This is a genomic window from Aromatoleum aromaticum EbN1, from assembly GCF_000025965.1.
Lineage (GTDB): Bacteria > Pseudomonadota > Gammaproteobacteria > Burkholderiales > Rhodocyclaceae > Aromatoleum > Aromatoleum aromaticum.
In genome coordinates, this window is the sequence record NC_006513.1 from 2,153,680 (window position 1) to 2,208,976 (window position 55,297).

Genomic DNA, 55,297 nt, shown 5'->3' on the forward strand with positions numbered 1-55,297 from the left:
TACGGACTGAAGAACGGCCTGGTGCGCGATCTGGGCCTCAACGTGACGCGCCCTGAAGATCTGGTGCCGCGCTATGTCGCGGCGCTCGAAACACTGGCCTGAGAGCCGGATTGATGGAAAACGCATACGGCGGAGGAACGGCAAAGCGGTGTTGTCTCCCGTCGGGGGCGCATCCGTCGCGTGATGGAAAGCGCTTCGCTTCTGGCTGAGCCGAAGCTTCGTTTTCCGCCTGGCGTTGTACAAATCTAGATTCCGAGGAGAGAAAGCATGAATGATCCCGTTGTTATCGTTTCCGCCGCCCGCACGCCGCTGGGCGGCTTCCAGGGCGATTTGTCCGCGCTGAGCGGCCCGCAACTTGGCGCGGTCGCGATCCGGGCGGCCGTCGAGCGCGCCGGCGTCAACGCCGAAGCGGTGCAGGAAGTGCTGATGGGCTGCGTGTTGCCGGCGGGCGTCGGGCAGGCCCCGGCGCGCCAGGCCGCGCTCGGCGCCGGTCTGCCGCTATCGGCCGGCTGCACGACGGTCAGCAAGGTATGCGGCTCCGGCATGAAGTCGGTGATGCTCGCGCACGACCTGCTGGTCGCCGGCACGAACGACGTGATGGTCGCCGGCGGCATGGAGTCGATGTCGAACGCCCCGTACTTGCTGCCGAAGGCGCGCGGCGGCTACCGGCTCGGCCACGGCCAAGTGCTCGACCACATGTTCCTCGATGGCCTCGAGGACAGCTACTCGAAAGAGAACAAGGGTCGCCTGATGGGCACTTTTGCCGAGGATTGCGCCGCGCATTTCGACTTCACGCGCGCCGCACAGGACGAGTTCGCGGTCGCCTCGACGACCCGCGCGCAAAAGGCGATCCAGGACGGTTCGTTCGCGTGGGAAGTCGCACCCGTGACGGTTACCGGCCGCAAGGGCGACGTTGTCGTCGACAAGGACGAGCAGCCGCCGAAAGCGCAGATCGACAAGATTGCCGGCCTGAAGCCGGCGTTCAGGAAGGACGGCAGCGTGACTGCGGCGAACTCGAGCTCGATCTCCGATGGCGCGGCCGCGCTCGTGCTGATGCGCCGCTCCACCGCCGACAGGCTCGGCCTCAAGCCGCTCGCGACGATCGTCGGTCACGCGACGCACGCGCAGGATCCGGCGTGGTTCACGACCGCCCCGGTCGGCGCGATGCAGAAAGTGCTGGCGAAGGCCGGTTGGTCGAAGGATGACGTCGACCTGTGGGAAATCAACGAAGCCTTCGCAGTCGTCACGATGGCGGCGATGAAGGAGCTCGAGCTGCCGCACGACAAGGTCAACGTGCATGGTGGCGCCTGCGCATTGGGCCATCCGATCGGCGCTTCGGGCGCACGCATCATCGTCACGCTGCTCGGCGCGCTGAAGCAGTATGACAAGAAGCGCGGCGTCGCGAGCCTGTGCATCGGCGGCGGCGAGGCGACGGCGGTTGCGGTGGAGCTCGCGTAAATGATCCTCACGCAAGAACAGGAAATGATCCGCGACTCCCTGCGCGCGTTCGCGCAGGAGCGCCTGGCCCCGTTCGCGGCCGAATGGGACCGCAATCACACTTTCCCACGCGAGGCGCTCAAGGAACTGGCCGAACTCGGGGCGCTCGGCATGGTCGTCCCGGAGCAGTGGGGCGGCGCGGGGATGGACTATGTCAGCCTCGTGCTCGCGCTCGAAGAGATTGCGGCCGGCGACGGCGCGACGTCCACCATCGTCAGCGTCCAGAACTCGCTCGCGTGCGGCATCCCGAATCGTTACGGCTCGGACGCGCAGAAGGAACAGTGGCTGAAGCCGCTCGCGAGCGGCCGGATGCTCGGCTGCTTCTGCCTCACCGAGCCGCACGTCGGCTCGGACGCCTCGGCGCTGAAGACCACGGCCGTCCGTGACGGTGATTCGTGGGTCATCAACGGTGTGAAGCAGTTCATCACGACCGGCCGCGAAGCCGATGTCGCGATCGTGTTTGCGGTCACCGACAAGACGGCCGGCAAGAAAGGCATTTCGTGCTTCCTCGTGCCGACGAACACGCCAGGCTACATCGTCGCGCGCATCGAAGAGAAGATGGGCCAGAAGGCCTCGGATACCGCGCAGATCCTGTTCGAGGACTGTCGCGTGCCGGCCGACGCGCTGCTAGGCGCGGAAGGCGAAGGCTACAGGATCGCGCTGTCGAACCTCGAAGCGGGGCGCATCGGCATCGCCGCGCAGTGCCTCGGCATGGCTCGCGCGGCGCTCGAAGCGGCAGTCAAGTATGCGCACGAGCGCGAGACTTTCGGCAAGCCGATTTTCGAGCACCAGGCGGTGAATTTCCGGCTGGCCGACATGGCGACGCAACTGGAAGCCGCGCGGCAGCTCGTGTGGCACGCCGCGAGCCTCAAGGATGCAGGCCGCCCGTGCCTCAAGGAAGCGTCGATGGCGAAGCTGTTCGCGTCGGAGATGGCCGAAAAGGTGTGCTCGGATGCGATCCAGGTCCACGGAGGCTATGGTTACGTGACCGACTTCCCGGTCGAGCGCATCTATCGTGACGTGCGCGTGTGCCAGATCTACGAAGGCGCAAGCGACATCCAGCGGCTGGTGATCGGACGGGCGCTCGCGGCCTGATTTTGTTGCCGAGCCCGCGGGAGCCGGGCCGGGAGGCCCGGGCAACAGGAGACAGCAGGATGTACGAAACCCTCGAAATCCGCACCGAAGGCGGCGTCGCGACGATCTGGATGAACCGCCCCGACGTGCATAACGCGTTCAACGCGCAGCTGATCGCGGACCTCACCGCCAGCTGCCGCGAACTCGACGCGGACGACACGGTGCGCGTCGTCGTGCTCGCCGGACGCGGGAAGAGTTTTTCCGCGGGCGCGGACCTGAACTGGATGAAGGCGGCCGCTGCAGCCAGCGTCGAGGACAACCTCGACGACGCACGCCGGCTCGCCGACATGCTGCACACGATTTCCGCGATGGGAAAGCCGACGATCGCGCGCGTGCAGGGCGCGGCACTCGGCGGAGGCATGGGGCTCGCGAGCGCGTGCGACATCTGCGTCGCTGCGGAGCAGGCAGTGTTCGCGACCTCCGAAGTCAAGTTCGGCATCATCCCGGCGGCGATCAGCCCTTACGTGATCCGGGCGATCGGCGAGCGCCAGGCGTATCGCTATTTCCAGACTGCCGAGCGGATCACCGCCGCGCGCGCCGGGGAAATCGGCCTGGCGCACGAAGTCGTCGCTGCCGAAGCGCTCGACGCGAAAATCGCCGAGATCGTCACGGCGCTGCTGCAGGGCGGGCCGAAGGCGCAGGCCGCGGCAAAGGATCTGATCCGCAATGTCGCGAACCGGCCGCTCGGCGAGGCCGTCGTCGAGGACACCGCCCGCCGCATTTCCAGCCTGCGTGCGACGCCGGAAGCGAAGGAAGGTCTCGATGCTTTCCTGGCAAAGCGGCCCGCGGCGTGGGTGTCGCAGCAGGGCTGACCCAGTCGGTTTCGTCGGGGGCCGTTCCGCCTCCGGGAGCGCGTGACGCCATGCCGCACAGCGGTGCACGAATCGAAACGCGACGACCAACGATCACAACGATTCAACGGACCCGAGCACATGAGCCCGACTTCCCCCTGCATCAATCTGTGCCGCATTGACGCCGGCACCGGCTACTGCGAAGGCTGCTTCCGCACGCTCGACGAGATCGCTCGCTGGAGCCGCCATGCCGACGTGGAGAAACACCGCATTCTCGAGGCCGTGGATCGGCGCCGTGCGCAGGTCCCAGGGGCGGCGAGCGCGGCTCGTGCGGAGCAGGCACGATGAGCGATGAACTGTGCGTCGGCGTGTGCATGATCGACTGGGATAGCGGAGTGTGCCTCGGTTGCGGCCGCACGCCCGAGGAGATCGACGGCGTGCCTGTGGCACCCGCGCCCGCGCAGACACCGGCGAAAGTGCCACTGCCGGCGAACGTCGCGGCACAGGTCGGCGAAGGCTCGCAATGAGCGCGGCGGCAAAGCTTCCGGCGACGGTCGCCGTGCTTGAGCGCGGCTGGCTGTCGTCGAACAACGTCGTGCTGTTCGACGACGGCGAGGCGACGCTGATCGACAGCGGCTACGTCAGCCACGCCGCCCAGACGGTCGCGCTGCTGCACCGTACGCTCGACGGCCGCTGCCTCGGACGGCTGATCAACACACACTCGCATTCCGACCATATCGGCGGCAACGCGGCAGTGCAGCGGGCGTTCGGCTGTGCGATCACGGTGCCTGCCGGGATGGCGGGCGCAGTGGCCGAGTGGGACGAGGCAGCGCTGCTGCTGAGCACTGCCGAGCAGGCCGGCGAACGTTTCCACGCGGACGGGGTGCTGGCCGCAGGCGAAACCGTCGGGATGGGCGGTCTGACGTGGCAGATCCTCGAAGCGCCGGGGCACGATATGGACGCGCTGGTGTTCCACAACGCGGACCGGCGCATCCTGATTTCCGGCGACGCGCTGTGGCGCGACGGCTTCGGCATCCTGTTTGCGGACGTGCTCGGCACCGGCGACGGCATCGGCGCGGCGCGGCGCACGCTCGAGGCGATCGCGCGCCTGCCGGTCGATGTCGTCATTCCGGGGCACGGCGCGCCATTCGTCGAGTTCGACGACGCGCTGGCGCGGGCGTTTGCGCGGCTGAAGGCGTTCGAGGACGACGGCGCACGCATGGCGCGCAATGCGATCCGCGCCTGCATGACGTTCTCGCTGCTCGACCTGCGCTCGATCGCGCTCGACGAATTGCCGGAACATCTCGCGCGTGTGCCGCTCTACCGCGAAGCCAACGCGCGTTTCCTCGGCCAGTCGCCGGCGGCGCTGGCCGACTGGCTGGTCGCGGAACTGTCGCGTGCCGGCGTTGCGCGCTGCGAAGGAGGGCGGTTGGTCGCGGCCTGAATGCCGTTCGCATCGACACGGATTTTCGCCGCTGGCCTGTGCCTACGACTTTCGCCATAATCCCCGCGATAGGGGGAGTGTCCTGTCATGCAGATCGTCCTGATTAGCGGGTTGTCGGGTTCCGGCAAGAGCATTGCGCTGAAAGTGCTGGAAGACGTCGGTTATTACGCAGTCGACAACCTGCCGGCGACGCTGCTGCCCGAACTCGTCGCCGAGCTGAGCGATACCGGGCACGAGCGTGTCGCGATCGCCGTCGACGTGCGCTCCGGTGCGAGCCTTTTGGCGCTGCCGCAGCAGGTCGAGCACCTGCACGCTCTCGCGTCGGATCTGCGCTTGATCTTTCTGGATGCGCGCGACGACACACTGATCGCGCGTTTTTCGGAAACACGCCGCCGCCATCCGCTCGCGAGCGAAGACGTCTCGCTCGCCGAAGCGATCCAGAGCGAACGCGACGCCCTCGCGAGCATCGCTGAACTCGGCCACCGCATCGACACCAGTGAACTGCACGCGAACACCCTGCGCGCATGGATCAAGGATTTCCTCGCGATCGAGGCGACTGAAGGGCTGACGCTGATGTTCCAGTCGTTCGGCTTCAAATACGGCATTCCGCTCGACGCGGACCTCGTCTTCGACGTGCGCTGCCTGCCGAACCCGCATTACGACCTGCGCCTGCGGCCGTTTACCGGCAAGGACCAGCCGGTCATCGAGTTTCTCGACAGCTTCCCCGAAGTCGGGCGCATGTGCGAGGACATCCGCCGCTTCGTCGCGACCTGGTTGCCGAGTTACGCGCGCGACAATCGCAGCTATCTTACGGTCGCGATCGGCTGCACCGGCGGACAGCACCGCTCGGTGTATATCGCCGAATGGCTCGGCCGGCACTTCAGCGACACGCTGCGCGTGCTCGTGCGTCACCGTTCCGCCGCGCGCCGTATCGTCGACCACGGTGCCGACATGGCAGACAAGTGAGTCCGCGCCTCGCCGACTGGCTGGCTCTGCTGCGGCCGGGCGATTTCGCGACCCTGGTGGGTGCGCTCGCGGTATGCGTCGTGTCGGCGCTGCTGTTGTGGCGCGGCGGTGCTCCTGACAAGGCAATCGTGCGCGCCGGCGGCGCAGTGTTCGCCGAACTGAGCCTTGCGCAGCCGCAACGGGTCGACGTCCCCGGGCCGCTCGGGACCACGCGCATCGAAGTCGAGCCGGGCCGGGCCCGCGTCCTCTCCGATCCCGGGCCGCGCCAGTATTGCGTTCGCCAGGGCTGGCTGAGTCGCGCCGGAGCGGTCGCGATCTGCGCGCCGAACGAGGTCAGCCTGAGCCTTTCCGGGGGCGCAGCCGACTATGACTCCCTCAACTATTGAGATTCACCCGAGCGCCGACGACCGGCGGGTCGCACGGCTGGCGACTGCGGCGATCGTGCTGACGGTCGCCGAAGCCGCGATTCCGCTGCCGCTGCCGGGAGTCAAGCCCGGGCTCGGGAACATCGTGATCCTGATCGTGCTGCTGCGCTGGGGCTGGCGCGATGCCGTATGGGTCGGGCTGCTGCGCGTGTTCGCGAGCAGCCTGCTGCTCGGGCAGCTGTTCGCGCCGGGATTCTTCCTCAGCCTCGCCGGCTCGCTGACGAGCCTCGCGACGCTGGGCGTGGCGAAGCACCTGCCGCGGCGCTGGTTCGGCCCGGTGAGCCTCAGCGTGTTCGCTGCGTTCGCGCACATCGGCGGGCAGCTCGCACTCGCGCGCGCGTGGCTCGTGCCGCACGACGGCGTGTTCTATCTCGTGCCGGTGTTCGCCGCGGCGGCGACGCTGTTCGGCCTGATCAACGGGCTGGTCGCAGCGCGGCTGCTGCGGGACCGCATTGCCGTACCGGCGGGCGCAGGCAAACGGTAGCGGACAGGGGCTGGCAGCAATTTTGCTCGTTCGGGAAAACACCGGGCCGTGCCAGGTTTTCTTGTCCCGCTCAGAGGGCGAAACAGCCAAGCTGTTTCCTGGGGGCGCTCAAGAAAACGCCGGGCCGTCCCAAGTTTTCTTGTCCCCCTCGGGGGGCGGAAACGGCAAAGCTGTTTCCTGGGGGCTCTCAATTCCCGGGCGACTTTCCATCGAAAGGAGGCATCATGTTCAAGGCGGTACTGATCGAGAAGGACGACGCCGGCTATCGGGCGACGCTGACCGACGTCGATGACGCGGGCCTGCCCGACGGCGACGTGACGGTGCGCGTCGCGTATTCGACGCTGAACTACAAGGACGCGCTCGCGATCACCGGCAAGGGGCCGGTCGTGCGCAAGTTCCCGATGGTCCCCGGCATCGACCTCGCCGGCACCGTCGAGCACAGCTCGCACCCGGAGTGCCGGGCTGGCGACCTCGTCGTGCTCAACGGCTGGGGCGTCGGCGAAGGACACTGGGGCGGGCTCGCGGAGAAGGCGCGCCTTGCCGGCGACTGGCTGGTGCCGCTGCCGGCAGCGTTCTCGCCGAAGCAGGCGATGGCGATCGGCACTGCCGGCTACACCGCGATGCTGTGCGTGATGGCGCTCGAACGCCACGGCGTGACGCCGGACCAGGGCGAAGTGCTGGTCACCGGCGCGAGCGGTGGCGTCGGCAGCGTCGCGGTGTCGCTGCTTGCGAAGCTCGGCTACCGCGTCGTCGCCTCGACCGGCCGACCGAACGAAGCCGAGTACCTGAAGGCGCTCGGCGCCGCCGAGATCATCGACCGGGTGCAGTTTTCGATGCCGGGCAAGCCTCTGGCGAAGGAACGCTGGACCGGCGCCATCGACACGGCGGGCAGTCACACCCTCGCGAATGTCTGCGCGAGCATGAAGTACCGCGGCGTCGTTGCCGCGTGCGGCCTCGCGCAGGGCATGGACTTCCCGGCGACGGTCGCGCCGTTCATCCTGCGCGGCGTCACCCTCGCCGGCGTCGACAGCGTCTACTGCCCGCGCCCCGAACGCCTGGAAGCGTGGCAGCGGCTCGCTCGCGATCTCGATCCGGCTCATCTCGACCTGATCTCGCACGAAGTCAGCCTCGCCGACGTGATCCGGCTCTCGGGCGAGTTGCTCGCCGGCCAGGTGCGCGGGCGGTTGATCGTCGACGTCAACCGTTGAGCACTTCTCCTGCGGGCGTCAGCCGGGGTCCGGCGCGACGAGGATGCGCCCGGCGCGGCGCCGCCCGGCGAATGCGCCCGCCGTGCCCTGGCCGCCGTGCGCGTGGCAGATCGCGCATGCGAGTGCGTCGGCGGCGTCCGGGCTCGGGCAGCCATCGAGCGCGAGCAGCCGCTGCACCATGTGCTGGACCTGCTCCTTGGCCGCTTTGCCGTAGCCGACGACCGCCTGCTTGACCTGCAGTGCGGTGTATTCATGCACCGGCAGGTCGCACGACACGGCGCCGCAGATCACCGCGCCGCGCGCCTGGCCGAGCAGCAGCGTCGATTGCGGATTGACGTTGACGAACACTTTCTCGACCGCGACCTGGTCGGGCGTGTAGGCCGCGACGACTTCGCGCACGCCGTCGAGCAGCGTCTTCAGCCGTCCGGGCAGTTCGCCGTCGCGCGTGCGGATGCAGCCGCTCGCGACGTAGCGCAGCTGGTTGCCGAGTTTGTCGATGACGCCGAAGCCGGTGATGCGCAGCCCCGGATCGAGTCCGAGAATGCGGGTGGCAACGACCGTGGAAGCGCTTTTCATGCCGCGCATTCTACGGGGCGTCGAGGACCGGCGGTGGAATCGAGGCACTGGCACGCGTCGTTCGTCCTGCATTCAGCGCCGTACACGCGCAGGGTCAAGAACTCGCCGGCCAGGCGGTGGTCATGCATGATGAGGGACGAGCGACGATGATTCCGCAAGTGGATCGGGTATATGTGGTCGAGCTGTGCAGCGGCGAGTTGCGGCGCTGGCGTTTTCTCGGGCTGGACCGCCGTGAATCGGCGTGGTGGCGCGACGAGGAAACCGGGCGCACGTTCTCCGAAGCGAGCCTGATGTACGTCTGGGAGATCGTCGCGGAGGCATGAACGACTCGGAAGCGTGGCAGGCGCTTTGTCGTATTCGCACGGCCTGCCGCTCGTCGCTTGGCGTCCTTCAATTCGCCCGCAGGCGTTGCCGGTGGTGGCCGCTCAGCTCCGGTTGAGCCGCTTCCACAAGGTCGTGCGCGACATGCCGAGCCGGCGCGCGGCTTCCGCCCGGTTGCCGCCGCACTGCTGGAGCATGCGCTGGATCTGCGCCTGCTCCTCGTCCGGCGTCACCTGCGTCGCGTAGTAGCGCGTCAGCGGCAGGGGCAGCAGTGCTTCGCGCGTCGACTCGACGGGCGTGACGACTTCGGGCAGCAGGTGCTGCGGCAGGATCGTCGCGCCGTCGGAATTGACGACGGCATATTCGAGCGCGTTGAACAGCTGCCGCACGTTGCCCGGCCAGCTGAAGGACTCCATCGCCACGATCGCCTCCGGCGACAGCCGCAGGTCGGGCCGGCGGTAGCGTTCGCCGAGTTCGCCGAGCAGGCGGCTCGCGAGCAGCGCGATGTCCTCGCGGCGCTCGCGCAGCGCCGGCACGTGCAGCGGCAGCACGTGCAGGCGGTAATACAGATCCTCGCGGAACTCGCCGCGGCCGACCATCCCGGCGAGGTCGCGATGGGTCGCAGCGACGACGCGCACATCGACCTTGCGCGGATGGTTCTCGCCGACGCGCACGATTTCGCGCTCCTGCAGCACGCGCAGCAACCGGGTCTGTGTTGCCGGAGAAATCTCGCCGATCTCGTCGAGCAGCAGAGTGCCGCCGTTGGCCGCTTCGAAGCGGCCCAGGCGGGCGCCGGTCGCCCCGGAAAACGAGCCTTTGGCATGGCCGAAGAGTTCCGATTCCTCGAGGTTTTCCGGCAGCGAAGCGCAATGCACGGCGACGTAGGGGCCTTTTGCGCGCGTCGAATTGTCGTGCAGTGCGCGTGCAACCAGTTCCTTGCCGACGCCGCTTTCGCCGGTGATCAGCACGTTGGCTTCACTTGCCGCGACGCGCAGCACTTTCTGGTAGAGGTCCTGCATCGCGCGGCTGCGCCCGGTCAGTCCGCCGAGCTGCCAGCGGTCGCGCACCTCGGCTTCGAGTTCGAGTTCGCGCGAGCGGTCGCGCAGCACGATCGCGCAGTACAGCCCGGAATCGTTCGGCGGTAGCAGCATCGCCCACATGCGCAGCGGAATGTCGACGCCCGTGGGCGAGCGCACAACGATGTCCTGGACCTTGTCCTCGCCCTTCGTCGGGGTGAGGGAACATTCTCCGCGTGCCACGCAGGCGCGGGCACACTCGGTGCCTTCGAACAGCGTCGGGCACAGTTCGTCGACGAGGCGCCGGTTGTCATGTCCGATCATCCGCGCGGCTGCGCTGTTCATCTCGAGGACGCGGCGCGCCCGATCGAGAAACAGCACGCCTTCTTCGAGGCTGTCGAGAAATACTCGCAGGGTTGCCAGACTCGGCATCTGAATCCTCCTTTTGTTCAGACTGAACGTCCAGAGCGAACGTTCAGTTTCTCCTCCCCTACATTCCAGCAGCTAAGCGCTGCGTGAAAAATGATTGTGATCAACGATTTGCCAGATGTGGCACAGTGTTGGCTAGGAGAATTACAAGGGGGACGGCTTGTCCCGAAGACGATCGCATGACAGGAGAATCCACCGTGCAACCAATCGCTTGGCAAATATCGCTCGTGCTGATGGCACTCGTTGCGTTCGGCTTTGCCTTTGTCGCCATCAATTCCGGGCGGCGCCAGGAAGACTATTCGCCGCTGCAAAAAAGCGCCTATCGCCTGCGCTCGCGCCTTTTCTGGGGCTTGGTGCTGGTGTTCGGCCCGGCGATGATCTACACGCTGTTCGAACTGCCGTACGACGCGGCGCGGGCTAACACCGGGGCAGGCCCGGTGCAGGTCGTCGACGCGACAGGCTACCAGTGGCGCTGGGAACTCAGCCAGGACCAGTTCGCTGTCGGCCAGCCGGTCGAGTTCCGCGTCACCAGCGCCGATGTCAATCACGGCTTCGGCATTTACGACGCGAACCTGCATCTGGTCGCGCAGACGCAGGCAATGCCCGGCTACACCAACACGCTGCGTCACACCTTCAGCGAGGAAGGGACGTACAAGATCCTGTGCATGGAGTACTGCGGCCTCGCGCACCACAACATGTTGACCGAAATCCGGGTCGGCGCTCAGTAACGGAGGAGACGAACGTGGCGACCTACACTTACGAACATATTCCCGACCAGGGAGCGAAGGCCGGCGTGCTGGCCTACCTCGCGACATCGGCCGTCGTGCTGCTGCTGATGATGGTCTTCGGCCTGCTGATGCGGCTCGAGCAGGCGCAGTGGATCTCGATCGGCGCGATCCGCTTCTACGAACTGATGACCTTGCATGGCGCCGGCATGGTCGGCATCGCCGCCATCGCCGGCGCGTCGATCATGTGGCACTTCCTGCGCCAGTACGTCGACCTGTCGTCACGCATCTTCGTCGCGAACCTCGTTTTGTTCCTCGTCGGCGTCGTGATGATCCTCGGCAGCGTGCTGCTCGGGCATTTCCACGGCGCGTGGACGTTCCTCTATCCGCTGCCCGGCAAGTCGATGGGCTTGTGGAGCCCCGGCGCGGCGGCGCTCTTCATGGGTGGGATGCTCGTCATCGGCGTCGGCTTCCTGCTGCTGCATCTCGACATCGCGCGTGCGCTCGTTGGGCGCTACGGCAACTTCTCGCGCGCGCTCGGCTGGCCGCAGCTCTTCGGCCACGATGACGGCAACGCCCCGCCGCCGACCGTGGTTGCGAGCGCGATGGTCACCGTCGTCAATGTCGTCGGCCTGGTCGTCGGGGCGAGCATCCTGGCGATGATGCTGGTGAACCTCTACGTGCCCGAGTTCGACATCGATCCGCTGCTGGCGAAAGGCATGATCTACTTCTTCGGCCACATCTTCATCAACGCCACGATCTACATGGCGGTGATCGGCGTCTACGAGATCCTGCCGCGCTACACGCAACGGCCGTGGAAGTCGAACAAGGTGTTCCTCGCATCGTGGACCGCCTCGACGCTGATGGTGATGTTCATCTTCCCGCACCATCTGCTGATGGACTTCGCGTTCCCGAAGTGGATGCTGATCATGGGGCACATCATCGGCTACCTGAACACCGTGCCGATCCTCGTCGTCACCGGCTACGGCGCGCTGATGATCGTGTATCGCTCGGGTATCCGCTGGGACATGGCGTCGAAGCTGCTGTTCCTGTCGCTGTTCGGCTGGGCGGCAGGCGCGATGCCGGCCTTCATCGACGGCACGATCACGGTCAATTACGTGATGCACAACACGCTGTGGGTGCCCGGGCACTTCCACACCTACCTGCTGCTCGGCATGGTGACGATGGTGTTCGGCTTCATGTACTACCTCGGCAAACCGAGCCACGAGCACGACGATCACCTGGTTGACCGTATCGCGTTCTGGCTCTTCACGTCGTCGGTGCTCGGCTTCACGATGAGCTTCCTGTATTCCGGCAAGGAAAGCGTCGCGCGCCGCTACGCTGCCCACCTGCCCGAATGGGTGCCGTACGACCGCATCGCGTCGGTGTTCGCAGTGCTCGTGATCGCCTCGTCGCTGGTGTTCATCGGGCGCTTCTTCGCCCGCATCGGGCTCGCGCGCCACGACTACCAGCGCGCTCCGGTCGCGCGCAGCGTCACCGCATGAGTCCGGGTCGATGAGTGCGGCCGCGCGCAGCGTGGTCCTGACGGTGCTGGTGGCCGTTCTCGGCACCGGCGCCTTCTGGGGGGGGACTGACGGTTTCAGCGCCTTTACCGCTGAAACCGCCCGCCGGGCCGACATCCTGCGCGCGCCGCGCCCGCTGCCTGCGGCCGTCCTCGAAGACCAGGACGGCCGTGTCTTCCGGCTCGACGATTACCGCGGGCGCTTGCTCGCGGTCGAGTTCATCTACACGCGCTGCACGACCATCTGCCGCAGCCTCGGCACGGCGTTCAAACAGATCCGCGACCGTGTGCCGCCCGACGCCCTCGGGCGTGAGGTCGCGCTGCTGAGCATCAGCTTCGACCCCGAGCGCGACGATCCGGCGAGCCTCAAAGCCTACGGCAGCGGTCATGGCGCCGACGGCGAGCACTGGCGCATCGCGCGAGTGCGTGACGCAGCGCAGCTGCAGGCGCTGCTGAAGGCCTTCGGCGTCGTCGTGATCGCGGACCGCTTCGGCGGGTTCGAGCACAACGCCGCGATCCACCTCGTCGCCCGCGACGGGCGGCTCGTCGAAATCAGCGATCTCGAGGCGCCGCTCCAGTTTGCCCAGAAGCTCGCGGAGGCGCTGTGATCGCCGCGCTCGCCCGTCCGCAAGTCGGGCTCCGCGTGCTCGGCGCGCTGTACCTGCTGCTCGCGGCGCCGCCGCTGCGCACTTCGCTCGAAGCGACGATGAGCGGCCACATGCTGGTGCAGATCCCGCTCCTCGCCGCGATCGGCTTCGTCGCCTGTCGCCTGCTGCCGGTAGCGCGGCAGGAGCGCCTGCTCGACGCGGGCGGCGGTGCGGTGCCGTATGTCATCGTGGCGGTCTTCGCGTCGACGTGGTGGATGCTGCCACGGGCGCTCGATGATGCGCTCGCGAGCCCGCTCGTCGAGGCGGCGAAGTTCGTCAGCCTGCCCGTGCTCGTCGGGCTGCCGCTCGCGCTGGCGTGGCGACGGCTCGGGCCGATCGGCCGCGGCTTCGTCTGGACCAACTTCATCAGCATGCTCGCGGTGCTCGGCTGGCTGTACATCGCCGCGCCGGTGCGCGTGTGCAACAGCTACCTCGTCGACCAGCAGGAAAGCGCCGGCTGGCTGATGGTGAAGCTCGCGCTGCTGCTGTTCGCCGGCTGGCTCGGCAGCCTGTTCGTCGGCGGCGGCGGAAGTCCTGCCCTGTCCGCCACGCAGCCGGCTGCGCCGCGCTCGGCGCAGAGTGGCGACGGCGGTGCGAAGCGCAACTGAATCGTGTTCAGACCTTGCGCGCGAGCCACACGCCCGACACGGCGATCACCATTCCGGCGAGCGCGAACCCGGTGAGCGTCTCGCCGAACAGCAGCCAGGCCATCAGCGCGGTCGTCGGCGGCGTGAGGTAGAACAGGCTCGCGACGTTGACTGCGCTGCCGCTGCGGATCAGCAGGTTCAGCAGGCTGATCGCGCCGAGCGACAGCACCAGCACCAGCCACAGCATCGCAAACACGAACTCGCCGCTCCAGTCGATCTGCATCGTCTCGGTGCGGCTCGCGAAGTATGCCGTGATGAGCAGGCACGGCACGAACTGGATGACCGAGCCGGTGCGCAGGTCGAAGGACGGGCAGAAGCGCTTCTGGTACAGCGTCCCGGCGGTGATGCCGGCCAGCGCCGCGAGCGCCGGGGCGAGCATCCAGCCGAGCTGCGCACTCGACCCGTTGCCGAACGCGACCTTGTTGCTGACGACCAGCGTGACGCCGATGAAGCCGAGCGCGAGCCCGGCCCATTGCCGGGTGCTGACGCGTTCGCCGAGCAGCCAGCCGGCGCCGAGTGCGGTGAGCAGCGGCTGCATGCCGACGACGAGCGCGGCGACGCCGGTCGGCAGGCCGCGGTGCAGCGTCATGAAGACGCCGCCGAGATAGGTCGCATGCACGAGCAGGCCGGCGACGCCGATATGCGCCGCCTGGCGCCAGTCCTTCGGCCAGCGCGCGCGGGTGGCGAGCGCCAGCACGGCCATCAGCGCGATCACCAGCACATAACGGGTGGAAAGGAAGGTCAGCGGTTCGGCATAGGGCAGGCCGAATTTCGCACCGATGAAGCCCGTGCTCCACAAGAGCACGAACAGCAGCGGTGCGGCGGCGGTGAGGGAAGGCGGCAGGGTCGGCATCGGTCAGCGGGCGGCTCGCGCGAGATGGAAAAGGGCGGAACCACGCAATCTTACCGTTCATCAATTTGTTTGAGGTCAAACATTGACGAAAAAAACCGCCCGGCGGGCGGTTTGTCGCGAGCGGTGCGGCGCTTATTCGTCCATCACGGCCGACGTATATACTTCCTGGACGTCGTCGAGCGATTCGAGCGCATCGAGCAGCTTCTGCATCCGCTCGGCATCGCCGCCGGAGAGTTCGGTCTCGTTCTGCGGCTTCATCGTGACTTCGCCGAACTCGGCCCTGAAGCTGGCCTTCTCGAGCGCATCCTTGACGTTCGAGTACTCGTACGGCGCCGTGATCACTTCGATCGAGCCGTCGTCGTTGGTGACGACGTCCTCGGCGCCGGCCTCGAGCGCCGCTTCCATCAACGCGTCCTCGCTCGTGCCCGGTGCGAACATCAACTGGCCGCAGTGCTTGAACTGGAACGCGACGCAGCCGTCGGTGCCCATGTTGCCGCCGTTTTTCGAGAACGCGTGCCGCACGTCGGCGACGGTGCGCGTCTTGTTGTCGGTGAGGCAATCGACCATTACCGCCGCCCCGCCGATGCCGTAGCCCTCGTAACGGGCTTCCTCGTAGCTGACGCCGTCGAGCTCACCGGTGCCGCGCTTGATCGCGCGGTCGATGTTCTCGCTCGGCATGTTCTCGGCTTTCGCCTTGTCCACGGCCAGGCGCAGGCGCGGGTTGAAGTTCGGATCGCCACCCCCCATGCGTGCGGCGACGGTGATCTCCTTGATCAGCTTGGTGAATACCTTGCCCCGCTTGGCGTCCTGACGACCCTTGCGGTGCTGGATGTTGGCCCACTTGGAATGACCCGCCATAAAATCCCCGATACTGCCGATTGCGATTGAAAATGGCGGCCATTATACAGGCGTACGGCGGTCGTGCCCTCGCAGCGCTTGTCCGCGAGGTCTGGTAGATTGTCGCCGTTCTGCCAGCGCCATCGATCCTGACCTCCGCACCGATTTTCCTGCGCATGCTGTGTGAATTTCGGCGGAAGCTACAGGAACGTGCAGGAGGGTTCTTCCCGCTGGCGCCCCCGTGACGACCGGCACCCTTGCTCATGGATGCCGTATCCGCCCCTTGATCTGCGGATCTCGCGGGGACTCCAAAAACCGACGCCGAGGAAATTGAAGTGACGGCCAGTTCTCCCCTTGCGTTGCCTTTCGTGCCGCGCCGGGTTTTTCTGTTCAGCGGCCACCGCATCGACACGCCCGAGCGGCGTACGCCACGTTTCCCGGCGGGCCAGGAAGCCGTCGCGGCACGATGCATCGCGGAGGCGCTCGATGCGTGGGAAGCGGGCGCGGGCGATCTGGCGCTGGCGCAGGGCGCGAGCGGCGGGGATATCCTGTTTCTCGAAGCGTGCCGCGCTCGCGGCCTGCACCTGCAGATACTGCTGCCGCTCGACGAGCCGCAGTTCGTCGAACGCAAGATCCTGCCGTCGGTCGACGGCGAGCGCTGGCGGGAGCGCTATCAGGCCTTGAAGGCCGGCCTCGCTTCGCCGCCGCTGGTCATGCCGGCGCGGCCGCTCACGCTGGCGCACTTCGCGGTCCCCGAAGGTGCCGGCCCCTGCGAGCGCTGCAACCTGTGGTCGCTCGACCTCGCCCTCCGTTGGGGAGCGGACAGGCTGCGTTTCCTGTGCTTGTGGAATGGCGGCGGGGCGGACGGGGATGGGGGCACTGCACACCTGTACCGTGAAGCGAAGCGTCGCAGCGCCCCAGTGACGTGGCTCGATACGCGTTCATTGTGGTGAACCCGGTCCGTATCGGCCACGCACCTCCGCCCCGCAGCTGAACGGCCGGCCGCGTCGGAAGATGCCGCCGGCCGAAAGCGGGAAAAGCTATTTCGACTTCGCGACCTGTTTTTTCGCGCTGCCCACGGTGATCTGCTCGCGCAGCTGGGCGACCGATTTATCCCCGATTCCGGGTACTTTCGTCAGATCGTCGACGCTCGCGAAGGCTCCGTTCGCCTTGCGGTATTCGATGATCGCCTTGGCTTTTGCCGGTCCGATTCCCTTGACCGTCTCGAGAGTGGCAGCATCGGCGCTATTGACGTCGACGGGCGCCTCGGCGAGCGCCACCAGCGGCGACAGGGCGAGGGCGAAGAGCAGCGAACGAAGCAGTTTGTTCACGTGAGTACCTCCAGGCGGGTTCATGCCATATGGCAAATGCAATTTACGAGCCGCTGCGGACGATGTCAATGACATTTTATCCGGAGCGCCCTGCCGATTCGTGGGCAGCAGCGGCTGTGCGGCACGCTGCAGCGCGTCCTGATGCCGGCCAGCCGCTCGCGAGGCAGGGCGGGGCATTTAATCCGGCGAAGCGCGTGGTTGCCGACAGTGAACAGGGAGGCTTCGATTATGCTTGCGGTCATGGAACCGAATCCCGCCGATCCCGCGCTGCACCTCCCGGGGCCTCTCGCGTCATATGGTGATGCGATACCAGCCTATCTTCGCCATGCATACTCCTGGGCTTATCTCGACCCGCGCACGCTGCGCTGGCTCGATCGGCCCGCCGTCGTCTCGGCGATTCTGTGGGGGAATGCGAATCGGCTGATGCGCGACGCAGTCGCCGAGTTCGTGCCCGGGCAGCGGGTGCTGCAGGCGGCTTGCGTGTATGGCGGATTTTCAGCGCTGCTCGCGCAACGCCTCGGTGCACACGGTGCGCTCGATGTCGTCGATGTCGCCGCGTTGCAGGTCGCGAACGCACGCCGCAAGCTGGCGGGTTTCCGGCAGGCGAAGATATGGCAGGCGGATCTTTCCGTGTCCGGCTGCGTCGCTGCCGACGCGTACGACGGAGTGTGCTGTTTCTTCCTGTTGCACGAGGTGCCGGAGGCGGAGCGCTGCCGAATCGTCGACAACCTGCTCGCGGCCGTGCGGCCCGGCGGCAGGATCGTGTTCGTCGATTACCACCGGCCGCGCGGCTGGCACCCGCTGCGCCCGGTGATGTCGATGGTATTCCGCAGCTTCGAGCCTTATGCGCAGTCGCTTTTCGCCGCCGCGATCGAGTCGCGGTCGGCGCGTTCGGCCGGCTTCGAATGGACAAAGACCACCTGCTTCGGTGGTCTTTATCAAAAGCTGGTCGGCACGCGGCGAGGCTGAAAACCCCTGTACCGCGAGCGGGGTGTCAACGGTTGCGATCGTCCGTCTTGGCGTTGAACAGTGCCGGACGCGATTGCGGGCGACGGTTGCCGTCGGGGCGCGGCGCCGCGCGGGCGCTGTCACTGCTGCGTGGCGCGCCGTTCGGCCCGGCGTTGCGCAGCGCCCGGTTGCCGTCCGCGTCGGGGTGTCCGCGCTTGGCTTCGACCTCGCTGCGCGGGGCGCGATTGCCGAAATTGTCGGCGTCGCGTGACCGGACGGGGGCACGGGAAGGAGACGGAGGGGTCGCCTGCCTGCCGGCCGGGCGATCGGTCCGCGCCTGGCGCGGCGCGTTCGCGTTGTTGTGTCGCGACGGCTGGCGCGGTTGCCGCGGGGGACGCGCGTCGCTCTCGTTCGGGTCGACCGGCGCGATCGCGAAAGCCGGCAGCGCTTCGCGGTCGATCGTGCGCTTGATCAGCCGCTCGATCGCCGTCAGGTGCTGGCGCTCTTCGGAGTCGACGAACGACACCGCGGCGCCGCTCGAGCCTGCGCGGCCGGTGCGACCGATGCGGTGGACGTAGTCTTCGGGAACGTTCGGCAGTTCGAAGTTCACGACATGCGGCAACTGGTCGATGTCCAGTCCGCGCGCGGCGATGTCCGTCGCCACCAGCACCGGCAGCGAGCCGTCCTTGAATTCGGCCAGCGCGCGAGTACGCGCCGACTGGCTCTTGTTGCCGTGGATCGCCGCCGACGGGATGCCGTGCTTGGCGAGGTATTCCGCGAGCTTGTTGGCGCCGTGCTTGGTGCGGGTGAACACCAGCACCTGATGCCAGTCGTTCTGCTTGACGAGATGCACCAGGAGGTCGCGCTTTTGCTTCTGCGCGACCGAATAGACTGACTGCTGCACGAGTTCGGACGCGGTGTTGCGCCGCGCGACTTCGACGCAGCCCGGATTGTGCAGCAGTCCGTTCGCGAGGCTGCGGATCTCGTCCGAGAAAGTCGCTGAAAACAGCAGGTTCTGGCGCTGCTTCGGCAGCAGCGCGAGGATTTTGCGGATGTCGCGGATGAAGCCCATGTCGAGCATGCGGTCCGCTTCGTCGAGGATCAGGATCTCGACGCCCGACAGGTCGAGCGTCTTCTGGCCGACGTGGTCGAGCAGCCGGCCCGGGGTCGCGACGAGGATGTCGACGCGTTTTTTCAGCGCCTGGATCTGCGGGTTGATGCCGACGCCGCCGAACATCACCATCGACGTCGTCGGCAGGTGCTTGCCGTAGGTCCGGACCGATTCCTCGACCTGCGCCGCGAGTTCACGCGTCGGAGTCAGGATCAGGCAGCGCGGGCGGCCGGCCTTCGGGTTCGCTGCCGGGGCGGCGGACAGGCGGTGCAGCACCGGCAGCGTGAAGCCGGCAGTCTTGCCGGTGCCGGTCTGGGCGGCGGCGAGAAGATCGCCGCCGGCGAGCACGAGCGGGATCGCCTGTGCCTGGATCGGCGTCGGCGTCGTGTAGCCGGATTCGGAAATTGCGCGCAGCAGCGGTTCGGCCAGTCCGAGACCGGCAAAGTTTGCTTCTGATGTCATCGAGAAAATTGCTCCAGCGACGGCCTGTCGCTCAAGCTGAGTGACACCAATCGAGGCGGGCGGGGAAATGAGACCGGAAAAGGTCGTTGGGGACGAGCGTCGCCGATTGGCTGGGCGCACGCAAGAGGTGAATTGTACGGGCTTTTGCGGCAGCGCAGCGAAATTCTTGCGCAGAGTGTGGACGATGCGCCACGCTACTCCTTACGTGCAATGTTTCGGCAGCCGATTGGCAGTTATAGTCCTCGTTCTGTCCAGGGTTACAGGTGCCGGTCAATGCAAGCTTCCTGTCCGCGTTTGTCACGCCTTCGGTCGCGTCTGGCGCGGCGACTCGGCTTGAAGGCGCTGGCCGGCCTGGTGCTGGTCGCCTGCCTGATTCTCGCGTTCGGCGCTGTCGCCGGCCGTGTCGCGTTCGCGACCTGGAGTTTTCTCGTCGAAGGGAAAGTCGCGGTGGCAACGACTTCCGCCGCCGTGTCGATGGTTGCGTTCGCGCTCGCGTGGCGCGGCCTCGGGTGGCTGCTCTCGCCGGCTGCGTGCCCTGCCGGCGTTCGCCTGCCGCGCGAGGCGGCGCGCTCCCTCCATGTGATGATCGACCAGATGAGCCAGCGCTTCGGCGGGATTCCCGTCGACGCGGTGTGGATCGGCGGCGATATGAACGCGGCGATTCTGCAACGGCCGCGCTGGGGCTGGATCGGACCGATCGAGACGCATCTCATCATCGGCCTGCCGCTTGCCCATAGCGTGTCGCGACGCCAGTTCTGCGCGATCCTCGCTCACGAATTCGCCCATCTGGCGTGCCAGCGGCAGCGGCTCGACGCGTGGTGGGGGCACTTGCGCGCGTGGTGGTTCCGCGTGCTGGATCGCTGCATCGACGGCATTCCGCTGCTCGGGCGCGGCTTCGAATGGGGGTTCGCCGGCGATCTGCGCGAGGCGCTGCGCCTCGCGCGCCTCGAAGAGTTCGAAGCCGATGCCGTCGCCGCGCGCGTCGTCGGCGCGCAGCTGGTCGGCGAAGCGCTCGTCGAAGTCGCGCTGAAGGAGCGTTTTCTCAGCGAGGATTACTGGCGCAAAGTCATGGCGCAGAGCCGGCTGCAGCCGGAACCGTCGATTCGCCCGTACCGGGACATGGGTCTCGGGATGATGGCGGGTTTCAGGCGGCCGATGCCGGGATTGCTCGATCTGAGGCGCTGGATGGCGGGTGACGAAGAGCAGGCTCCAGGCGCCAGTTTTCACCCGACGGTCGCCGAGCGCTTGCGCGCGCTGCGCGTGCGCGCCGCGGTGTCGCACGGCGAACGCAAGTCGGTCGCCGACGCCTGCCTCGCGCCGCTGCTGCCGACGCTGGCGTGGGTCTTCGACCGGGCGTGGTGGGAGGACTCGCGCCTCGCGTGGCGGGGCTGTTACCAGCTGTCGCGGCCGGATTGAGCAGCGATGATCAGCGCCCGTCGCGTTTCGCGCGCGCTGCGTCGAGAAATTCGCACAGCTGCGCGGCGCCGTCGAGAATCCGCGGCGTGTGACGCTGGATGAGCTCGGGCGGCACAAAATAGAGGTTCCCGGCCCGGCTCGCTGCCAGCCCCGGCCAGCGTTTCCATCGATCGAGCCATTCCGGGCGCGCGTCGCCCATGCCGCTGGCGACGATCGCTTCCGGATCGGCCGCGAGCACGCTTTCGACGCCGATCGCCGGCGCAAGCTGCGCCAGCGCGCCGAACACGTTCCTGCCGCCGCACAGGCGTATGACGTCCGAAATCAGGTGCTCGTCGTTGATCGTCATCAGCGGATCGTCCCAGATCTGATAGAACAGCGGCACCGGAGGACGTTTGGCGTAACGCCGCGCGAGCTCCGTCCTGCGGGCGCGAAACAACTCGGCCGCGTCATGGCCGGCCTGTTCGCTGCCCGCGAGGCGGCCAAACGTCTCGAGGCTGCGCGCGACGTCGTCGAGAGTGCGCGGTTCGTTGAGGAACACCGGAATCCCGAGGGCCGCGAGCTTGTCGAGATGTGCGTCGCGGTTGCCGCTGCGCCAGGCGATCACGAGGTCCGGCCGCAACGCCGCGATCGCCTCCATATCGACGTTGCTGTAGCTGCCGACCCGCGGCAGCGCCTTCGCCGCGTCGGGAAAGTCGCTGTAGTCGACCACGCCGACGACCCGTTCCCCGGCGCCCGCTGCGAACAGCAGTTCGGTGACGTGCGGCGCGAGGCTGATGATGCGATGTGCGGGCTGCGCGAGCTGCACGTGGCGTCCGGTGTCGTCCTCGACGACGAGTTCCGCGCGCAGCGGAGCCGCGAGCAGGAGGCAAAGGCAGAGTGTCGCGGCGATGCGAAGCGGGGTCATCGGCAGTACCGTGAAGCCGGCGCCAGGCTCGATCGGCCTGGAAATCGTCGGCGGGAAGCTTATCTTATCGGCGATAATCCGCCGCTTTGAACGAAGCGGGATTTTACGCGATGCCCCATGCTGTTGCGCTGATGGTTCAGGGGACGACTTCGGACGCCGGGAAAAGCACGCTCGTCGCCGGCCTCGCCCGGGTGCTGTTTCGTCGCGGTGTGCGCATCGCGCCGTTCAAGCCGCAGAACATGGCGTTGAATTCCGCTGTGACCGTCGACGGCGGCGAGATCGGCCGCGCCCAGGCGCTGCAGGCGCTGGCCGCAGGGCTTGAGCCGCATAGCGATTTCAATCCGGTGCTGCTGAAGCCTTCTACCGATGTCGGCGCGCAGGTCGTCATCCACGGCCGCGTCGCGCTGAGCCTGTCGGCGCGCGACTACCATGCGTACAAGCCGACGGCGATGGCGGCGGTGATGGCGTCGTGGGATCGCCTCGTCACCGCCTACGAGTGCGTGCTTGTCGAAGGGGCCGGCAGTCCCGCGGAAATCAACCTGCGCGACCGCGACATCGCGAACATGGGGTTTGCAGAAGCCGCCGACGTGCCGGTGATCCTCGTCGCCGACATCGACCGTGGCGGAGTGTTCGCGCATCTGGTCGGCACGCTGGAACTGCTGTCGCCGTCCGAGCAGGCGCGCGTCAAGGGTTTCGTCATCAACCGCTTTCGCGGCGACCTCGGGCTGCTGCAGCCGGGGCTCGACTGGCTCGAAGCGCGCACCGGCCGCCCGGTGCTGGGCGTGCTGCCGTACCTGCACGGGCTCTTTCTCGACGCCGAGGATGCGCTCGCCGACGCGCGCGCGGAAAAAGGCGAGACGCGCCTCACGGTCGTCGCGCCAGTCTATCCGCGCATCTCGAACCACACCGATCTCGACGCGCTGCGCCTGCACCCGCAGGTCGATTTCCGCTGGGTCGGCCCCGGCCAGGCGATGCCCCCGGCGGACCTGATCGTGCTGCCCGGTTCGAAGAGCGTGCAGGCGGACCTGGCGTGGCTGCGCGCGCAGGGTTGGGATGCGGCGATCCTGCGGCACCTGCGCTACGGCGGCAAGCTCGCCGGAATTTGCGGCGGTTTCCAGATGCTCGGTGGATGGCTGCACGATCCGCTCGGCCTCGAAGGCGGCGCCGGCAGCATCGCCGGGCTCGGCCTGCTGGACATGGAAACGACGCTCGCAGCTGAAAAGCGCCTCGAGAACGTGTGCGGCACGCTGAACCTCCCCCGCTCGCCCGCCGCGGCAGGCTACGAGATCCACATGGGCGTGAGCCGGGGGGCAGCGCTCGACCGGCCGGCGCTGCAGTTCGCTGACGGTCGCGGCGACGGCGCACTGTCGGCGGACGGCCAGATCCTCGGCACGTATCTCCATGGGCTCTTCGACACTCCCGCCGCGCTGTCGGCGCTGCTCGCGTGGGCGGGGGCGGGCGAAGTCGAAAGCGTCGATCTTGCCGCGCGGCGCGAAGCCGACCTCGACCGGCTTGCCGACGCGATCGAGCGCCACCTCGACCTCGGGCGGCTGTTTCCCGCCGAGTGGGTGCGCGGGTGACGCGGGCGACGTTCCGGACGTCATTGCCCCGGGGCGCCTGAAAGACCTCAGCGGCCGGTGAAGCGCGGCGGGCGCTTGGCGAAGAACGCTTCGAGCCCTTCGCGGTAGTCTGCAGTATCGAGGAACGCGAAAGCGGCGCGCTTCTCGTCCGCGCCGAGCGGCTTGTCCCGCATCAGCCGGTGCACCCACTGCTTGTGCCAGCGTGCGACCAGCGGCGCGCCGGCGGCGATGCGGGCGGCGCTCGCCTGCGCTTCGTCGATCACTTTCTCGTCGTCGACGATCCGCGTCAGCAGGCCTTTCTGCAGCGCTTCACGTGCCGTCAGGATGCGGCCTTCGAGCAGGATCTCGAGCAGCACGGCCGGGCCGACGAGGTCGAGCAGCCCTGCCATCTCGCCCGGATACATCGAGAAGCCCAGGCGGTTGATCGGGGCGCCGAAGCGCGCGGATTCGCCAGCGATGCGCAAGTCGCAGCAGCCTGCGATCTCGAGGCCGCCGCCGACGCAAGCACCCTGGATTGCCGCCACGGTCGGAACGGGGCACGCACGGATCGCGTCGAGCGCGGCCGCGACGAGTCCGTCGTGGTAGTGCAGCGCGTCATCGACAGTCGCTCGCACGGTGAGGAATTCCTCGATATCGCCGCCCGCGGCGAAAGCCTTGTCGCCGTCGCCGCGCAGGATCACGCAGCGCAGCCCGTCGTCGGCCGCGATCCCTTCGAACGTTTCGTGCAGTGCGATCCACATCGCCGAATCGATCGCGTTGAGCTTGCCGGGGTTCGACAACACGAGGGTCGCGACGCCGTCGCCGGACGAAAAAACGATCCGGCCTTTCATTTCGTGCTGCTCTGGGTGGTTTTCAACATTTTGTTTTCGCTTGTATTTTTTGCAATCAAAAGTTCTTTTTGTACGTTACAAAAAACTTCCATACCCAACGGTATGGAGCGATTTAGATCATATATCATCCGCGTTTTGCGGAACTCGTTTCTAAGCGCACGCGCTTTGCGATGATCCTGTCGGCCATCGTGCTGACGATTTTTACGGCTTCGTGCTGCTCGTGGCGTTCGCCCCCGATCTGATCGGCTGGCGCCTGTCCGGCACCGGCAACCTGACTTTCGGCGTCGCTGCCGGTCTGTTCCAGTTCATTTTCTTCTGGGTACTGACCCTGCTGGGCGGCGAGCCGCACCAAGTCGACGGCCGACTTCTATACTGCCGGCGGCGGCATTACCGGCTGGCAGAACGGACTGGCGATCACCGGCGACTACATGTCGGCGGCGACGCTGCTGGGTCTGACCGCGATGATGTACACGCAGGGCGTCGATGCGTACATCTACATGATCGCGTTCTTCGTCGGCTGGCCGATCATCCTGTTCCTGATGGCGGAGCGCCTGCGCAACCTCGGCAAGTTCACGTTCGCCGACATCACGTCGTACCGCCTCGACCAGGGCAAGGTGCGCACGATGGCGGCAGTCAGTTCGCTGACGGTCGTGTGCTTCTACCTCGTCGCGCAGATGGTCGGCGCCGGCCAGCTGATCAAGCTGCTGTTCGGCCTCGACTACGTCTATGCGCTGTTCGTCGTCGGTGCGCTGATGATGGTGTACGTGACTTTCGGCGGCATGGTCGCGACGACCTGGGTGCAGATCATCAAGGCCTGCATGCTGCTGATCGTCGGCACGAACCCGGCGTTCTTCGAAGGCGGCGTGCTCGGCGGCAAGGTCATCGGCGGCGGCAACATGATCGCGATGCACCTCGCCAAGGCGGTCGGGGGCAACCTGCTGCGCGGCTTCCTGTCGGCAGTCGCGTTCGCGACGATCCTCGCGGTCGTTGCCGGCCTCGCGCTGGCCGGCGCGTCGGCGATCTCGCACGACATCTACTCGCGCGTGATCATGAAAGGCAAGGCGTCCGAAACCACCGAGCTGAGAGTGTCGAAGTTCGCCACGATCGGCCTCGGCGTCGTCGCAGTGCTGCTCGGCATCGCGTTCGAGAAGATGAACATCGCGTTCATGGTCGCGCTGGCTTTCGGCGTCGCCGCGTCGGCCAACTTCCCGGTGCTGATCCTGTCGATGTACTGGAAAGGCCTGACGACTCGTGGCGCGTTGTGGGGCGGCTACTCGGGTCTCGTGAGCGCCGTGATGTTCGTCGTGCTGTCGAAGTCGGTGTGGGTGGACGTGCTCGGCAATGCCTCGGCGATCTTCCCCTACACGCAGCCGGCGCTGTTCTCGATGCCGATCGCGTTCCTGCTGACGATCATCGTGTCGAAGCTCGACATGAGCGCGCGGGCGAAGCGCGAGATCGACGCTTTCGACGATCAGTACGTGCGTGCGCAGACCGGTGTCGGAGCGGCGACCGCTTCCAGCCACTGAGTCCGGGTACTGGAGACCCCGTCGCGCTTCGGCGCGGCGGCAAGACCCCCGTCAGGCATTGTCCGGCGGGGGTTTTGTCTTTTCGCCCCCGCCTGCGTCATTCGTCGGAAGCGGCAGCGGTCTGTACCGCTGCAACTTGTCCGGTGGGACGGGCGAGCTGCGGGCACAGCCCCAATAGGGCGCACGCGTCGCTTTTGGTGAGGTCGTGCCCCAGCATCAGCCGCACGTCGACGGCGAGATCGTTCGACACGGTGGCCCGGATTGTCGGCCGGAACGGCAGGCGGGCGGCGAACGCAGTGGCCGCTTCGTGGAAGCCGTCGCGGTATTCGACGAAGGACGTCGCCTGGTCGAACGGGCGGCTGTTCGTCAGTCGCGGGCGCGCGACCCCCTGCTGTTCGAGCAATCCGGCAAGCCGCCGAGCGAGCCCTTCACCGCCATGACCGTTCGAAATCTCGTAGCGCGCCCGCCGGGCTGCTGACGGAAGAGGCGCAGCAGCCGGGCGCGGGCCCTCTGCGAGGCTCGGCGCGGCGGCGCGAACGGCCCGTGGTTCGGCCGTCCGGGCGAGGACGGAGGGGCGCGCGGCGGCGGTGATGATCGCGGCTGCCTCGACGACCGCCGTTTCACGCCTTGGCGGCCCATTGAGCAGTTCGAAGACGTTTTCGGCAACTTTCACGAGCCTTGCGTGCGGAGTCGTGCTGACCGCAGGTCCGGCAATCGCTGCGGCCGGTGCGCTCGCCGCCGTCGCGGGTGCTGGCGCGGGTGCTGGCGCGGCGGCTTGCAGCAGGGTAGGGATCGGCGTCGCTGTGACCGGCGGATCGGCAGCAATCGTGCCGACTGTGACTTGGGACTCCGCCGCAGGCAAGGGGAGGCGGGGCGCTGCCATCGCCGGGAATGGTTGCGCGGGACTCGCTTTAGCCGGAGGCACGGATTGCGCGACAGTCAGGATTGGGGTCGGCGCCGCGGGGGCGTTCGGCGCGGCGGGCGAGGCGCCGCTTGCCCGCGCGTCGGCGAACTCTGCTTTGTCCTGCATGTGGAGGCGCCGGTAAACCGTGGCCAGGTTGGTCCATGCGCGACGGTTGCTGCCGTCGAGTTCGACGGCCCGGCGTAGCGACGTCGCTGCGGCGTCGTGCCGTCCCGCGAGCAGCAGCGCGTAGCCGAGGTTGTTGTACAGGTGGCTCGCCGCGGGGGCGAGACTCACCGCCCGTTCGAGTGCCCGCAGACCGTCATCGAATTTTCCCAGAGCGGCCTGCAGCGAGCCGAGCGCGTTCCACGCCGCAGCGTGTTCAGGGTCGGCATCCAGGGCTTCGCGGTACGCGGCGATCGCTTCTTCATTGGCGCCCCGCCTCTCCTTGTAACGCCCGAGCGCGAAATAGCCGGCCGCGTCGTTCGTGGCGCCATGGCGCACGCTTTGCACCGGCGCGATTTTCCAGGCGTTTTCCGGCATCACCGGGTTCGTGCTGCACGCGCCGACCAAAAGCGCGGCGAGCACCGGGTTCAACGCGAGTATGCGTTTTTTCATCGTGCTTCTCCTCGCATCAGCCGCCGCTGGTTCCCGCCATCGTCGGCAGCAGGATGCGGTACACCTGGATCATCGCCGGCCCGAGCAGCACGAGCATCAGCGACGGGAAGATGAAGAAAATCAGCGGGAACAGCAGCTTCAGCGCGATCTTCGCCGCCGCTTCCTCGGCGCGTTGGCGCCGGCGCGTGCGCAACATGTCGGAGTGGATGCGCAGCGATGTCGCGATGCTCGTGCCGAAGCGCTCCGCCTGGATCACCATCGCGACGAAACCTTCGACTTCCTCGACGCCGGTCCGGGCGGCGAGGTTGCGCAGCGCCCGCGCGCGCTCGAGGCCCGCACGCAGTTCCAGCGTCACGAGATGCAGCTCTTCGGCGAGCGCTTCGCTCTTGTGCTGCATCTCGTCGGCGACGCGCACCAGCGCCGCCTCGACGCCGAGACCGGCTTCGACGCACACCGTCATCAGGTCGAGCGCGTCGGGAAAAGTCTCGAAGATCTCGCGCTGGCGCACGAAGATCAGCCGGTTCAGGATGATGTTCGGCACGTAATAGCCGATCGCCGCCGCGAGCAGCACGACCAGCAGCGTGCCCTGGAACTGCAGCGACGGCGTCGACACCAGCACCGTGGAATACGCGAGCAGCGGCAGCCCGAGCGCGAGGACGGTCTTGACGCCGAAGAACGCGAGCGGTGCGGCGGCGTGGCGGATGCCGGCGTGCATGAAGCGCGCGCGCAGCGCCGACATGTCCTCGCTGTCCTCCGGCGTCGATAGCTTCGCAAAGGGTTTCGTCAGCTTGACGGTGCGCTCGATCCAGGCGTCGGCCCCCGCGCCGACGGTCGACTTGCCGCCGCCGAGCGCCTGCAGCCGGTCCGCGGCCGCCGAGCGCGAGAACAGGCTCATGACGAAGAACGCGCCCGCCGTCACGGCGACGAAGAGCAGCCCGAGAAATCCGATCTGGGTGTAGTCCATGTCTTCTCTCCTGCCGCTACACGCGGATGCGGATGATCTTGCGCATCCACACCACGCCCAGAACCATCATCCCCATCGCCCCGTAGATGAAGTTGATGCCCGCCGGGTCTTCCCACAGCACTTTCATGAAACCGGGGTTGACGATGTTGATCAGCGCCGCAGTTGCGAACGGCAGGCAGCCGAGGATCCACGCCGACAGCTTCCCTTCGGCCGACAGCGTGCGGATCTCGCCATACAGCTTCAGCCGCGCGCGCACGATCTTGCTGATGTTGTCGAGCAGCTCCGCGAGGTTGCCGCCCGAATCGCGCTGGATCAGCACCGCGATGACGAAGTAGCTGAGGTCGGTGCTGTCGGTGCGCGAAGCGAGGTTCAGCATCGCCGTCTGCTGCGGCACGCCGTAGTTCATCTCGTCGAACAGGATGCGGAACTCGCCGCCGATCGGGTCCTTCATCTCCTCGGCAACCATCTTGATCGCGGTCGGGAACGCGTGGCCAGCGCGCAACGCGCGCCCCATCAGGTCGAGCGCTTCCGGCAGCTGCAGCTCGAAGCGCTGCATGTGCTGGTTGCGCGCGCGCATCACGTACAGCGTCGGCAGCATGCCGAGCACCACGGCAAACCCGAGGCCGAGGAACAGCGGCCGGTTCAGCAGCAGCGGCAACGTGAAGCCGAGCGCCGCGAGCGCGACCGTCCAGCCAGCGAACTGCGCCAGCGTCAGTTGCAGGCGGGACTGCACGATGAGCCGGTTGATGCCGTGAAGGTGCGGCACGGCTGCGAGCAGGCGGTCACCTGCCGCCGAGCCCGCGGCGTTCTGCTCCTTGTACAGCGATGCCGGCCGGGCGCTGCCCACACCGCTCGCGACTTCGTCGAGGCGGCGGTTGAGCCGCTTCGCGTCGGCGCTATGGCTCGACGCCCACCACAGGTAGGCGCCTTCGAGGAACAGCACGACCGTGATGAAAGTCGCGAGCGCGAACAGCAGCGTCAGGATGTCCATCTCAGGCCTCCTGCTGGGCCGCCCCAAGGGAGGCCTGCGCCCCCTTGGGGGGCAGCGAACAAAGTGAGCGTGGGGGTAGTTTCATCTCAGCCTCACTCGAAGCGCCGCCCGGGGTTGAACATGTCCTCGGGCAGGCGGATGCCGAACGAGCGCAGGCGTTCGGCGAAATGCGGGCGCACGCCGGTCGCGGTGAAGTAGCCCTGCACTTCGCCGGTCTCCGAAATGCCCGTCTGCCGGAACGCGAAGATCTCCTGCATCGTGATCATCTCGCCTTCCATACCGGTGATCTCCTGGATGCTGATGATCTTGCGCTTGCCGTCGGTGAGCCGGCTCGCCTGCACGATCAGGCCGATCGCGCTGGCGATCTGCGAGCGCGCGACTTTCGGCGGCAGGTTCGCGTCGGACATGCCGATCATGTTCTCCATGCGACCGAGCGCGTCGCGCGGCGTGTTCGCGTGCACCGTCGTCATCGAGCCTTCGTGGCCGGTGTTCATCGCCTGCAGCACGTCGAACGCCTCGGCGCCGCGCGTCTCGCCGAGGATGATCCGGTCCGGGCGCATGCGCAACGCGTTGCGCACCAGCGCCCGCTGCGACACTTCGCCCTTGCCTTCGATGTTCGGCGGCCGCGTCTCGAGCCGCACGACGTGCGGCTGCTGCAGCTGCAGCTCCGCCGCGTCCTCGATCGTGACGATGCGCTCGTCGGCGGGAATGTTCGCGGTGAGGATGTTCAGCAGCGTCGTCTTGCCGCTGCCGGTGCCGCCCGAGATCAGGATGTTCACTTTCGCGCGCGCGAGCCCCGCGAGGAGTTCGCCCATCTCCGGCGTCAGCGCCTTGAAGCCGATCAGCTTCTCCATCGTCAGCGGCACGGCGGCGAAACGGCGGATCGACACCACCGGTCCGTCGAGCGCGAGCGGCGGGATGATCGCGTTCACGCGCGAGCCGTCCGGCAGGCGCGCGTCGACCATCGGGCTCGATTCATCGACGCGCCGCCCGACGCGCGACACGATCTTGTCGATGATCTTCATCAGGTGCGCGTCGTCGCTGAACGTGACGGGGGTCAGCTCGATTTTGCCGTGCCGCTCGACGTAGATCTGCTGCGAGCCGTTGATCAGGATGTCCGACACCGTCGGGTCGGCGAGCAGCGGCTCGATCGGCCCGAGCCCGAGCATCTCGTACTGGATGTCGCGCACGAGGTCGCGCCGCTCGTTCGTGTTGATGACGACGTTTTCTTCGGCGAGCAGGCGCTCGACCATCAGCCGCAGCTCGTCGCGCAACTGGTCCGGCCCGAGGCTTTCCATCGCCTCGAGGTCGATGCGCGACAGCAGCAGCTGGTGGATGCGCATCTTCAGCGTCTGATACGCCTTGTTCGCGCGCGGGTCGGGCGCCGCCGCCGGACGCATCACGGTGTCTGTCGAGACCGATTCGAGGCGCTGTCGCAAGCTCATTTCACGTTCCTTTCAATAGTCATCCGCGTGCTGCGCTCAATGCGTCGCGAACAGGCGCGACAGCCAGCCCTTGCTCGCTTTTTCCGGGTCGTCGACGAGCGATTCGGCGATCTCGCGCAGCGCTTTCGTCACCGGGCTGTTCTTCGCCAGCCGCGCGATCGGCTCGCCCTGGTTCACCGACGCGGCGACCGTGTCGTAGCTGTTCGGCACCGTCTTGAACAGCTTCGCCTTCACCGTGCGCTCGACGTCCTGCAGGCTGATGTCGCTGTTCTTGTGCTGGCGATTGACGACCAACCCGACTTTCGACATCGGGTAGCCAAGCGACACGAACACCTCGACGAGCCGCTTCGCCTCGCGGATGAACGGCAGCGTGAGCTGCACCACCGGAAAGATCATGTCGGCCATGTCGAACGGCTTGAGGCTCACCGCGTCGAGCGAGCGGCCGACATCGACGATGACGAAATCGTAGTTCGTGCGCGCAACCTTGAGGATCGCCTCGACGTGCTCGGGGCGGACGTCGGTCGAGTGGGCCGGGTCGTCCGGCGCCGCGAGCAGGTGAAAGCCGGGCGCGACTTCGATCATCGCCGACTGCAGGAACGCGGCATCGAGCCGGTGGATTTGCTGGCACACCAGCGCCAGGTTGCTTGCCGGTTTCTGGTCGGTGACGTACATCGCCGCGTCGCCGAACTGCAGGTTCAGGTCGATCAGCGCGACGCGCTTGCCGTGCGCCGCTGCGAGGACCCAGGCGAGATTCGTCGCGAGAAAAGTCGCGCCGCTGCCGCCCTTGCAGGAAGTCAGGGCGAGGATCTTGCCGTTGGTCGCACTGCCGCCGCGCTTGCGCGTGATGCGTGCCAGCGCGGCATGCAATGCCTCGGGCGACGGCGAAATCGGCAGCACTTCGCGCACCCCCGCACGGAACGCCTGCAGCAGAAAATCCGACGACGTGTCGGCCGTGATGACGATCGGCTCGATCTGCGGGTAGCGCAGCGTCAGCTGTTCGAGCGCGCCGAGGTTCGCCGGGCGGAATGCGTCGAGCACGACGACGTCCGGCACCGTGCCATTGACGGCGCCGAGCGGTTCGCTCGACGTCGCGTGACCAACGGCGACGTCCATCGACTTGCCCGCCTGCGCGAGCGTTGCCCGCAGGCGTTCGGCGCTGTCGTGGTTGTCGGAAAGAATTCGGATTTTCATGACGTCCTCTGAACGCGGTAGCGGTGCGGTCAGCTGCCGCACACGGGATTGCCGGAACTGCTCATGCTTTCGCGCGGCAGCGTCGTCTGGAACGCCGGCAGGGGCACGGCAAGGGGAATGAATGGAATGATCGTCTGGTGCGTGTAATCCGACAGGCGCACCAGTACCGACTTACAGGTTGCGGCGTCGCAGGAAGCGTTAGGGGGATCGAGATAGTCGATTGTGATCGTCGCCGCTGCGAACGACGGCAACATCTGTCGCATGCGGGTCTCGACGATTGGGGCATCCTCCTTGTCGCAGACGACCGCAAGGCGCGCGCCGAGCCGGGTGGCTTCAGCGGCGGCATTCCAGGTCCACAGCATCCGCCCGAACTCCATGATGCCGATCAGCAAGGTGAAGAACAGCGCTGCAACCACCGCGAATTCGACCGCGGCGACTCCACCTTGCCGCTTCCTTCCGCCGCTTGTGATTCGCGAGTTCATAGCTGCGACCTCATCGTGACCGCAATGTTGTTGAAGGTGATGTCCGGCATCACGTATTCGACGACGGAGTTGTACGGATAGCCGCTGATCCGCACCGTCACCGTGTTGATCATCCCGGTTCCGGTCGTCACGGTGTTCTCGACGCCGGGGCAGCTGAGGATCGTGTCACAGGTCTGCACCATGCTTGTTTTCAGGTCGGGAGCCAGCGCCGGACCGTTGCAGTCAGGGTTGCCATGCACTGCCATGCACTTGGCGATCGCGTGTTCGACAGGATCCCCCGGCGTCTTTGCGGTCAGGTGGCGGGCAGCGTCTCGAACTGCCTTGGCCAACGTGTTGTACGAATAGATCGCGCGGCCGAACTCGGTGATGCCGAAGCCCAGCATCACCAGCGGGATCAGGAGAAACGCGAATTCGACGGCGACGACACCGCGCATGTGACGCATGGCTCGAATCCTCACTGGACCAAGGCGGGCACCAGCGGCCCGACCGAGGTTGAGCTGCCGACCGCGCCGGACGTGGCGCAGGGGCTGCCCGGTTCGTTCGACGCGCCGAGGTACTCGGCGCTGACGGTGACGTCGCTGCCGGCCTTCTTGTATGGCTCCAGCAGCAGGATGCAGGCATAGCCGCGGATTGGCGCGTGATGGCCGCCAGAGTCAAGGCTCCCCGCGCAGTCCTCGAGTAATGGGACGGTGACCAGGCGGCGGTCCGCGCCGAACGAGATCATCTGCGCGGTGCTGGCCTGGTTCGTGCCACTGGGCAGTTCGGAACTTTGTACCTGGAGGTGCGAACTGCGCGCCGCGACGAAGTTTGGCGTGCCCCCGGATGAGCCCTTGTACGCATCGCGGCCCAATGACCAGGTCGTCGTGTTGTAGGCCAGGCCGGTGAAGTCGGGCGGAGCGCTCTTCAGCTCGCCGTCCGTACAGGCACTTCCCTGACAGATGCCAAAGCGCGTGTTGAACGCCTGGCCGATACTAGTCTTCTGGCCGGCGTCGCCGACACAGCCAGGCGTCGGCGTCGAATTGCCGGAGGTAGGACAGGTGGACGGGCCGTTCGGCGGCAGATTGCATTGCCCCGCCCCCTCGAAGAGACACGAGAGTTCCTGGGCGCCCTTGCCGGAACAATTGGGCGTAGTCGTGCTCGGATCGAAGTCCACCCAGCGGAAATCGCCCGTCAGGTTTTCCATCGTACCGCCGCCGCTTTCCTTGAAGTTCATCGAGTACCAGTCGCCCTTGACGTAGCCGAAGTGCGGTGCCGAGCTGCTGGGGTGCGTGCATAGGCCCATCGGAATCGCGCAATTGTTCTGTGACGGGGCAAGGGTGGCGGTGGCAATGGCACTCACCGTCTGGTCGCCGAAGCCCATGACCTGCATGAACCACGGCGCTATTCCGTTTCGGGTAATCGTGCAGCGCACGTACTTCGAGTTGCCGGTCGCTCCCCCTGCGGGCAGCCAGGAACCAGCGAGCGAAGTCGAGAACGTCACGTCGATGTCCGCAGCTGCGATTGCGCCTCCCTGGAAATCGACGCGGTTCTCCGTGCCAACGGTCTTGCCGGCATTCTCGGCCCGCGTGAAGTTTTCCGGCGAAATCGGAGAGCCGGTCAGCTCGTAGGACGCGGCCAGCGCACAGGCATCGGCCCCGTTCTGCAACTCGGTCTTGGTCAGGTAGAGATGGCCGCCATCGAGTGCAAGGCCGGCGAAACCGACGAGCACCACGAGTGAAAGGGCTGTAATGATCGCGACCACCCCGCGCTGTGAATCACGATCCGCGTGACGATTCCGCATAGCGCCGCTCCCGTCCCTTATTTGTTACTGCCCCGAAGCGCCGACGCCGATCGTCATAATGCTCGGCTGCGGCTCGGGGTTCGTGAAGCTCTTCGCATACTCTCCCATCGCACCCTGCGCCGCCTTGCCGTCGATACCGGCGACGGGATCGGTGTTCTTCGACGCTTCAGGGGAGATGATTTGCTGCGCCGCGGCCACGCGTGCGGCTTCACCGAAGCGCGAATCCCAGTTCGGGGAGGTCGCGACGCAGCCGGTCAGGGCGAGCGTTGCGAGCGAGACAGTCAGTCTTGCGAATGCGTTCACGGTCTGCTCCTCATTTCGGTTCAAAGCCGCCGCGGGCGGAATTTTCCTCACCGGGCAAGAGATCAGGGTGGTCTGCCGGAGCGGGGCCCTTGCCTTCGAGTTTCCCGCGCCAGATCACGTCGCTGCGGCTCGGCTCGACGTAGTTGTCGGTCGGCAGCGCGTAGTCCTCGGGCAGCGGCTTGACCAGGCGCGGCGTGATGACGAACACCAGTTCGGAGCGGTCGGTCTGGAACTCGGTGCTGCGGAACAGTGCGCCGATGACCGGGAGTTCGCCGAGGAACGGGAAGGCCTTGATGTTGGTCGTCGTGTTGTTCTTGATCAGGCCGCCGATCGCGAAGCTCTGTCCGTCACGAAGCTGGACCGTCGTGAAGGCCCGGCGCGTCGTGAAGGACGGCAGGATCGCGAGGCCGTTCACCCCGGGCGCGGTCAGCCCGACGCCTTCGCGGTTCAACTCGGACACTTCGGGGCGCACGGCAAGGTTGATGCGGCCGCCTTCGAGCACCGTCGGGGTGAATTTGACGGAGACGCCGAACTCCTTCTCCTCAAGCGTCACCGTCCTCGTCCCGCCATCGTTTTGCGACACCGGGATGAAGATCTTGCCGCCGGCGAGGAAGCTGCCTTCCTGTCCGCTGATCGCCATCACCGTCGGTTCGGCGAGGATCTTCACCAAACCGTCGCTCTTCTGCGCATCGACGCCGATCAGCGTGCTGTTGCTGCCGGAGATCAGCGGGACCTTCGTTGCGTCGCCGCCGATCGTCGCGTCGCCGATCGGCGCCGTGATCGCGCTGGTGCCGCTGGCGTTGCTGATCGAATCGACGATGCCGCCACCGACCCGCGCGCCAACGGTTCCCGACACCTGTCCGCCGACCGGGCTTTTGCCGCCGAACACGCCGGACAGGAAGCGAATCATCGTGCCGTCCCCCGCGGCATAGGCGCGGGAGAAATCGATGCCGAAGCGGTCCATCACCGCTTTCGACACTTCGGCGACTTTCACTTCCAGCATCACCTGTTGAGGCGCTCCGACGCTCAGCATGTTGAGGACGCGAGCGTTGCGCCCGTTCTCTCCCCCGTCGCCATCGCGAACGTATGCCGATGCAATCTCCACGGCGCGATCGACTTTCGTCGCGTCGCTGACGGTCCCGGTCAGCACGAGCGAGTCGTACGCCGAACTCACCTTGATCCCAGTTTCGTCGGGCAGCAATGCCGTCAAGGCGCCTTGCACCGAAGTCACGTCCATCGCAACCGTGACGTCGAGCGCGGTGCAGCCGCCCGAGCGGTCGACGAGCACGACGTTCGTCGAGCCGACGCTCTTGCCGAGCAGGTAGATCTCGTTCGGGCTCAACAGCAGCACGTCGACCTGCGCGACGCCGGGCCGGCCGTCGCTCTGCTTGGCCTGCTGTCCGCCCTTGTCGTCCTTGGCAGGCTCCGCGCTCGGGCGCGCCGCCTGCGCATTGTCGGGGTTGCCGAGCAGGATGCGGGTGACCGGGACTTCGGGCCGGATCACCGACGACTTGCCGACCGGGATCGTGACCATCGGGGCGATTTCGACGCGTCCGCACGGCGAACCGTTGGTGGTCGCGACGGCGACCCTCGGCGTCGCGGAGGACGTGCCGATGGCTGCGTGCGTGGCGAGCGGTAGCAGCAGCGCCAGCGCTATGAAAGCTCCGGCCCGTATGGAACGATGAGGTTTGTACAGGTTTTTCGTGCTCATGATGTTCCCTGCGCTCGGCAATCGGTTGGAAGCGATTAGAAGCATTCGTTGACCTTGGAGACGCCGCGGATCACCTCGACGCAGACCTGCTGCTTCGGTGCGGGGGCAGGGGGTTTGGCCACAACCCGGCGCGGCGCGGCAGGCTTGACCGCCTGCGGCGCAGGCGTGACCGGCGCATCGTCCGGCGTGCGCAGCAGCATCGCCTTCGTGATGCCCGCAGTGTCCGTCGTGTTCGAGTCGATCTGGTTGCGCAGCACCAGCGACAGGTTGCCGACGCTGCGGGCGAGGTCGAGCCGCTCGGCCTGTTCGGGAGTCACTTCGAGCGTCACCGCGTTGACGACTTTCGGCTTCGTCTCGTCGCGGTTCGCTTCCTGCGCGACGGCGAGCACGAGGATGCGTTCGAGGACGATCTTCGAGATCATCTGGTCCGCGCTGTTGCGGTTCGCGCCGGTGTTTTCGGTGTTGACCATGATGTCGACGTAGTTGCCGGGGAGCGTAAAGCCGGCGACGCCGATGACGTCGTTGACGCGCACCGTGATCGCGCGCTTGCCTTCCGGCACGACTGCGGACAGGCCCCCTTTCGTGCCCTCCGGCGCAAGGCGCGATTCGAGCACCGGTTCACCGGGCTGGATGCCGGTGATCGCGACGCGGCCGTCGAGCTTCGCGAGGTCGTGGAACGCGCCGGCGGGGATGCTGCCCGACGGCCATTCGACGAGGCGGATCGCCTCCGGCGCAATGCGGCTGCCGAGCTGCAGCTCGACCGCCGCGACCGCGATGCGATTGCCGTCGCCGGCGGACTTCGCCTGCAGCCAGCGCGTGCCGAGCACGACCGCCGCAAGGCCGGCGAGCATCGCGACCAGAAGAAAGCCCATCCCTTTTGCCTTCATGTGAATCCCCTTGTTTCATGTCGCGGCACAAGCCCGACAAACGCGCAAAGCGCGGATGCTGCTCCGGTGAAAACCGGCGACCGCCAATGCAGCCGCCGGCCCCCCCTCCCCCGGTTCGCGCCCTATCGGGTCGCGAAGTAGTTATGCCAGGCCCAGTCCAGAGCTTCCGGCGTCAGACGCGCCGGTTCGTCGAGGTAGCGGGCGAGATCGGCGATCTGGTTCACCAGGTCGCGCGGGTAGCACGCGAGCAACGGCTGCCCGTGCGCCTTGTGGTAATCGTTCAACAGCATCTGGAACGCGGCTTCCTCGAACGGTACGCCGCGTTCCTCGCAAACACGTGTGAATATGTTCCTGTACTCGTCTTCATTCATCGGCCCGATGTGGATCTTGTAGCCGAGCCGGCGCAGGAAAGCCGGGTCGGCGACGTCGGCGGGCATCAGGTTCGTCGAGAACACCAGCACGACGTCGAACGGCAGCGCGAACTTCGTGCCGCTGTGCAGCGCGAGGTAGTCGTAATGCCGGTCCATCGGCACGATCCAGCGGTTCATCAGCTGCTCAGGCGTGACGATCTGCCGGCCGAGGTCGTCGACGACGAAAAGACCGTTGTTCGCCTTCACATGCGGCGGCGCCTGGTAGAAGCCGCTGCTCGCGTCGTAGTCGAGGTCGAGCATGCGCAGCGTCAGCTCGCCGCCGGTGATTGCGACCGGCCGCTTGCACCGCACCCAGCGCAGGTCCGGCCGCATCAGGTTGTCGAGCGCGGCAGGGCGGCGGTCGTCCTCGACCGGCGTGTGGATCAGCGGGTCGAACACCTGGATGACCTCGCTATCGACGAGGATCGCGTGCGGCACGGCGATGTCGCCATCGAGCAGCAGCGCGAGCCGCTCGGCGAGATAAGTCTTCCCGGCGCCGGCCGGGCCGTACAGGAACAGCGCGCGCCCCGACCCCATCGCCGCGCCGAGCTGGTCGCGCACTTCCGGCTTGATGATCAGGCCGCGGAATGCTTCGTTTACGCCGTCGCGCGTGACGCGCATCTTCGTCACCGACTGGCGCTCGACCTGCGCGACATACGCCGTAAGGCCGACCGGTGCCGCGCCGGCGTATTTGCAGCGGCCGAGGAATTCCGCGGCGCGGGCGCGGCCCGCATCGGTGAGTTCATACAGGATGTCGCCGTCCGTCTCGCCGCGGCGCATCACTTCACAGATCCGCTCGGCGCGCATGAACGCGAGCAGGCTTTCGAGTACGTTCGCCGGCAGCCGCAGTTGCTGCGACAGCTCGGTCAGGCGCATCTGGCCGCGCACGAATAAGAGCTTCGCCGCGAGTTCGACGAGGAACAGCAGCGGCAGCCCGGTTTCTTCGAGCGTGCGCGGCGCTCGCGGGAACGCGGCGGCTTCGTCGAGAGGGATCACGCGGGCGGCAGAAGGTGCATTCATGACGAGTTCCGGCAAGGTTCCATTCAGCTCAACGCCCAGCCGCCGGAGCGGACGAGGATCAGCTGCAGCACGACGCCGGCGGCGACCGCGACGGCATAGGGCATGCGCCCGGCGGTCTGCGCGAGCGGCTCGAAGCGCGGGCTGTCGCCGCCCGCGGCGCGCACCGCGCTGGTCGTCAGCATGAAGCGCAGGTTCAGTGCGAGCTGGGCAAAAGAGCGCTGCCACAGCGCCATGCCAAGCGCGAGTATGCCGCCGGCGGCGAACGTCAGGACGACGACGCCGAAAGTCTGCAGCGGACCGAGGAAGGCGCCGACCATCATCATTAATTTGACGTCACCGGCGCCCATTGCGCGCAAGAAGTAGAGCGGCAGCATTCCAGCTAGACCAACAGCGAGGCCTCCGAATGCGACGCTCACGCCGTCAATGCTATCTGCTGTGGCAAAGAGAGCAGCCCCGGGCAGATCAGCCATGTGCAAAACGAATCCCGATACGAGCCCAGCTAGAATCAGCCGATTTGGAATTCGCCGAGTCAGAAGGTCGGTAATTACTGCAGCGAGGAGTAACGCAAGGAGAGTTGTTGTAGCGATCATGGTGGCGTAACGATCTTCGTAATGCGTCCGCTCTCGTGCGGCTCGCGAATGGGAACGCCTTCTTGGTTATGTGGCTCGAATGGACGATTCGAGGGGTTCCAGCACGACCATCGCCTTCATCAAGAGGACGCCAGACCTCCGGCTACTAACCGGAGGTGCCGTCGCTTAGGCGGCAACGAGCTTTCCTGCAATGAAGTTGAACACGTCATTGAGCTTTGTACCGAGTGCGCCGGCACCAACGATGATCGCTAGCGCAACTAACGAGGCGATCAAACCGTACTCGATTGCAGTGACACCATCTTCATCCACAATGAATTGCTGAAGCATTTTCAACATGACCATCTCCTTTATCGAGACAACGCCGGACCCCCGGCTACTAACTGCACCGGAGGTCCGTTCGGTCAGGCGGCAACGAGCTTCCCCGCAATGAAGTTGAACATGGTATTCAGCTTTGTACCGAGTGCGCCGGCGCCGACGATGATCGCGAGCGCAATCAACGAGGCGAGCAATCCATATTCGATTGCGGTCACTCCCTCGTCATCACGAACGAACTGCTTCATCATTTCCAGCATGGTCATCTCCTTCATTTAGAAAAAAACGCCGGACCTCCCGGCAACCAACCGGAGCGGGAGGCCCGTTCCGGAAAACTGCTGCGAGGTTTTCGGCCTCGCAGTGAAATCCTTGCTCGCTCAGGACACCGCGGCCGAAACCTTGTCCGCGACATCGCCGTAAAGTGTCTCGACACTGCTGCCGAGCAAGCTGACCGAAACCACGATCGCGCCGAAAATCAGCGCCGCTAGCAGCGCATATTCGATCGACGTGACGCCGTCCTGGTCTTCGATGAACCCTTTCAGCAACTCGACAATCCGCTCGGTCTTCATCGCTTTCATCCTGTCCTGCGGCTTGACTTCAGATTAGGCGCCGAGCGGTTCGGCAACATCCGCAATTGCGCCCCTTTTTAGTAGTCATATGCGCCGCAGGTGCTTGTGACATTTGTCATGCCTTGGGAGGCGGCGTCGGGGCGGCCGGGATGACGATCGGCGCTGCCTCGAATTCTTTCTCGACGAAAGCCGTGAATGGCCGCCGCCGAGGTCACGGAAGCGTTCACGTCAGGCTCCTCCGAATCGAACCTCGCCGCTTCGTCCCGGTTTTCAAGCATCGGCATCCGCAGCAGAACCAGCACCGCAATGACGATTTCAGCGAGGCTGAACAACAGCTTGCTCGTCATGCCCGTTTCGGCGAACGCGCCGAGGTGTGAGATCGCGAACAGCAGCAGCAGCGCGGAGGAAATCGCGCCGAGCGTGGACTGGGTTTGCGGCGACAAGCTGTTTTCCTGCGAGGGCGTCACGGTCATGTCTCCTGAAGCCGGGCGGGAATGACGGTCGAAAACGACCGTCGATGCACCTTCGGGATGCGCGGGGAGCAGGGGCGAGGGTTTCAGCTACCGTTCGCCCGCTGCCCGTTTGGCATTTCCTTCATGTTCCCCCGCGGTTCCGGATTCGGCATCGGCTGATGCGACTAACCGGCGTGGGCGCGTTCGACCGGTTGCACCCGTGACAATTGTCACGGGCTCCGGCGGTTCAGAGCGACGCGAGGCGGATCGCGGCGATCAGTTCATCGCCGGGCGCGGTCTTCGAAACGAAGCCGGCTGCGCCGAGGCGCTGCGCGCGCAGACGCGCACGCGGTTCGCCGAGGCACGTGAAGACGACGACGGCGGCGTTGCAGCAGATGCGGAACAGCGGGATCAGCACGAGGCCATCGTCGCCGCCCAGGTCCGCATCGAGGACGATGACGTGCGGACGAACAGTTCGCGCGAGTTCGAGCGCCTGCCGGACGGAGCGGGCTTGTCCGGTCACGCGCATCCGCGGGGCTTCGCTCTCGATCAGCGCGGTCACCCCCGACAGGATCACGCGCTGATCGTCGACGAGCAGAATTTCGATCGGCGGAGCCAAAGCGCTCGACAAGATGGCGTGCTCCACGCGTGCGGCGACGGCCGCGAAGATTCAACGATACCGGTGGCCCGACAAGGTGCGCATGGGAGAACTCGACTGCAAGAGGCATGACAACGCGACCGGGAGGCGCAGCGTTGGAAGCGGAGGAGTGCGGCGTCGGGACGCGCTTCGGGCATGGCGGCGCGCGGGGACTGCAGCGGGGCACAGGTCGAGCAGGAGGTGTCGGTAACGTCCCCGCGGGGGCACGGGCAGCGTCAGCAGGGGGGCGAAGACTTCGGGGAGACTGCGGGTGTCGATCATCCCGACGCCCCCGGCGTCACGAATTCACCAGCCCGATCCCGCGTTCCTTCGCATAGACGTACAGTTCGAGCCGGCCGCGCAGTTCGAGCTTGTGGTAGATCACGGTGAGGTGGTTGCGCAGCGTGTGTTCGCTGATGCTGAGGCTTTCGGCGAGGATCAGGCTCTTGGCGCCTTTGTGGCGGACGACGGTCGCGATGACTTCGAGTTCCTTCGGCGTCAGGCTCGAGATCTTCGCGCTGTGCTCGTCCGGCGGCGGATTTCCGCCCTTGAGCCTGTCCATGATGTCGCCGATCAGCGCGCGATTGATCCACACGTCGCCTTCGTGGACTTTCTCGATCGCGCGCAACAGCACGTCCACCGGCTCTTCCTTCCGGACGACGCCGCGCGCGCCGGCCATGACGACGCGGCGATGCGCGTCGGCGTCGCGCGCGCCGGTCAGCACCAGCACGCGGGCGCTGAGGGTCTGGTGCAATTCGGCGAGCGCGGCGGCCGAATCGACGCCGCCCAGATCGAGGTCGAGCACGATCACGTCGGCGTTGCGGCTTTCGGGGTCGACGAGCAGCTCCATGATGCTTGTCGCGCTGCCCACCAGCTGCATGCGCTCGGCCCCTGTGATCAGGCGCTCGAGCCCCCACAGGGTCGTTCGGTGATCGTCGACGAGGAAGACCCGGATGGCACGCTCGGTGGTGATTATCATGGTTGGCCGTGCTCGGGATGGGTTGGGATGGAGATGATCAGATCAGTCAGGCCGGGTCGCTGTCGCTCGACTACTGCACGGCCGTGGAGCGATTCGGCGCGTTCGACGATCGAGCGCGGGATGAACGGCGGAGGAGGGGCGTGCGGGTCGTGCGCGTTCGTGATCCGCAGCGAACAGGAGCCGGCCTGTGCGCGAACGAGGATTTCGGCGCGGCTCGCGTCGGTGTGGCGGCGAATGTTCGTCAGCGCTTCGCCGACCATCGGAAAAATCGCCGCGGCGAGGCTGCGGCGCACCGGCAGTTCGCCTTCGCAATCCACCGCCACTTCGATCCCGAACAGCTCGGAAAATCGCTTGGCCTGCCGCCGCAGCGCCGGCGCGAGCGCGTCGTCGGCGCCACATGCGCCCGCCCGCATGTCCGTCACAAGCTCGCGCAGGTTGTGCAGCTCGCTGATGGCGACGTCCTTCAACGCGTGGATGTCGTGGTGCAGCGGGTTGTCGGGGGCGGCTTTGCGGACGAGCGCTTCGATGCCGTACTTCAGCCCGAGGTAGGGCTGGATCGCGGTGTCGTGGAGATCGCGGCCGATGCGCGCGCGTTCGGTCGCCATTGCGGCTTCGGTGAGCCGCTCCAGGAGGCCCGCGTTTTCGATGACGGGGGCGAGCTGCTCCATCACCCCGTACAGCAGTTCGGCGTCGCGCGCGCGATAGCGCCGGTACCGCGACTCGAGCAGCAGCCGGCACGGGTGCGGCGCACGGCGACAAATCGGCATCGCGACCATCGACCGGGCGTCAAGGAGCTCGGCGAGGTGTTCGGCCGCTGGCCGGGCAGCGCTGCTCGGCCCTTTGGTTTCGAGGTCGAAGCCGCTGTGATGACGCAGCGGGAGGCGGCCGAGGTGGCCGAGATGATGCACGGCCGCGATGTGGGATGGCAGGCGACCCAGCGACTCGACCAGGCGGGTGTGCAGTTCGCCCGACAGCTCGTTCACGTTGCCGCTGGCGTCGCAATCGAACAGGCGCGGCTCGCTGTCGGGGAGCCACAGCAGAATCAGGCCTCGATCGGCGTCGAAATGGTGCGTCAGTGCGCGCAGCGTCGTCTCCGCGACGCGCCGCACTCCCAAGCGCGGGTCCAGCTGCCCGAGCAGGCGGTCGGCGACTGTCAGCTGCTCGTTCATCTGCATGCCGGCTCGCGCGAGAGCGGCCACGAGGGGGCCGAGAACGAGCAGCGACAGCGGCTGCAGCATCGCGCCCTGCCACGGGATGTCGCCATACCCGCTGCGGAGGATCAACTGGGCTGCGGCGACTGCGGCGGCGAACAGCGAAACCAGCAGGCCGGAGACGAAGCCGAAGCTCAGCGATGCGAACAGGACCGGAAAGAGCAGCAGCAGGACGAACAGGCTGCTTTGCGCCTCGGCGAGCCACGCGAAAAGCAGGATCCATCCCGCATCGACCCACGACGTGACGCGCGGCAGAACCGGGCGGTTGCCACGGGTTTCGACCCAGCACAGCCAGCCCGCATAGACGGCGTAGCCGAGGGCCGCGAGCGCGGCCGGCGTGCGTCCCGCGCCCGACAGCGAGAGGGCTTCCGTTGCGGCGACGATCGCGACAATGACGCGTATGTTCGCAAGGATCCGCCGCAGCTCGGGATTCAGGTGCAGGCCGCCGTTTGCGACGCCAGGCGGGAGCACCGCCGGCGAGGTGGCGCTGCTGGTGTCCATCCTTGGAGTTCTCCCATCGGTCATGGCTTTTTTCGTGCATATGTCGGGAGCAATTGCCCCGTCTGCCGAATGTCAGCATATTAAGGCATTCTGGCGTTGCATATCCTTACAATAAAATCCAGGCGGGAAATGAAACGGCTATTGGGGAATCCCGGCCGGCAGCGCGCGTCAAACTGCCCGGGGCCGGGAAACGGCCGGGAGACGATGATGAAAGCCACGCGTACCGAAACCGATTCGATGGGGCCCGTTGAAGTCGCGGCGGACCGTTACTGGGGAGCCCAGACCGAACGCTCGGTCGCGCATTTCCCGATCGGCACCGACCGCTTCCGCTGGGGGCGGGCGATGATCCGTGCGCTGGGCATCCTGAAAAAGGCGGCAGCACGAGCGAATGCAGAACTCGGCGAGTTGGCCCCGGAAGTCGCGGCGCTGATCGAGCGCGCCGCGGACGAAGTCATCGACGGCACGCTCGATGCGCACTTCCCGCTGGTCGTGTTCCAGACCGGCTCCGGCACGCAATCGAACATGAACGCGAACGAGGTCATCGCGAACCGCGCGATCGAACTGGCCGGCGGGGAGCTGGGCTCGAAGCGTCCGGTGCATCCGAACGACCACGTGAACCGCGGCCAGTCATCGAACGACACGTTCCCCACCGCGATGCATGTCGCGGCAGTCGAGCAGCTGCACGACCGCCTGCTGCCCGCCGTGGGGCGGCTGCGCGGCACGCTCGCCGACAAGGCGAAGGAATTCAGCGACGTCGTCAAGACCGGGCGCACGCACCTGCAGGACGCGACGCCGATCACGCTCGGGCAGGAGATCGGGGCGTGGGTTGCGCAGCTCGATTTCGGCATCGTGGCGGTCGAAAGCGCGCTGCCGGGGCTGTACGACCTGGCGATCGGCGGCACCGCGGTCGGTACCGGGCTTAACGCCCATCCGCGTTTCGGCGACCGCGCGGCGGCGGAGATCGCCACGCTCACCGGACGCCCGTTTCGTAGCGCGCCGGACCGCTTCTTCGCGCTCGCCGCGCACGACGCGCTGGTGCAGGCGTCGGCGGCGATGCGCACCCTTGCGGGCGGCCTGATGAAGATGGCGAACGACGTGCGCTGGCTAGCGAGCGGGCCGCGCTGCGGCATCGGCGAGCTGACGATCCCCGAGAACGAGCCGGGGTCGTCGATCATGCCGGGAAAAGTCAATCCGACGCAGTGCGAGGCGCTGACGATGGTGTGCGTGCAGGTGTTCGGCAACGACGCGGCAGTCGCTTTCGCCGGCACGCAGGGGAATTTCCAGCTGAATGTCTATAAGCCGGTGATGGCGCACAACGTACTGGAGAGCATCGCGCTGCTCGCGGACAGCTGCGACGCGTTCGACGCGCACTGCGCGCGCGGCCTGCTGCCGAACCTGCCGCGCATCCGCGAGAATCTCGAAAAGAACCTGATGCTGGTGACGGCGCTGAATCGCGAGATCGGCTATGACCGTGCCGCCGAGATCGCGAAGAAGGCGCACAAGGAAGGCCTGTCGCTGCGCGAGGCGGCGCTCGCGTCGGGCTACGTCGGCCCGGAGGAGTTCGATCTGTGGGTCGACGCGGAAGCGATGACGCGGCCTGGCGCGTGAGGCGCCATTGTCGCGCAGTCAGGCGACCTTGTTCTTCGCCTTCGCGATCCGTGCGAGGGCTGCGCGCCCGCTGTCGATATGGGCGCGCATCAGCAGTTCCGCCCGCTCCGCATCGCGTTCGGCGAGCGCGGCGAGAATGCCGCGGTGCTCGGCAAGCGACTGTTCGAGCCGCCCTTCGCTGAACAGCGAATGGTGGCGCGACAGCTTGATGACTTTGCGCAGGTCCTCGATGACCTGCAGCAGCCAGCGGTTGTCGGTGATTTTCTGCAGCGCCTGGTGGAAAGCCTGGTTCGCTTCGAAATAGCCGTCGATGTCCCCCCCGACGGCAGCTTTCTCCAGTTTTTCGTGGATTTTCCGCAGCCGCTCGAGATCGGCGTCCGTTGCCTTGCGGGCGGTGATATGCGCGCACTGGCCTTCGAGCAGCGCCATGACGGTGAAAATCTCGTCGAGATCGCGTTCCGAGATTTCGGTGACGTAGCAGCCGCGGCGCGGCTTGAGAGTGACGAGCCCTTCGGACGCAAGCACTTTGAGCGCTTCGCGCAACGGCGTGCGGGATATGCCGTAGTCGTCGGCCAGCGCCTGCTCGTCCACCCATGTGCCGGGGGCGAGATCGTGCGAATAGATACGCTGGCGAAGCCGCTCGGCGACCTCCTGGTAGAGGGCGAGCGGAGCGATGCGGGAGGCGGGCATAAGCGATTCACTGCAGAGGTGGGAGCGCTTCCGCAGCCATGCTCCGCGGAAGTTGCACTCATAATTATGGATAAAGTATTATTCCATGGTCGGCACAAGTCAACTTCCGGCGCGCGGCGTAGCATGGGAGTGCCAAGGGTTCAGCGATGTGCTGAACCTGCGGCAAGGGAAGGGAGAGCGCTACGCTGCAGGCAGCAGGAGCGTCGACGGCCGCCCGCGAGCTTCGTGCCGCGGGCGGTCTCGTCGTCGCCAGTTCGTTGTTGTCCCGGGTTTTATCGGGTTTCGACCCGGTTCGCGTTTTACCGAATATCGCACGGCCGCTTTTTGCGGCCCTGAACAGAGAGGGTTTGTCATGTCGAACGCCAAGATGCCGGCGTACCCCCAGCCGGATATGGATGCCTGGAAGAAGGCCGCGGCGAAGCACGCGCCTGACGGCGACATCGAAAAGCTGAACTGGATCACCCCCGAAGGGATCGCGGTGAAGCCGCTGTATACGAAAGCGGACGTCGCCGAGCTGCCGCACACCGACACGCTGCCGGGCTTCGAGCCTTTCCTGCGCGGGCCGCAGCCGACGATGTACGCGGTCAAGCCGTGGACGATCCGCCAGTACGCCGGCTTCTCGACCGCCGAGGAATCGAACGCGTTCTATCGCAAGGCGCTTGCTGCCGGCGGCCAGGGCGTGTCGGTCGCGTTCGACCTCGCGACGCACCGCGGCTACGATTCCGACCATCCCCGCGTCACCGGCGACGTCGGCAAGGCCGGGGTCGCGATCGACTCGGTCGAAGACATGAAGATCCTCTTCGACAGCATTCCGCTCGACAAGGTGTCGGTGTCGATGACGATGAACGGCGCCGTGCTGCCAATCCTCGCCGGCTACATCGTCGCCGCCGAGGAGCAGGGCGTGCCGCAGGACAAGCTGTCCGGGACCATCCAGAACGACATCCTCAAGGAGTTCATGGTCCGCAATACCTATATCTATCCGCCGACGCCGTCGATGAAGATCATCGCCGACATCTTCCAGTACACGTCGTCGCACATGCCGAAGTTCAACTCGATCTCGATCTCCGGCTACCACATCCAGGAAGCCGGCGCGAACCAGGCGATCGAGCTCGCGTTCACGCTCGCCGATGGCATGGAATACGTGCGCACCGGCATCGCGTCGGGGATGGACGTCGACACCTTTGCCGGCCGGCTGTCGTTCTTCTGGGCGGTCGGCATGAACTTCTATCTCGAAGTCGCGAAGATGCGCGCGGCGCGCCTGTTGTGGTGGCGGATCATGAAGCAGTTCGAGCCGAAGAGCGCGAAGTCGATGATGCTGCGCACGCACTCGCAGACCTCGGGCTGGTCGCTGACCGAGCAGGACCCGTACAACAACGTCGTGCGCACGACGATCGAGGCGATGGCGGCCGTCTTCGGCGGCACGCAGTCGCTGCACACGAACGCGCTCGACGAGGCGATCGCGCTGCCGACCGAGTTCTCGGCACGGATCGCACGCAACACGCAGATCATCATCCAGGAAGAGACGCACATCTGTAACGTCGTCGACCCTTGGGCGGGCTCCTACATGATGGAGAAGCTCACGCAGGACATGGCCGACCAGGCGTGGGCGCTGATCGAGGAAATCGAGGCGATGGGCGGCATGACGAAAGCCGTCGAGTCGGGCTGGGCGAAGATGAAAGTCGAGGAGTGCGCGGCCGAGAAGCAGGCGCGCATCGACTCGGGCAAGGACGTCATCGTCGGCGTGAACAAGTACAAGCTCGCGAAGGAAGACCCGATCGAGATCCTCGACATCGACAACCACGCGGTGCGCGATTCGCAGATCGCGCGGCTGAAGCAGATCCGCGCGGCGCGCGACGCGGCGGCGGTGAAAGCGGCGCTCGACGCGCTGACCGCGTGCGCCGAGGCCGGGCAGAACGGCAACCTGCTCGACCTCGCGGTGAAAGCGATGCGCGTGCGCGCGACGGTCGGCGAAGTGTCGGATGCGCTCGAGAAAGTGTTCGGCCGCTACCGCGCGAACCCGCAGGCGGTGTCTGGGGTGTATGGCGCGGTCGTCGAGAACGATGCGGACTGGAAAGCGCTGAAAGCCGACATCGAAGCGTTCGTCGCCGAAGAAGGCCGCCGCCCGCGCATCATGATCGCGAAGCTCGGCCAGGACGGCCACGACCGCGGCGCGAAAGTCGTCGCATCGGCGTTCGCCGACCTCGGCTTCGACATCGACATCGGCCCGCTCTTCCAGACGCCGGAAGAGGCCGCACGCCACGCGGTCGAGAACGATGTCCACGCGATCGGCTGCTCGAGCCTCGCCGCCGGCCACAAGACGCTCGTGCCGGAGATCATCGACGGCCTGAAGCAGCTCGGCGCCGGCGACATCGTCGTCTTCGTCGGCGGCGTGATCCCCGCGCAGGACTACGACGGGCTGTACGCGGCCGGCGCGAAAGGCATTTTCGGCCCGGGCACGCCGATCCAGACCGCGGCGCGCGAAGTGCTGAAGCAGATCCGCGCGGCGAAGGTGGCAGCGTAAGACGGCGATCGCAGTGCAATTTGCAACGGGAGGAAGTCATGGATGCGAAACTGCTGGAGCGGATCACCCTCGAGCCCGGCAAGCGGGGCGGCAAACCTTGCCTCCGGGGAATGCGGATCACCGTTTATGACATTCTCGGTTGGCTCGCTTCGGGAATGTCGGCGGAGGAGATCCTCGCGGATTACCCTGAGCTGGAAGCGCTCGATGTGACTGTCTGCCTTGCTTTTGCCGCCGAACGTGAACAGCGCGTCAGTCGGGTGGCAGTGTGAAGCTGCTGCTTGAACGGCTGATTACGCGGAGCGGTGAGATCCGCGAATTCCTTGCGTCGACAGAAGAAGGCGTGCTGGAAATTGAGTAAACCGGTCGAGGATTCCTTGCTCGCGCCGGAAGACCGGAAACTCGTCGACGGCGTGCTCGCCGGACAGCTGCGCCCGCTGGCGAAGACGATCACGCTGATCGAGTCGTCGCGTGAGGACCACCAGGCGCGTGCGCACAAGGTCATGGAGGCGCTGCTGCCGGCGACCGGCAATGCGCTGCGCGTCGGCATATCCGGCGTGCCGGGTGTCGGCAAGTCGACGTTCATCGAGGCGCTGGGCCTGTACCTGATCGAACAGGAGCATCGCGTCGCAGTGCTCGCGGTCGATCCGTCGTCGTCGGTGACCGGCGGCTCGATTCTCGGCGACAAGACGCGCATGGAGATGCTGTCGCAGCGCACCGAAGCGTATATCCGGCCCAGTCCGTCGGCCGGTTCGCTCGGCGGCGTCGCCGCGCGGACGCGCGAGACGATGCTCGTGTGCGAGGCGGCGGGCTTCGACGTGATCATCGTCGAGACGGTCGGCGTCGGCCAGTCGGAAACCGCTGTCGCCGGCATGACCGACATCTTCTGCCTGCTGCAACTGCCCAATGCCGGTGACGACCTGCAGGCGATCAAGAAAGGGATCATGGAGATCGCCGACCTGATCGTCATCAACAAGGCCGACATCGATGCGCGCGCGGCGCAGCTCGCGAAGTCGCAGATGAAGAGCGCGCTGATGATGTTCCGCCACGCGTCGCCGAACTGGACGCCGCCGGTGCTGACGCTGTCGGCGCTGCAGAAGGACAGCGTCGCCGGGTTCTGGGACGAAGTGAAGCGCTACCGGGACACGCTGACGCCGACCGGAGAGTTCGACGCGAAGCGCCGCCATCAGGCGCTCGCGTGGATGTGGGAAATGATCGACAGCGGCCTGCGCAGCCGCTTTCGCAGCCATCCGCAGGTGAAGCACGAATTGCCCGGGCTTGCCCGCGCGGTCGAAGAGGGCGCGACGACGCCGTCGGTCGCCGCGATGCGCCTGCTCGGCTACCTGGAAAAACCGTCACAGTAGCGCGGAAAACGAAATTTCAGCGCCGCCAAAAAGCGAAGCACAAGGAGGTTTTCAATGCACGACATCATCCGCCAGCTGCAGGAAAAGCGGGAGGCAGCCCGTCTCGGCGGCGGCCAGCGGCGCATCGACGCCCAGCATGCGAAAGGCAAGCTCACCGCGCGCGAGCGCATCGAACTGCTGCTCGACGAGGACAGCTTCGAAGAGTGGGACATGTACAAGGAGCACCGCTGCACCGATTTCGACATGGCCGAGGAAAGGGTGCCGGGCGACGGCGTCGTGACCGGCTACGGCACGGTCAATGGCCGGCTGGTGTTCGTCTTCTCGCAGGACTTCACGGTGTTCGGCGGGTCGCTGTCGGAGACGCACGCGCAGAAGATCTGCAAGATCATGGACCACGCGATGAAAGTCGGCGCGCCGGTGATCGGGCTCAACGACTCGGGCGGTGCGCGCATCCAGGAAGGCGTCGATTCGCTCGGCGGCTACGCCGACGTCTTCCAGCGCAACGTCATGGCGTCCGGCGTCGTGCCGCAGATCTCGCTGATCATGGGGCCGTGCGCCGGCGGCGCGGTGTATTCGCCGTCGATGACCGACTTCATCTTCATGGTCAAGGACTCGTCGTACATGTTCGTGACCGGGCCCGAAGTCGTGAAGACCGTCACGCACGAGGAAGTCACTGCCGAGGAGCTCGGTGGCGCGGTGACGCACACGACGAAGTCGGGCGTCGCCGACCTCGCGTTCGAGGACGACGTCGAAGCGCTCGCCGGCTTGCGTCGCTTCATCGACTTCCTGCCGCTGTCGAACCGCGAACAGCCGCCGGTCAAGCCGGCTTTGGATCTGGCCGACCGCGTCGACGAGTCGCTCGACACGCTGGTGCCGGCGAACGCGAACCAGCCGTACGACATGAAGGAGCTGATCGCGAAGGTCGTCGACGAAGGCGACTTCTTCGAGCTGCAGCCGGACTACGCGAAGAACATCCTGATCGGCTTCGGCCGCATGGAAGGCCAGACCGTCGGCATCGTCGCGAACCAGCCGCTGGTGCTCGCCGGCTGCCTCGACATCAAGAGCTCGATCAAGGCCGCGCGCTTCGTGCGCTTCTGCGACGCGTTCAACATTCCGGTCGTGACGTTCGTCGACGTTCCCGGCTTCATGCCCGGCACCAGCCAGGAATATGGCGGCATCATCAAGCATGGCGCGAAGCTGCTGTACGCGTACGCCGAATGCACGGTGCCGAAGATCACCGTGATCACGCGCAAGGCCTACGGCGGCGCCTACGACGTCATGAGCTCGAAACACCTGCGCGGCGACGTGAACCTCGCGTGGCCGACTGCCGAGATCGCGGTGATGGGCCCGAAAGGCGCAGTCGAGATCATCTTCCGGGAGGAAAAGAACGACCCGGCGAAAATCTCCGCGCGCGAAGCTGAATACAAGAAAAAATTCGCGAACCCGTTCGTCGCGGCCCGCCGTGGCTTCATCGACGACGTCATCATGCCGCACAACACCCGCAAGCGGATCTGCCGCTCGCTCGCGATGCTGCGCGACAAGCAGCTCGACAACCCGTGGCGCAAGCACGGCAACATCCCGCTCTGACCGTTCATCGCTCTGAATTGAGGTAAGAAATGTTCAAGAAGATTCTGATCGCGAACCGGGGAGAGATCGCCTGCCGGGTCATCAAGACTGCCCGCAGGATGGGCATCCAGACGGTCGCGGTGTATTCCGAGGCTGACCGCGATTCACTGTTCGTCGACCTCGCCGACGAAGGCGTCTGTATCGGGCCGGCGCCGTCGAAGGAGTCGTACCTGGTGATGGACAAGATCATCGCCGCGTGCAAGAAGACCGGCGCTGAAGCGGTGCATCCGGGCTACGGCTTCCTGTCCGAGAATGCCGAGTTCTCGCGCCGGCTCGAGGAAGAAGGCATCGTCTTCATCGGCCCGAAACATTACTCGGTTGGCCAGATGGGCGACAAGATCGCGTCGAAGAAGCTCGCGAAGGAAGCCCGGGTCAACACGATTCCGGGCTACGCCGACGCCATCGACACTGCCGAGCAGGCAGTCGAGATCGCCAAGGGCATCGGCTATCCGGTGATGATCAAGGCTTCGGCCGGCGGCGGCGGCAAGGGCCTGCGCGTCGCGTTCAGCGACCAGGAGTGCTTCGAAGGCTTCACGTCGTGCCGCAACGAAGCGAAGACGGCGTTCGGCGACGACCGCATCCTGATCGAGAAATACGTGCTCGAGCCGCGCCACATCGAGATCCAGGTGTTGGGCGACGCGCACGGCAACGTCGTGTACCTGCACGAGCGCGAATGCTCGATCCAGCGCCGTCACCAGAAAGTCATCGAAGAGGCGCCGAGCCCGTTCCTCGACCCGGTGACGCGCCGCGCGATGGGCGAGCAGGCGGTCGCGCTCGCGAAAGCGGTGCAGTACCAGTCGGCCGGCACGGTGGAATTCGTCGTCGGCGCCGACAGGTCGTTCTACTTCCTCGAGATGAACACGCGGCTGCAGGTCGAGCACCCGGTCACCGAGATGATCACGGGACTCGATCTCGTCGAGCAGATGATCCGCGTCGCCGCCGGCGAGAAGCTCGCGTTCCGCCAGGAAGACATCCGGCTCAACGGCTGGTCGATGGAATGCCGCATCAACGCCGAAGACCCGTTTCGCGGCTTCCTGCCGTCGACCGGGCGGCTCGTGAAATTCGAGCCGCCGGCCGAAGTGCCAGCGGGTTTGGCAACTGAGGTGCGCGTCGATACCGGCGTCTACGAAGGCGGCGAGATTTCGATGTTCTACGATTCGATGATCGCGAAGCTGATCACGCACGGCACGAACCGCGACCAGGCGATCGAGCGGATGCGCGACGCCCTCAACGCGTTCGTGATCCGCGGCATCAGTTCGAACATCCCGTTCCAGGCCGCGCTGATGCAGCATCCGCGCTTCGTCTCGGGCCACTTCAACACGGGCTTCATCAGTGAGGAGTACCCGAAGGGCTTCGACGCTTCGATGGTGCCGCACGATGACCCGACGCTGTTCATTGCGGCGGCCGCCGCGCTGCACCGCCGTTTCGAGGACCGCGATGCGCAGATCTCAGGCCAGATGCCGGGCCACGAGCGTGTCGTCGGCGACAAATACACGGTGATGCGCGGTGACGAACGCAGCCTCGTGACGGTCGTGCCGGCTGTGGGTGGCTACGACGTGGAACTCGGCGGCGAGACGTTCGCGGTGCGCACCGACTGGAAGTTCGGCGACGCGCTGATGAACGGCACGCTCAACGGCAAGCCGTTCACGATCCAGGTCGCCCGTACCGGGCTGCGCTATCGTCTGTCGCACAACGGCACGCAAGCGGTGCTGCTGGTAATGAGCGCGCGTTGGGCCGAACTGCAGTCGCTGATGCCGACCAAGGTGCCGCCCGACCTGTCGCGCTTCCTGCTGTCGCCGATGCCGGGGCTGCTGCGCGAGATCGCGGTGTCGGTCGGTCAGGAAGTCAAGGCGGGCGAGAAGCTCGCGGTCATCGAGGCGATGAAGATGGAGAACGTCCTCAAGGCCGAGCAGGACGGCAAGGTGAAGAAGGTCGTCGCGACAGCCGGCGCCAGCCTCGCGGTGGACGAGGTGATCGTCGAGTTCGAGTAACGGCGGTTCCGCTGCGATAACCCGGCCGCGCGCTCATCTTGCGCAGCCGATCCGGAAAAAGGGCTCACCTCGGTGAGCCCTTTTTCCGTTATCCCGTTTCGGCATCCCGGCGACACTCCTTCCCCGGCGGGATCAGAATCGATGCGGCCGGTGATCCGGAGCGATGCCTTGCGGCGAACAGCCGAGGCGTCCACGACAGCCTCTCAATATTTGCCCAAATATAAATTGTGAGATATTATGGCTGCGCTTCACGAACGCCTGCTGCGTGCCGGCGTTCGTTCCTGAACGGCAGCGGGTCGCTCACTTCTTCGCGACGTCCTGTACCGCCGCCACAAGACCAACGTTCGACGGACCGCGCATTACCCCTTGATCGCCTTCGCGGGGACTTCGCGTGCCGGTCCGGAACGAGATCAGGAGACATCCATGACGGCCCAAGCCCAGTCCCTTACCCGCCCGATCACTTTCAACGCCGCGCGCTTCGAGCCGGTGCCGTTCAAAGTCTACACGCAGCGCGACTTCGACCAGATCGTGCCGCTCGCGAAGCTCTCGGAGGCGCAGCGCTTCGAGATGAAAGTCGTGTCGTCGGTGCTGCCGTTTCGCGTCAACCAGTACGTCATCGACGAACTGATCGACTGGGACAACATCCCTGCCGATCCGATGTTCCAGCTGACGTTCCCGCAGCGCGGCATGCTCGCGCCGGAACATTTTGACCGCATCGCCACTTTGCTCGAGCACGGCGCGGACAAGAAGGATGTCGACGCGGCGGTCGACGCAGTGCGTCACGAGCTGAACCCGCACCCCGCCGACCAGATGGAAATGAACATGCCGCGCGACGAGCACGGCAACCGCCTCGAGGGCATTCAGCACAAGTACCGCGAGACCGTGCTGTTCTTCCCGAGCCAGGGCCAGACCTGCCACAGCTATTGCACGTTCTGCTTCCGCTGGGCGCAGTTCGTCGGCGACAAGGAGCTGCGCATCGCGTCGTCCGAAGCCGAGACACTGCACGCCTATCTGCGCCATCACTGCGAAGTCACCGACCTCTTGTTCACCGGCGGCGACCCGATGGTGATGAAAACGCGCCACTTGCGGGACTACCTCGAGCCGCTGCTCAAGCCGGAATTCGACCACATCCAGACGATCCGCATCGGCACCAAGGCGCTGACGTTCTGGCCGCACCGCTTCCTCGGCGCCGATGATGCCGACGAGCTGATCGCGCTGCTCGAACGCCTCACGGAGGCGGGCAAGCACGTCGCGCTGATGACGCATTTCAACCATTGGAAGGAACTCGACACCGAGGCGACGCAGGCCGCGGTGCGGCGGCTGCGCAAGGCCGGCGTCGTGATCCGCGGGCAGGGGCCGCTGATCGCCCACCTCAACGACGATCCCGACGTGTGGGCGCGGATGTGGAAGACGCAGGTGCGGCTCGGCATCTTGCCCTACTACATGTTCGTCGAGCGCGACACCGGCGCGCGCAACTACTTCGAAGTGCCGCTCGTGCGTGCGTGGGAGATTTACCGCGATGCGATGCAGCAGGTATCGGGCTTGGGGCGTACGGCCCGTGGCCCGAGCATGAGCGCGAGCCCCGGCAAGGTCGAGATCCAGGGCGTGACGGAAGTCGCCGGCGAGAAAGTCTTCGTGCTGCGCTTCATCCAGGGACGAAACCCGGACTGGGTGCAGCGGCCGTTCTTCGCGAAGTTCGACCCGCAGGCGACGTGGTTCGATCACCTGAAGCCGGCATTCGGCGACGAAAAATGGTTCTGGGAAGACGAGTACGAGGCCATCCGCGACGACAAGCTGTCGATCGAAAGCTGAACAACGCGCCGGCGCCGGCGGCTGTCCTGGACGCGACTCCTGCGGGCGCCGCGTTTGCTCCACGGTGACGAGCCGGCGTCGGTCTGACCCGCGTTTCAGCAAGC

56 protein-coding genes and 2 pseudogenes (1 of these 58 cut by a window edge) are annotated in these 55,297 nt (G+C 66.2%); 29 read left to right on the forward strand and 29 right to left on the reverse strand.

The genetic code is table 11. The features are described from left to right. The 11 genes from can to acuI all read left to right on the forward strand — a co-directional run. A protein-coding gene (gene can, locus EBN1_RS10170; RefSeq protein ID WP_041647140.1) for a carbonate dehydratase crosses the window boundary here: on the forward strand, positions 1-102 show its final stretch. 1,038 nt of this gene lie to the left of the window's left edge; 102 of the gene's 1,140 nt are visible here — the last part of the coding sequence; its start codon lies beyond the left edge, outside the window; it ends in the stop codon at positions 100-102. A 165-nt stretch (positions 103-267) separates the two neighbouring features. Further along, on the forward strand, positions 268-1,458 hold the full coding sequence (locus EBN1_RS10175) for an acetyl-CoA C-acetyltransferase (RefSeq protein WP_011237874.1): 1,191 nt from the start codon (positions 268-270) through the stop codon (positions 1,456-1,458). Further along, positions 1,459-2,592 (forward strand): acyl-CoA dehydrogenase, encoded by a 1,134-nt coding sequence (locus tag EBN1_RS10180; RefSeq protein ID WP_011237875.1) that lies wholly within the window; start codon positions 1,459-1,461, stop codon positions 2,590-2,592. A gap of 59 nt (positions 2,593-2,651) precedes the next feature. Continuing rightward, entirely contained in the window at positions 2,652-3,443 is a 792-nt protein-coding gene (locus EBN1_RS10185; protein WP_011237876.1) for an enoyl-CoA hydratase/isomerase family protein, read from the forward strand. 120 nt (positions 3,444-3,563) lie between these two features. After that, the gene (locus tag EBN1_RS10190) at positions 3,564-3,770 is read left to right on the forward strand and encodes a DUF1289 domain-containing protein (protein ID WP_041646164.1); all 207 of its coding nucleotides are present in this window, start codon (positions 3,564-3,566) and stop codon (positions 3,768-3,770) included. Continuing rightward, positions 3,767-3,949 carry a DUF1289 domain-containing protein gene (locus EBN1_RS10195; protein WP_041646166.1) on the forward strand — a complete coding sequence of 61 codons (183 nt, stop codon included), beginning with the start codon at positions 3,767-3,769 and terminating at the stop codon, positions 3,947-3,949. The genes EBN1_RS10190 and EBN1_RS10195 overlap by 4 nt, the downstream gene beginning before the upstream one ends. Next, a complete protein-coding gene (locus EBN1_RS10200) occupies positions 3,946-4,866 on the forward strand; it encodes an MBL fold metallo-hydrolase (protein WP_041646168.1) in 921 nt (306 codons plus the stop codon). Before EBN1_RS10195 ends, EBN1_RS10200 begins: the two co-directional genes overlap by 4 nt. 87 nt (positions 4,867-4,953) lie before the next feature. Beyond that, positions 4,954-5,832, forward strand: coding sequence for an RNase adapter RapZ (gene rapZ, locus EBN1_RS10205; protein ID WP_011237879.1), 879 nt, complete (start codon positions 4,954-4,956; stop codon positions 5,830-5,832). After that, a complete protein-coding gene (locus EBN1_RS10210) occupies positions 5,829-6,218 on the forward strand; it encodes a NusG domain II-containing protein (protein WP_041646170.1) in 390 nt (129 codons plus the stop codon). The genes rapZ and EBN1_RS10210 overlap by 4 nt, the downstream gene beginning before the upstream one ends. Then, entirely contained in the window at positions 6,199-6,741 is a 543-nt protein-coding gene (locus tag EBN1_RS10215; RefSeq protein ID WP_011237880.1) for a Gx transporter family protein, read from the forward strand. The genes EBN1_RS10210 and EBN1_RS10215 overlap by 20 nt, the downstream gene beginning before the upstream one ends. 224 nt (positions 6,742-6,965) lie before the next feature. Next, on the forward strand, positions 6,966-7,949 hold the full coding sequence (acuI, locus tag EBN1_RS10220) for an acrylyl-CoA reductase (NADPH) (protein ID WP_011237881.1): 984 nt from the start codon (positions 6,966-6,968) through the stop codon (positions 7,947-7,949). Between the two features lie 18 nt (positions 7,950-7,967). Here the strand turns inward: acuI and ruvC are convergent, their stop codons facing one another. Beyond that, the gene (ruvC, locus tag EBN1_RS10225) at positions 7,968-8,525 is read right to left on the reverse strand and encodes a crossover junction endodeoxyribonuclease RuvC (protein WP_041647143.1); all 558 of its coding nucleotides are present in this window, start codon (positions 8,523-8,525) and stop codon (positions 7,968-7,970) included. A 146-nt stretch (positions 8,526-8,671) separates the two neighbouring features. On the opposite strand from ruvC, the gene EBN1_RS10230 reads away from it, so the two are divergent. After that, positions 8,672-8,848: a hypothetical protein gene (locus tag EBN1_RS10230; protein ID WP_168954315.1), complete on the forward strand. Its 177-nt coding sequence runs from the start codon at positions 8,672-8,674 to the stop codon at positions 8,846-8,848. A 102-nt stretch (positions 8,849-8,950) separates the two neighbouring features. Here EBN1_RS10230 and EBN1_RS10235 read toward each other — a convergent pair whose 3' ends face one another. Continuing rightward, on the reverse strand, positions 8,951-10,294 hold the full coding sequence (locus tag EBN1_RS10235) for a sigma-54 interaction domain-containing protein (protein ID WP_011237884.1): 1,344 nt from the start codon (positions 10,292-10,294) through the stop codon (positions 8,951-8,953). Between the two features lie 194 nt (positions 10,295-10,488). On the opposite strand from EBN1_RS10235, the gene EBN1_RS10240 reads away from it, so the two are divergent. From EBN1_RS10240 to EBN1_RS10255, 4 genes are read left to right on the forward strand one after another with little or no spacing between them, the layout of a single operon-like run. Beyond that, positions 10,489-11,019, forward strand: a complete 531-nt coding sequence (locus EBN1_RS10240) for a cupredoxin domain-containing protein (RefSeq protein ID WP_011237885.1) — start codon at positions 10,489-10,491, stop codon at positions 11,017-11,019. 14 nt (positions 11,020-11,033) lie between these two features. After that, positions 11,034-12,521 carry a cbb3-type cytochrome c oxidase subunit I gene (locus tag EBN1_RS10245; RefSeq protein WP_011237886.1) on the forward strand — a complete coding sequence of 496 codons (1,488 nt, stop codon included), beginning with the start codon at positions 11,034-11,036 and terminating at the stop codon, positions 12,519-12,521. A 10-nt stretch (positions 12,522-12,531) separates the two neighbouring features. Then, positions 12,532-13,146, forward strand: coding sequence for an SCO family protein (locus EBN1_RS10250; RefSeq protein ID WP_011237887.1), 615 nt, complete (start codon positions 12,532-12,534; stop codon positions 13,144-13,146). After that, entirely contained in the window at positions 13,143-13,793 is a 651-nt protein-coding gene (locus EBN1_RS10255) for a hypothetical protein (RefSeq protein ID WP_011237888.1), read from the forward strand. The genes EBN1_RS10250 and EBN1_RS10255 overlap by 4 nt, the downstream gene beginning before the upstream one ends. A gap of 7 nt (positions 13,794-13,800) precedes the next feature. On the opposite strand, the gene EBN1_RS10260 is transcribed toward EBN1_RS10255, so the two are convergent. Next, on the reverse strand, positions 13,801-14,685 hold the full coding sequence (locus tag EBN1_RS10260) for a DMT family transporter (protein ID WP_011237889.1): 885 nt from the start codon (positions 14,683-14,685) through the stop codon (positions 13,801-13,803). Between the two features lie 132 nt (positions 14,686-14,817). Next, entirely contained in the window at positions 14,818-15,543 is a 726-nt protein-coding gene (locus EBN1_RS10265; protein WP_011237890.1) for a YebC/PmpR family DNA-binding transcriptional regulator, read from the reverse strand. Positions 15,544-15,857: 314 nt separating this feature from the next. Here EBN1_RS10265 and EBN1_RS10270 point away from each other — a divergent pair, with 314 nt between their 5' ends. After that, on the forward strand, positions 15,858-16,475 hold the full coding sequence (locus tag EBN1_RS10270; protein WP_011237891.1) for a hypothetical protein: 618 nt from the start codon (positions 15,858-15,860) through the stop codon (positions 16,473-16,475). Between the two features lie 87 nt (positions 16,476-16,562). Here EBN1_RS10270 and EBN1_RS10275 read toward each other — a convergent pair whose 3' ends face one another. Further along, the gene (locus EBN1_RS10275) at positions 16,563-16,853 is read right to left on the reverse strand and encodes a ComEA family DNA-binding protein (RefSeq protein ID WP_041646176.1); all 291 of its coding nucleotides are present in this window, start codon (positions 16,851-16,853) and stop codon (positions 16,563-16,565) included. A gap of 240 nt (positions 16,854-17,093) precedes the next feature. Here EBN1_RS10275 and rquA point away from each other — a divergent pair, with 240 nt between their 5' ends. Next, positions 17,094-17,822, forward strand: coding sequence for a rhodoquinone biosynthesis methyltransferase RquA (gene rquA, locus EBN1_RS10280; RefSeq protein WP_049780370.1), 729 nt, complete (start codon positions 17,094-17,096; stop codon positions 17,820-17,822). Positions 17,823-17,847: 25 nt separating this feature from the next. Here rquA and EBN1_RS10285 read toward each other — a convergent pair whose 3' ends face one another. Beyond that, positions 17,848-19,374, reverse strand: a complete 1,527-nt coding sequence (locus tag EBN1_RS10285) for a DEAD/DEAH box helicase (protein WP_011237894.1) — start codon at positions 19,372-19,374, stop codon at positions 17,848-17,850. Positions 19,375-19,707: 333 nt separating this feature from the next. Here EBN1_RS10285 and EBN1_RS10290 point away from each other — a divergent pair, with 333 nt between their 5' ends. Beyond that, a complete protein-coding gene (locus tag EBN1_RS10290; protein WP_241762719.1) occupies positions 19,708-20,790 on the forward strand; it encodes a M48 family metallopeptidase in 1,083 nt (360 codons plus the stop codon). Between the two features lie 10 nt (positions 20,791-20,800). Here the strand turns inward: EBN1_RS10290 and EBN1_RS10295 are convergent, their stop codons facing one another. Continuing rightward, the gene (locus EBN1_RS10295) at positions 20,801-21,694 is read right to left on the reverse strand and encodes a cobalamin-binding protein (RefSeq protein ID WP_011237896.1); all 894 of its coding nucleotides are present in this window, start codon (positions 21,692-21,694) and stop codon (positions 20,801-20,803) included. 110 nt (positions 21,695-21,804) lie between these two features. Between EBN1_RS10295 and EBN1_RS10300 the strand changes: the two genes are divergently transcribed. Further along, entirely contained in the window at positions 21,805-23,274 is a 1,470-nt protein-coding gene (locus tag EBN1_RS10300) for a cobyric acid synthase (protein WP_011237897.1), read from the forward strand. A gap of 47 nt (positions 23,275-23,321) precedes the next feature. Here EBN1_RS10300 and EBN1_RS10305 read toward each other — a convergent pair whose 3' ends face one another. Then, a complete protein-coding gene (locus EBN1_RS10305) occupies positions 23,322-24,104 on the reverse strand; it encodes an enoyl-CoA hydratase/isomerase family protein (RefSeq protein ID WP_011237898.1) in 783 nt (260 codons plus the stop codon). Positions 24,105-24,324: 220 nt separating this feature from the next. Here EBN1_RS10305 and EBN1_RS22980 point away from each other — a divergent pair. Beyond that, positions 24,325-24,375: pseudogene (locus tag EBN1_RS22980) on the forward strand (hypothetical protein); the annotation flags it as partial. Between the two features lie 61 nt (positions 24,376-24,436). Continuing rightward, a pseudogene (locus EBN1_RS10315) lies at positions 24,437-25,630 on the forward strand (sodium:solute symporter family transporter); the annotation flags it as partial. Positions 25,631-25,727: 97 nt separating this feature from the next. Here EBN1_RS10315 and EBN1_RS10320 read toward each other — a convergent pair. From EBN1_RS10320 to EBN1_RS10415, 20 genes are all read right to left on the reverse strand, one after another. Continuing rightward, positions 25,728-27,149 carry a LytR C-terminal domain-containing protein gene (locus EBN1_RS10320; protein ID WP_011237900.1) on the reverse strand — a complete coding sequence of 474 codons (1,422 nt, stop codon included), beginning with the start codon at positions 27,147-27,149 and terminating at the stop codon, positions 25,728-25,730. Between the two features lie 16 nt (positions 27,150-27,165). After that, positions 27,166-28,113, reverse strand: a complete 948-nt coding sequence (locus EBN1_RS10325; protein ID WP_011237901.1) for a type II secretion system F family protein — start codon at positions 28,111-28,113, stop codon at positions 27,166-27,168. Between the two features lie 16 nt (positions 28,114-28,129). Continuing rightward, positions 28,130-29,104, reverse strand: a complete 975-nt coding sequence (locus EBN1_RS10330; RefSeq protein ID WP_011237902.1) for a type II secretion system F family protein — start codon at positions 29,102-29,104, stop codon at positions 28,130-28,132. A 92-nt stretch (positions 29,105-29,196) separates the two neighbouring features. After that, positions 29,197-30,549, reverse strand: a complete 1,353-nt coding sequence (locus EBN1_RS10335; protein ID WP_011237903.1) for a TadA family conjugal transfer-associated ATPase — start codon at positions 30,547-30,549, stop codon at positions 29,197-29,199. A 36-nt stretch (positions 30,550-30,585) separates the two neighbouring features. After that, positions 30,586-31,740 (reverse strand): CpaE/TadZ family protein, encoded by a 1,155-nt coding sequence (locus EBN1_RS10340; RefSeq protein WP_011237904.1) that lies wholly within the window; start codon positions 31,738-31,740, stop codon positions 30,586-30,588. A 29-nt stretch (positions 31,741-31,769) separates the two neighbouring features. Beyond that, positions 31,770-32,222, reverse strand: a complete 453-nt coding sequence (locus tag EBN1_RS10345) for a TadE family protein (RefSeq protein WP_011237905.1) — start codon at positions 32,220-32,222, stop codon at positions 31,770-31,772. Further along, positions 32,219-32,665, reverse strand: a complete 447-nt coding sequence (locus EBN1_RS10350; protein ID WP_011237906.1) for a TadE/TadG family type IV pilus assembly protein — start codon at positions 32,663-32,665, stop codon at positions 32,219-32,221. The genes EBN1_RS10345 and EBN1_RS10350 overlap by 4 nt, the downstream gene beginning before the upstream one ends. Before the next feature lie 11 nt (positions 32,666-32,676). Continuing rightward, the gene (locus EBN1_RS10355) at positions 32,677-34,002 is read right to left on the reverse strand and encodes a pilus assembly protein TadG-related protein (RefSeq protein WP_011237907.1); all 1,326 of its coding nucleotides are present in this window, start codon (positions 34,000-34,002) and stop codon (positions 32,677-32,679) included. Positions 34,003-34,026: 24 nt separating this feature from the next. Continuing rightward, entirely contained in the window at positions 34,027-34,305 is a 279-nt protein-coding gene (locus EBN1_RS10360) for a hypothetical protein (protein WP_011237908.1), read from the reverse strand. 10 nt (positions 34,306-34,315) lie between these two features. Further along, a complete protein-coding gene (locus EBN1_RS10365) occupies positions 34,316-36,016 on the reverse strand; it encodes a type II and III secretion system protein family protein (RefSeq protein ID WP_011237909.1) in 1,701 nt (566 codons plus the stop codon). 35 nt (positions 36,017-36,051) lie between these two features. Then, entirely contained in the window at positions 36,052-36,903 is an 852-nt protein-coding gene (cpaB, locus tag EBN1_RS10370; RefSeq protein ID WP_011237910.1) for a Flp pilus assembly protein CpaB, read from the reverse strand. A 122-nt stretch (positions 36,904-37,025) separates the two neighbouring features. Further along, a complete protein-coding gene (locus EBN1_RS10375) occupies positions 37,026-38,333 on the reverse strand; it encodes a P-loop NTPase family protein (RefSeq protein WP_011237911.1) in 1,308 nt (435 codons plus the stop codon). 23 nt (positions 38,334-38,356) lie between these two features. Further along, entirely contained in the window at positions 38,357-38,923 is a 567-nt protein-coding gene (locus EBN1_RS10380) for an A24 family peptidase (protein ID WP_011237912.1), read from the reverse strand. Positions 38,924-39,088: 165 nt separating this feature from the next. After that, positions 39,089-39,259, reverse strand: a complete 171-nt coding sequence (locus tag EBN1_RS10385) for a Flp family type IVb pilin (RefSeq protein WP_011237913.1) — start codon at positions 39,257-39,259, stop codon at positions 39,089-39,091. A 65-nt stretch (positions 39,260-39,324) separates the two neighbouring features. Next, the gene (locus EBN1_RS10390) at positions 39,325-39,495 is read right to left on the reverse strand and encodes a Flp family type IVb pilin (RefSeq protein WP_011237914.1); all 171 of its coding nucleotides are present in this window, start codon (positions 39,493-39,495) and stop codon (positions 39,325-39,327) included. A 117-nt stretch (positions 39,496-39,612) separates the two neighbouring features. Continuing rightward, a complete protein-coding gene (locus EBN1_RS10395) occupies positions 39,613-39,813 on the reverse strand; it encodes a Flp family type IVb pilin (protein ID WP_011237915.1) in 201 nt (66 codons plus the stop codon). A gap of 68 nt (positions 39,814-39,881) precedes the next feature. Continuing rightward, positions 39,882-40,277 carry a hypothetical protein gene (locus EBN1_RS10400; RefSeq protein WP_041646182.1) on the reverse strand — a complete coding sequence of 132 codons (396 nt, stop codon included), beginning with the start codon at positions 40,275-40,277 and terminating at the stop codon, positions 39,882-39,884. A 226-nt stretch (positions 40,278-40,503) separates the two neighbouring features. Next, a complete protein-coding gene (locus EBN1_RS10405; protein WP_241762720.1) occupies positions 40,504-40,887 on the reverse strand; it encodes a response regulator in 384 nt (127 codons plus the stop codon). 304 nt (positions 40,888-41,191) lie between these two features. Beyond that, positions 41,192-41,872 carry a response regulator gene (locus tag EBN1_RS10410; RefSeq protein WP_011237918.1) on the reverse strand — a complete coding sequence of 227 codons (681 nt, stop codon included), beginning with the start codon at positions 41,870-41,872 and terminating at the stop codon, positions 41,192-41,194. After that, positions 41,869-43,584 carry a sensor histidine kinase gene (locus EBN1_RS10415; RefSeq protein WP_011237919.1) on the reverse strand — a complete coding sequence of 572 codons (1,716 nt, stop codon included), beginning with the start codon at positions 43,582-43,584 and terminating at the stop codon, positions 41,869-41,871. Before EBN1_RS10415 ends, EBN1_RS10410 begins: the two co-directional genes overlap by 4 nt. Before the next feature lie 207 nt (positions 43,585-43,791). Here EBN1_RS10415 and fumC point away from each other — a divergent pair, with 207 nt between their 5' ends. Further along, positions 43,792-45,192, forward strand: coding sequence for a class II fumarate hydratase (fumC, locus tag EBN1_RS10420; protein WP_011237920.1), 1,401 nt, complete (start codon positions 43,792-43,794; stop codon positions 45,190-45,192). Positions 45,193-45,210: 18 nt separating this feature from the next. Here fumC and EBN1_RS10425 read toward each other — a convergent pair whose 3' ends face one another. Continuing rightward, the gene (locus EBN1_RS10425) at positions 45,211-45,882 is read right to left on the reverse strand and encodes a GntR family transcriptional regulator (protein ID WP_011237921.1); all 672 of its coding nucleotides are present in this window, start codon (positions 45,880-45,882) and stop codon (positions 45,211-45,213) included. A gap of 352 nt (positions 45,883-46,234) precedes the next feature. On the opposite strand from EBN1_RS10425, the gene scpA reads away from it, so the two are divergent. The 6 genes from scpA to EBN1_RS10455 all read left to right on the forward strand — a co-directional run bounded on the left by scpA (position 46,235) and on the right by EBN1_RS10455 (position 55,193). Next, a complete protein-coding gene (scpA, locus tag EBN1_RS10430; protein WP_011237922.1) occupies positions 46,235-48,403 on the forward strand; it encodes a methylmalonyl-CoA mutase in 2,169 nt (722 codons plus the stop codon). 38 nt (positions 48,404-48,441) lie between these two features. After that, the gene (locus EBN1_RS10435; RefSeq protein ID WP_011237923.1) at positions 48,442-48,672 is read left to right on the forward strand and encodes a DUF433 domain-containing protein; all 231 of its coding nucleotides are present in this window, start codon (positions 48,442-48,444) and stop codon (positions 48,670-48,672) included. Between the two features lie 81 nt (positions 48,673-48,753). After that, positions 48,754-49,764 carry a methylmalonyl Co-A mutase-associated GTPase MeaB gene (meaB, locus tag EBN1_RS10440; protein WP_041646186.1) on the forward strand — a complete coding sequence of 337 codons (1,011 nt, stop codon included), beginning with the start codon at positions 48,754-48,756 and terminating at the stop codon, positions 49,762-49,764. Positions 49,765-49,818: 54 nt separating this feature from the next. Beyond that, positions 49,819-51,351, forward strand: a complete 1,533-nt coding sequence (locus tag EBN1_RS10445; protein ID WP_011237925.1) for an acyl-CoA carboxylase subunit beta — start codon at positions 49,819-49,821, stop codon at positions 51,349-51,351. A gap of 29 nt (positions 51,352-51,380) precedes the next feature. Further along, entirely contained in the window at positions 51,381-53,381 is a 2,001-nt protein-coding gene (accC, locus tag EBN1_RS10450) for an acetyl-CoA carboxylase biotin carboxylase subunit (protein ID WP_011237926.1), read from the forward strand. A gap of 423 nt (positions 53,382-53,804) precedes the next feature. Further along, positions 53,805-55,193 (forward strand): KamA family radical SAM protein, encoded by a 1,389-nt coding sequence (locus EBN1_RS10455; RefSeq protein WP_011237928.1) that lies wholly within the window; start codon positions 53,805-53,807, stop codon positions 55,191-55,193. The last annotated feature ends 104 nt before the right edge of the window (positions 55,194-55,297 follow it).

Excerpts from the sequence above, each read along its gene's own strand:
- EBN1_RS10445 (WP_011237925.1), top strand. The coding sequence starts at position 49,819 with ATGCACGACATCATCCGCCAGCTGCAGGAAAAGCGGGAGGCAGCCCGT.
- EBN1_RS10425 (WP_011237921.1), bottom strand. The coding sequence starts at position 45,882 with ATGCCCGCCTCCCGCATCGCTCCGCTCGCCCTCTACCAGGAGGTCGCC.
- EBN1_RS10365 (WP_011237909.1), bottom strand. The coding sequence starts at position 36,016 with ATGAGCACGAAAAACCTGTACAAACCTCATCGTTCCATACGGGCCGGA.
- fumC (WP_011237920.1), top strand. The coding sequence starts at position 43,792 with ATGAAAGCCACGCGTACCGAAACCGATTCGATGGGGCCCGTTGAAGTC.
- EBN1_RS10415 (WP_011237919.1), bottom strand. The coding sequence starts at position 43,584 with ATGGACACCAGCAGCGCCACCTCGCCGGCGGTGCTCCCGCCTGGCGTC.
- EBN1_RS10285 (WP_011237894.1), bottom strand. The coding sequence starts at position 19,374 with ATGACATCAGAAGCAAACTTTGCCGGTCTCGGACTGGCCGAACCGCTG.
- EBN1_RS10340 (WP_011237904.1), bottom strand. The coding sequence starts at position 31,740 with ATGAAAATCCGAATTCTTTCCGACAACCACGACAGCGCCGAACGCCTG.
- EBN1_RS10435 (WP_011237923.1), top strand. The coding sequence starts at position 48,442 with ATGGATGCGAAACTGCTGGAGCGGATCACCCTCGAGCCCGGCAAGCGG.
- rapZ (WP_011237879.1), top strand. The coding sequence starts at position 4,954 with ATGCAGATCGTCCTGATTAGCGGGTTGTCGGGTTCCGGCAAGAGCATT.
- EBN1_RS10190 (WP_041646164.1), top strand. The coding sequence starts at position 3,564 with ATGAGCCCGACTTCCCCCTGCATCAATCTGTGCCGCATTGACGCCGGC.
- EBN1_RS10185 (WP_011237876.1), top strand. The coding sequence starts at position 2,652 with ATGTACGAAACCCTCGAAATCCGCACCGAAGGCGGCGTCGCGACGATC.
- EBN1_RS10390 (WP_011237914.1), bottom strand. The coding sequence starts at position 39,495 with ATGCTGGAAATGATGAAGCAGTTCGTTCGTGATGACGAGGGAGTGACC.
- EBN1_RS10325 (WP_011237901.1), bottom strand. The coding sequence starts at position 28,113 with ATGGACTACACCCAGATCGGATTTCTCGGGCTGCTCTTCGTCGCCGTG.
- EBN1_RS10455 (WP_011237928.1), top strand. The coding sequence starts at position 53,805 with ATGACGGCCCAAGCCCAGTCCCTTACCCGCCCGATCACTTTCAACGCC.
- EBN1_RS10175 (WP_011237874.1), top strand. The coding sequence starts at position 268 with ATGAATGATCCCGTTGTTATCGTTTCCGCCGCCCGCACGCCGCTGGGC.
- EBN1_RS10195 (WP_041646166.1), top strand. The coding sequence starts at position 3,767 with ATGAGCGATGAACTGTGCGTCGGCGTGTGCATGATCGACTGGGATAGC.
- EBN1_RS10410 (WP_011237918.1), bottom strand. The coding sequence starts at position 41,872 with ATGATAATCACCACCGAGCGTGCCATCCGGGTCTTCCTCGTCGACGAT.
- ruvC (WP_041647143.1), bottom strand. The coding sequence starts at position 8,525 with ATGAAAAGCGCTTCCACGGTCGTTGCCACCCGCATTCTCGGACTCGAT.
- EBN1_RS10230 (WP_168954315.1), top strand. The coding sequence starts at position 8,672 with ATGATTCCGCAAGTGGATCGGGTATATGTGGTCGAGCTGTGCAGCGGC.
- EBN1_RS10385 (WP_011237913.1), bottom strand. The coding sequence starts at position 39,259 with ATGTTGAAAATGCTTCAGCAATTCATTGTGGATGAAGATGGTGTCACT.
- EBN1_RS10305 (WP_011237898.1), bottom strand. The coding sequence starts at position 24,104 with ATGAAAGGCCGGATCGTTTTTTCGTCCGGCGACGGCGTCGCGACCCTC.
- EBN1_RS10375 (WP_011237911.1), bottom strand. The coding sequence starts at position 38,333 with ATGAATGCACCTTCTGCCGCCCGCGTGATCCCTCTCGACGAAGCCGCC.
- EBN1_RS10215 (WP_011237880.1), top strand. The coding sequence starts at position 6,199 with ATGACTCCCTCAACTATTGAGATTCACCCGAGCGCCGACGACCGGCGG.
- EBN1_RS10350 (WP_011237906.1), bottom strand. The coding sequence starts at position 32,665 with ATGCGTCACATGCGCGGTGTCGTCGCCGTCGAATTCGCGTTTCTCCTG.
- EBN1_RS10345 (WP_011237905.1), bottom strand. The coding sequence starts at position 32,222 with ATGAACTCGCGAATCACAAGCGGCGGAAGGAAGCGGCAAGGTGGAGTC.
- EBN1_RS10395 (WP_011237915.1), bottom strand. The coding sequence starts at position 39,813 with ATGAAAGCGATGAAGACCGAGCGGATTGTCGAGTTGCTGAAAGGGTTC.
- EBN1_RS10330 (WP_011237902.1), bottom strand. The coding sequence starts at position 29,104 with ATGGACATCCTGACGCTGCTGTTCGCGCTCGCGACTTTCATCACGGTC.
- EBN1_RS10180 (WP_011237875.1), top strand. The coding sequence starts at position 1,459 with ATGATCCTCACGCAAGAACAGGAAATGATCCGCGACTCCCTGCGCGCG.
- EBN1_RS10380 (WP_011237912.1), bottom strand. The coding sequence starts at position 38,923 with ATGATCGCTACAACAACTCTCCTTGCGTTACTCCTCGCTGCAGTAATT.
- rquA (WP_049780370.1), top strand. The coding sequence starts at position 17,094 with ATGGAACCGAATCCCGCCGATCCCGCGCTGCACCTCCCGGGGCCTCTC.
- cpaB (WP_011237910.1), bottom strand. The coding sequence starts at position 36,903 with ATGAAGGCAAAAGGGATGGGCTTTCTTCTGGTCGCGATGCTCGCCGGC.
- accC (WP_011237926.1), top strand. The coding sequence starts at position 51,381 with ATGTTCAAGAAGATTCTGATCGCGAACCGGGGAGAGATCGCCTGCCGG.
- EBN1_RS10320 (WP_011237900.1), bottom strand. The coding sequence starts at position 27,149 with ATGAAAAAACGCATACTCGCGTTGAACCCGGTGCTCGCCGCGCTTTTG.
- EBN1_RS10235 (WP_011237884.1), bottom strand. The coding sequence starts at position 10,294 with ATGCCGAGTCTGGCAACCCTGCGAGTATTTCTCGACAGCCTCGAAGAA.
- scpA (WP_011237922.1), top strand. The coding sequence starts at position 46,235 with ATGTCGAACGCCAAGATGCCGGCGTACCCCCAGCCGGATATGGATGCC.
- EBN1_RS10335 (WP_011237903.1), bottom strand. The coding sequence starts at position 30,549 with ATGAGCTTGCGACAGCGCCTCGAATCGGTCTCGACAGACACCGTGATG.
- EBN1_RS10250 (WP_011237887.1), top strand. The coding sequence starts at position 12,532 with ATGAGTGCGGCCGCGCGCAGCGTGGTCCTGACGGTGCTGGTGGCCGTT.
- EBN1_RS10200 (WP_041646168.1), top strand. The coding sequence starts at position 3,946 with ATGAGCGCGGCGGCAAAGCTTCCGGCGACGGTCGCCGTGCTTGAGCGC.
- EBN1_RS10355 (WP_011237907.1), bottom strand. The coding sequence starts at position 34,002 with ATGCGGAATCGTCACGCGGATCGTGATTCACAGCGCGGGGTGGTCGCG.
- acuI (WP_011237881.1), top strand. The coding sequence starts at position 6,966 with ATGTTCAAGGCGGTACTGATCGAGAAGGACGACGCCGGCTATCGGGCG.
- EBN1_RS10260 (WP_011237889.1), bottom strand. The coding sequence starts at position 14,685 with ATGCCGACCCTGCCGCCTTCCCTCACCGCCGCCGCACCGCTGCTGTTC.
- EBN1_RS10400 (WP_041646182.1), bottom strand. The coding sequence starts at position 40,277 with ATGACCGTGACGCCCTCGCAGGAAAACAGCTTGTCGCCGCAAACCCAG.
- EBN1_RS10265 (WP_011237890.1), bottom strand. The coding sequence starts at position 15,543 with ATGGCGGGTCATTCCAAGTGGGCCAACATCCAGCACCGCAAGGGTCGT.
- EBN1_RS10295 (WP_011237896.1), bottom strand. The coding sequence starts at position 21,694 with ATGACCCCGCTTCGCATCGCCGCGACACTCTGCCTTTGCCTCCTGCTC.
- EBN1_RS10300 (WP_011237897.1), top strand. The coding sequence starts at position 21,805 with ATGCCCCATGCTGTTGCGCTGATGGTTCAGGGGACGACTTCGGACGCC.